General features: G+C 68.6%; 57 protein-coding genes and 3 tRNA genes (2 of these 60 cut by a window edge). 38 read left to right on the plus strand and 22 right to left on the minus strand.

The window, feature by feature from the left end:
- From C2868_RS06690 to C2868_RS06725, 8 genes are all read left to right on the plus strand, one after another.
- Positions 1-108, plus strand: the final stretch of a protein-coding gene (locus tag C2868_RS06690) for a bifunctional DNA primase/polymerase (protein ID WP_100810818.1). The gene continues 825 nt to the left of window position 1, outside the view; 108 of the gene's 933 nt are visible here — the last part of the coding sequence; its start codon lies off the left edge, out of view; the stop codon is at positions 106-108.
- 32 nt (positions 109-140) lie between these two features.
- Complete coding sequence (locus C2868_RS06695; protein WP_064862086.1) at positions 141-779, plus strand: DUF2637 domain-containing protein; 639 nt, start codon at positions 141-143, stop codon at positions 777-779.
- Entirely contained in the window at positions 776-1,180 is a 405-nt protein-coding gene (locus tag C2868_RS06700; RefSeq protein ID WP_064862085.1) for a hypothetical protein, read from the plus strand. The genes C2868_RS06695 and C2868_RS06700 overlap by 4 nt, the downstream gene beginning before the upstream one ends.
- 93 nt (positions 1,181-1,273) lie before the next feature.
- A complete protein-coding gene (locus C2868_RS06705) occupies positions 1,274-2,167 on the plus strand; it encodes a hypothetical protein (protein WP_100810817.1) in 894 nt (297 codons plus the stop codon).
- Positions 2,164-3,165, plus strand: a complete 1,002-nt coding sequence (locus C2868_RS06710; protein ID WP_100810816.1) for a ParB N-terminal domain-containing protein — start codon at positions 2,164-2,166, stop codon at positions 3,163-3,165. Before C2868_RS06705 ends, C2868_RS06710 begins: the two co-directional genes overlap by 4 nt.
- Before the next feature lie 36 nt (positions 3,166-3,201).
- Positions 3,202-3,894 carry a hypothetical protein gene (locus C2868_RS06715; RefSeq protein WP_100811334.1) on the plus strand — a complete coding sequence of 231 codons (693 nt, stop codon included), beginning with the start codon at positions 3,202-3,204 and terminating at the stop codon, positions 3,892-3,894.
- A gap of 13 nt (positions 3,895-3,907) precedes the next feature.
- Positions 3,908-5,518: a M23 family metallopeptidase gene (locus C2868_RS06720; protein ID WP_103663091.1), complete on the plus strand. Its 1,611-nt coding sequence runs from the start codon at positions 3,908-3,910 to the stop codon at positions 5,516-5,518.
- A gap of 6 nt (positions 5,519-5,524) precedes the next feature.
- On the plus strand, positions 5,525-5,791 hold the full coding sequence (locus C2868_RS06725; protein ID WP_026926270.1) for a DUF6112 family protein: 267 nt from the start codon (positions 5,525-5,527) through the stop codon (positions 5,789-5,791).
- Positions 5,792-5,805: 14 nt separating this feature from the next.
- On the opposite strand, the gene C2868_RS06730 is transcribed toward C2868_RS06725, so the two are convergent.
- Positions 5,806-6,672 carry a TIGR02391 family protein gene (locus tag C2868_RS06730; RefSeq protein WP_100810815.1) on the minus strand — a complete coding sequence of 289 codons (867 nt, stop codon included), beginning with the start codon at positions 6,670-6,672 and terminating at the stop codon, positions 5,806-5,808.
- A 191-nt stretch (positions 6,673-6,863) separates the two neighbouring features.
- On the opposite strand from C2868_RS06730, the gene C2868_RS06735 reads away from it, so the two are divergent.
- Genes C2868_RS06735 through C2868_RS06745 form a run of 3 tightly spaced genes read left to right on the plus strand, consistent with a single transcriptional unit; the run spans position 6,864 to position 10,032 of the window.
- Positions 6,864-7,160 carry a DUF6112 family protein gene (locus C2868_RS06735; RefSeq protein WP_227007205.1) on the plus strand — a complete coding sequence of 99 codons (297 nt, stop codon included), beginning with the start codon at positions 6,864-6,866 and terminating at the stop codon, positions 7,158-7,160.
- Positions 7,161-7,191: 31 nt separating this feature from the next.
- Complete coding sequence (locus tag C2868_RS06740; protein ID WP_103663092.1) at positions 7,192-8,559, plus strand: conjugal transfer protein TrbL; 1,368 nt, start codon at positions 7,192-7,194, stop codon at positions 8,557-8,559.
- 3 nt (positions 8,560-8,562) lie between these two features.
- On the plus strand, positions 8,563-10,032 hold the full coding sequence (locus tag C2868_RS06745; RefSeq protein WP_100810813.1) for a PrgI family protein: 1,470 nt from the start codon (positions 8,563-8,565) through the stop codon (positions 10,030-10,032).
- Between the two features lie 2 nt (positions 10,033-10,034).
- Here C2868_RS06745 and C2868_RS06750 read toward each other — a convergent pair whose 3' ends face one another.
- Positions 10,035-10,886, minus strand: coding sequence for a CHAT domain-containing protein (locus tag C2868_RS06750; protein WP_258034416.1), 852 nt, complete (start codon positions 10,884-10,886; stop codon positions 10,035-10,037).
- A 325-nt stretch (positions 10,887-11,211) separates the two neighbouring features.
- Here C2868_RS06750 and C2868_RS06755 point away from each other — a divergent pair, with 325 nt between their 5' ends.
- The 8 genes from C2868_RS06755 to C2868_RS06790 all read left to right on the plus strand — a co-directional run bounded on the left by C2868_RS06755 (position 11,212) and on the right by C2868_RS06790 (position 19,004).
- Complete coding sequence (locus C2868_RS06755) at positions 11,212-12,042, plus strand: hypothetical protein (protein ID WP_100810812.1); 831 nt, start codon at positions 11,212-11,214, stop codon at positions 12,040-12,042.
- A complete protein-coding gene (locus C2868_RS06760; RefSeq protein WP_100810811.1) occupies positions 12,039-13,523 on the plus strand; it encodes an ATP-binding protein in 1,485 nt (494 codons plus the stop codon). Before C2868_RS06755 ends, C2868_RS06760 begins: the two co-directional genes overlap by 4 nt.
- Positions 13,520-14,068, plus strand: coding sequence for a hypothetical protein (locus C2868_RS06765; protein WP_100810810.1), 549 nt, complete (start codon positions 13,520-13,522; stop codon positions 14,066-14,068). Before C2868_RS06760 ends, C2868_RS06765 begins: the two co-directional genes overlap by 4 nt.
- Positions 14,065-15,843: a type IV secretory system conjugative DNA transfer family protein gene (locus C2868_RS06770; protein ID WP_100810809.1), complete on the plus strand. Its 1,779-nt coding sequence runs from the start codon at positions 14,065-14,067 to the stop codon at positions 15,841-15,843. The genes C2868_RS06765 and C2868_RS06770 overlap by 4 nt, the downstream gene beginning before the upstream one ends.
- Before the next feature lie 82 nt (positions 15,844-15,925).
- Positions 15,926-16,363: a single-stranded DNA-binding protein gene (locus C2868_RS06775; protein WP_026926260.1), complete on the plus strand. Its 438-nt coding sequence runs from the start codon at positions 15,926-15,928 to the stop codon at positions 16,361-16,363.
- 11 nt (positions 16,364-16,374) lie between these two features.
- Entirely contained in the window at positions 16,375-16,938 is a 564-nt protein-coding gene (locus C2868_RS06780) for a hypothetical protein (RefSeq protein WP_374935762.1), read from the plus strand.
- 3 nt (positions 16,939-16,941) lie between these two features.
- The gene (locus C2868_RS06785; RefSeq protein ID WP_026926258.1) at positions 16,942-17,148 is read left to right on the plus strand and encodes a hypothetical protein; all 207 of its coding nucleotides are present in this window, start codon (positions 16,942-16,944) and stop codon (positions 17,146-17,148) included.
- A gap of 176 nt (positions 17,149-17,324) precedes the next feature.
- Positions 17,325-19,004 (plus strand): recombinase family protein, encoded by a 1,680-nt coding sequence (locus C2868_RS06790; RefSeq protein ID WP_026926257.1) that lies wholly within the window; start codon positions 17,325-17,327, stop codon positions 19,002-19,004.
- Here C2868_RS06790 and C2868_RS06795 read toward each other — a convergent pair.
- Together C2868_RS06795 and orn are read right to left on the minus strand one after the other, a co-directional pair.
- A tRNA-His gene (locus tag C2868_RS06795) sits at positions 18,997-19,072 on the minus strand. The genes C2868_RS06790 and C2868_RS06795 overlap by 8 nt on opposite strands.
- A 36-nt stretch (positions 19,073-19,108) precedes the next feature.
- Complete coding sequence (gene orn / locus C2868_RS06800; protein ID WP_100810808.1) at positions 19,109-19,729, minus strand: oligoribonuclease; 621 nt, start codon at positions 19,727-19,729, stop codon at positions 19,109-19,111.
- 69 nt (positions 19,730-19,798) lie between these two features.
- On the opposite strand from orn, the gene C2868_RS06805 reads away from it, so the two are divergent.
- Both C2868_RS06805 and C2868_RS06810 read left to right on the plus strand, forming a co-directional pair.
- Positions 19,799-19,871, plus strand: a tRNA-Arg gene (locus C2868_RS06805).
- Positions 19,872-19,995: 124 nt separating this feature from the next.
- The gene (locus C2868_RS06810; RefSeq protein ID WP_100811332.1) at positions 19,996-20,208 is read left to right on the plus strand and encodes a methyltransferase; all 213 of its coding nucleotides are present in this window, start codon (positions 19,996-19,998) and stop codon (positions 20,206-20,208) included.
- An 11-nt stretch (positions 20,209-20,219) separates the two neighbouring features.
- Here C2868_RS06810 and C2868_RS06815 read toward each other — a convergent pair whose 3' ends face one another.
- Complete coding sequence (locus C2868_RS06815; protein WP_100810807.1) at positions 20,220-20,825, minus strand: YitT family protein; 606 nt, start codon at positions 20,823-20,825, stop codon at positions 20,220-20,222.
- Positions 20,826-20,953: 128 nt separating this feature from the next.
- On the opposite strand from C2868_RS06815, the gene C2868_RS06820 reads away from it, so the two are divergent.
- Positions 20,954-22,393 (plus strand): PLP-dependent aminotransferase family protein, encoded by a 1,440-nt coding sequence (locus tag C2868_RS06820; RefSeq protein WP_100810806.1) that lies wholly within the window; start codon positions 20,954-20,956, stop codon positions 22,391-22,393.
- A gap of 54 nt (positions 22,394-22,447) precedes the next feature.
- On the opposite strand, the gene C2868_RS06825 is transcribed toward C2868_RS06820, so the two are convergent.
- Positions 22,448-22,762: a hypothetical protein gene (locus tag C2868_RS06825; protein ID WP_100810805.1), complete on the minus strand. Its 315-nt coding sequence runs from the start codon at positions 22,760-22,762 to the stop codon at positions 22,448-22,450.
- A 223-nt stretch (positions 22,763-22,985) separates the two neighbouring features.
- On the opposite strand from C2868_RS06825, the gene ssb reads away from it, so the two are divergent.
- From ssb to C2868_RS06845, 4 genes are all read left to right on the plus strand, one after another.
- Positions 22,986-23,516: a single-stranded DNA-binding protein gene (ssb, locus tag C2868_RS06830; protein ID WP_100810804.1), complete on the plus strand. Its 531-nt coding sequence runs from the start codon at positions 22,986-22,988 to the stop codon at positions 23,514-23,516.
- Between the two features lie 290 nt (positions 23,517-23,806).
- Positions 23,807-24,307, plus strand: coding sequence for a DUF6993 domain-containing protein (locus C2868_RS06835; RefSeq protein ID WP_100811331.1), 501 nt, complete (start codon positions 23,807-23,809; stop codon positions 24,305-24,307).
- A 181-nt stretch (positions 24,308-24,488) separates the two neighbouring features.
- On the plus strand, positions 24,489-26,171 hold the full coding sequence (ettA, locus tag C2868_RS06840; RefSeq protein ID WP_100810803.1) for an energy-dependent translational throttle protein EttA: 1,683 nt from the start codon (positions 24,489-24,491) through the stop codon (positions 26,169-26,171).
- Positions 26,172-26,211: 40 nt separating this feature from the next.
- Positions 26,212-26,685 carry a thioesterase family protein gene (locus C2868_RS06845; RefSeq protein WP_100811330.1) on the plus strand — a complete coding sequence of 158 codons (474 nt, stop codon included), beginning with the start codon at positions 26,212-26,214 and terminating at the stop codon, positions 26,683-26,685.
- Positions 26,686-26,800: 115 nt separating this feature from the next.
- On the opposite strand, the gene C2868_RS06850 is transcribed toward C2868_RS06845, so the two are convergent.
- Complete coding sequence (locus tag C2868_RS06850; RefSeq protein ID WP_100811329.1) at positions 26,801-27,637, minus strand: acyl-CoA thioesterase II; 837 nt, start codon at positions 27,635-27,637, stop codon at positions 26,801-26,803.
- Between the two features lie 113 nt (positions 27,638-27,750).
- Between C2868_RS06850 and C2868_RS06855 the strand changes: the two genes are divergently transcribed.
- Positions 27,751-28,392 carry a hypothetical protein gene (locus tag C2868_RS06855; protein ID WP_100810802.1) on the plus strand — a complete coding sequence of 214 codons (642 nt, stop codon included), beginning with the start codon at positions 27,751-27,753 and terminating at the stop codon, positions 28,390-28,392.
- Positions 28,393-28,418: 26 nt separating this feature from the next.
- On the opposite strand, the gene C2868_RS06860 is transcribed toward C2868_RS06855, so the two are convergent.
- The 10 genes from C2868_RS06860 to C2868_RS06905 all read right to left on the minus strand — a co-directional run bounded on the left by C2868_RS06860 (position 28,419) and on the right by C2868_RS06905 (position 40,552).
- Positions 28,419-30,083: an FAD-binding dehydrogenase gene (locus tag C2868_RS06860; protein WP_100810801.1), complete on the minus strand. Its 1,665-nt coding sequence runs from the start codon at positions 30,081-30,083 to the stop codon at positions 28,419-28,421.
- Between the two features lie 40 nt (positions 30,084-30,123).
- Positions 30,124-30,621, minus strand: coding sequence for a globin (locus tag C2868_RS06865; RefSeq protein WP_100810800.1), 498 nt, complete (start codon positions 30,619-30,621; stop codon positions 30,124-30,126).
- Complete coding sequence (locus C2868_RS06870) at positions 30,618-31,775, minus strand: mechanosensitive ion channel family protein (RefSeq protein WP_103663094.1); 1,158 nt, start codon at positions 31,773-31,775, stop codon at positions 30,618-30,620. Before C2868_RS06870 ends, C2868_RS06865 begins: the two co-directional genes overlap by 4 nt.
- Positions 31,776-31,814: 39 nt before the next feature.
- Positions 31,815-32,489, minus strand: coding sequence for a response regulator transcription factor (locus C2868_RS06875; RefSeq protein ID WP_100810798.1), 675 nt, complete (start codon positions 32,487-32,489; stop codon positions 31,815-31,817).
- Entirely contained in the window at positions 32,482-33,747 is a 1,266-nt protein-coding gene (locus C2868_RS06880) for a sensor histidine kinase (RefSeq protein ID WP_100810797.1), read from the minus strand. The genes C2868_RS06875 and C2868_RS06880 overlap by 8 nt, the downstream gene beginning before the upstream one ends.
- 9 nt (positions 33,748-33,756) lie before the next feature.
- Positions 33,757-34,614 (minus strand): ABC transporter permease, encoded by an 858-nt coding sequence (locus tag C2868_RS06885; RefSeq protein WP_146048016.1) that lies wholly within the window; start codon positions 34,612-34,614, stop codon positions 33,757-33,759.
- A complete protein-coding gene (locus tag C2868_RS06890; RefSeq protein WP_100810796.1) occupies positions 34,611-35,552 on the minus strand; it encodes an ABC transporter ATP-binding protein in 942 nt (313 codons plus the stop codon). Before C2868_RS06890 ends, C2868_RS06885 begins: the two co-directional genes overlap by 4 nt.
- A 336-nt stretch (positions 35,553-35,888) precedes the next feature.
- Positions 35,889-38,435: an aminopeptidase N gene (pepN, locus tag C2868_RS06895; protein ID WP_100810795.1), complete on the minus strand. Its 2,547-nt coding sequence runs from the start codon at positions 38,433-38,435 to the stop codon at positions 35,889-35,891.
- Between the two features lie 114 nt (positions 38,436-38,549).
- Positions 38,550-40,190: a SulP family inorganic anion transporter gene (locus C2868_RS06900; protein ID WP_100810794.1), complete on the minus strand. Its 1,641-nt coding sequence runs from the start codon at positions 40,188-40,190 to the stop codon at positions 38,550-38,552.
- Positions 40,187-40,552 (minus strand): helix-turn-helix transcriptional regulator, encoded by a 366-nt coding sequence (locus C2868_RS06905; protein ID WP_100811328.1) that lies wholly within the window; start codon positions 40,550-40,552, stop codon positions 40,187-40,189. Before C2868_RS06905 ends, C2868_RS06900 begins: the two co-directional genes overlap by 4 nt.
- A 68-nt stretch (positions 40,553-40,620) precedes the next feature.
- Here C2868_RS06905 and C2868_RS06910 point away from each other — a divergent pair, with 68 nt between their 5' ends.
- Positions 40,621-41,445 (plus strand): RNA methyltransferase, encoded by an 825-nt coding sequence (locus C2868_RS06910; protein ID WP_100810793.1) that lies wholly within the window; start codon positions 40,621-40,623, stop codon positions 41,443-41,445.
- Positions 41,446-41,482: 37 nt separating this feature from the next.
- On the opposite strand, the gene C2868_RS06915 is transcribed toward C2868_RS06910, so the two are convergent.
- Positions 41,483-42,349 carry an SGNH/GDSL hydrolase family protein gene (locus C2868_RS06915; RefSeq protein WP_100810792.1) on the minus strand — a complete coding sequence of 289 codons (867 nt, stop codon included), beginning with the start codon at positions 42,347-42,349 and terminating at the stop codon, positions 41,483-41,485.
- A gap of 161 nt (positions 42,350-42,510) precedes the next feature.
- Between C2868_RS06915 and C2868_RS06920 the strand changes: the two genes are divergently transcribed.
- Positions 42,511-44,343 carry a DEAD/DEAH box helicase gene (locus tag C2868_RS06920; RefSeq protein WP_374935763.1) on the plus strand — a complete coding sequence of 611 codons (1,833 nt, stop codon included), beginning with the start codon at positions 42,511-42,513 and terminating at the stop codon, positions 44,341-44,343.
- Positions 44,344-44,501: 158 nt separating this feature from the next.
- Positions 44,502-45,593, plus strand: a complete 1,092-nt coding sequence (locus C2868_RS06925) for a VIT1/CCC1 family protein (protein WP_100810790.1) — start codon at positions 44,502-44,504, stop codon at positions 45,591-45,593.
- A 4-nt stretch (positions 45,594-45,597) separates the two neighbouring features.
- On the opposite strand, the gene C2868_RS06930 is transcribed toward C2868_RS06925, so the two are convergent.
- Together C2868_RS06930 and C2868_RS06935 are read right to left on the minus strand one after the other, a co-directional pair.
- Positions 45,598-47,205 carry a peptide chain release factor 3 gene (locus C2868_RS06930; protein ID WP_181003375.1) on the minus strand — a complete coding sequence of 536 codons (1,608 nt, stop codon included), beginning with the start codon at positions 47,203-47,205 and terminating at the stop codon, positions 45,598-45,600.
- A 107-nt stretch (positions 47,206-47,312) separates the two neighbouring features.
- A tRNA-Leu gene (locus C2868_RS06935) sits at positions 47,313-47,398 on the minus strand.
- An 80-nt stretch (positions 47,399-47,478) separates the two neighbouring features.
- On the opposite strand from C2868_RS06935, the gene C2868_RS06940 reads away from it, so the two are divergent.
- Together C2868_RS06940 and C2868_RS06945 are read left to right on the plus strand one after the other, a co-directional pair.
- Entirely contained in the window at positions 47,479-48,807 is a 1,329-nt protein-coding gene (locus C2868_RS06940) for a M20/M25/M40 family metallo-hydrolase (RefSeq protein ID WP_100810788.1), read from the plus strand.
- A gap of 66 nt (positions 48,808-48,873) precedes the next feature.
- Positions 48,874-49,704: an undecaprenyl-diphosphate phosphatase gene (locus C2868_RS06945; RefSeq protein WP_100810787.1), complete on the plus strand. Its 831-nt coding sequence runs from the start codon at positions 48,874-48,876 to the stop codon at positions 49,702-49,704.
- 13 nt (positions 49,705-49,717) lie between these two features.
- Here C2868_RS06945 and C2868_RS06950 read toward each other — a convergent pair whose 3' ends face one another.
- Together C2868_RS06950 and C2868_RS06955 are read right to left on the minus strand one after the other, a co-directional pair.
- Positions 49,718-50,203 (minus strand): GNAT family N-acetyltransferase, encoded by a 486-nt coding sequence (locus tag C2868_RS06950; protein ID WP_100810786.1) that lies wholly within the window; start codon positions 50,201-50,203, stop codon positions 49,718-49,720.
- A gap of 114 nt (positions 50,204-50,317) precedes the next feature.
- The gene (locus C2868_RS06955) at positions 50,318-51,181 is read right to left on the minus strand and encodes a PAC2 family protein (RefSeq protein ID WP_100810785.1); all 864 of its coding nucleotides are present in this window, start codon (positions 51,179-51,181) and stop codon (positions 50,318-50,320) included.
- Between the two features lie 138 nt (positions 51,182-51,319).
- Between C2868_RS06955 and C2868_RS06960 the strand changes: the two genes are divergently transcribed.
- The 6 genes from C2868_RS06960 to tatA form a co-directional block, all read left to right on the plus strand.
- The gene (locus C2868_RS06960) at positions 51,320-52,006 is read left to right on the plus strand and encodes an HAD family phosphatase (RefSeq protein WP_332870752.1); all 687 of its coding nucleotides are present in this window, start codon (positions 51,320-51,322) and stop codon (positions 52,004-52,006) included.
- Positions 52,003-53,076, plus strand: coding sequence for a tRNA (adenine-N1)-methyltransferase (locus C2868_RS06965; RefSeq protein ID WP_100810783.1), 1,074 nt, complete (start codon positions 52,003-52,005; stop codon positions 53,074-53,076). Before C2868_RS06960 ends, C2868_RS06965 begins: the two co-directional genes overlap by 4 nt.
- Before the next feature lie 5 nt (positions 53,077-53,081).
- The gene (locus tag C2868_RS06970; RefSeq protein ID WP_232711177.1) at positions 53,082-54,041 is read left to right on the plus strand and encodes an FKBP-type peptidyl-prolyl cis-trans isomerase; all 960 of its coding nucleotides are present in this window, start codon (positions 53,082-53,084) and stop codon (positions 54,039-54,041) included.
- 46 nt (positions 54,042-54,087) lie between these two features.
- On the plus strand, positions 54,088-55,071 hold the full coding sequence (locus tag C2868_RS06975; protein WP_232711176.1) for a YafY family protein: 984 nt from the start codon (positions 54,088-54,090) through the stop codon (positions 55,069-55,071).
- Positions 55,068-56,015: a YafY family protein gene (locus tag C2868_RS06980; RefSeq protein WP_100810781.1), complete on the plus strand. Its 948-nt coding sequence runs from the start codon at positions 55,068-55,070 to the stop codon at positions 56,013-56,015. The genes C2868_RS06975 and C2868_RS06980 overlap by 4 nt, the downstream gene beginning before the upstream one ends.
- Before the next feature lie 84 nt (positions 56,016-56,099).
- Positions 56,100-56,219: the beginning of a Sec-independent protein translocase subunit TatA gene (gene tatA / locus C2868_RS06985; protein ID WP_100810780.1), read on the plus strand. It continues 147 nt past the right edge of the window; the window shows 120 of its 267 coding nt (coding positions 1-120); its start codon is at positions 56,100-56,102; its stop codon lies beyond the right edge, outside the window.

The raw sequence follows: 56,219 nt of genomic DNA on the forward strand, positions 1-56,219 counted from the left end.
CAGCCCGCGCACGAGGCCACGTCAGGCGGCCAGACCCGGAGCGCGGGGCGGTGGTTCGGTCGCGCGGCGAGCCCACCGTCCGCAGCCTTCGGGAGGGCAGCGCTGTGAGGCGAGAATCGGACGGGCGGCGCTGGGCAGCGATGACAGCGGCCGCGGGGACGGTGTTCATCGCCGCCGGAGCGTTCTGGCTATCGTTCACGTCGTTGGCCGATCTGGCCGCTCGCTCCGGGATCGGGGCTGGGCAGGCGTGGGCGTGGCCGCTGATCGTGGACGGCATCATCGTCGTCGCCACGGTCGCCGTCGTCGCCCTCGCCGGGCAACGCTCGGCCTGGTACCCGTGGGCGCTGCTGGTCGGCGGCGCACTCGTCTCGGTCACGGCAAATGCCATTCACGCCGTCGTCGCCGCAGACGCCGACGTGCCAAGGATGCTCGCGGCCTCGGTCGCCGCAGTGCCGCCCGTCGTTCTGCTGGCCATCACGCACCTGACCGTGATCCTCACCCGCACCACCGACGTCGAATCTGCCGCCGCCGCAAGCGGGGCCGTCACCGTCGAGTCCATGCCAGAGCTGCCCGCTGGCGAGCCGGAGACCACCGGTCGCGATGACGGTGTGGCGGATCGGCGCGCGATGGGGTGGGAGCTGCGAGAGGCGGGCTGGTCGAACAAGCGGATCGCCCGCGAGCTCGGGGTGCATCCCTCGACCGTGGGCCGCTGGTTCGCCGTCGCGCACCTCACTGACACCACCGACACCGCCGCCGAGCGGGAGGAGACCACCCCATGAACACCACCGACAACCCACAGCACATCGATCCCGCGAGGCCCGATCCGGCACGGCTGCTGTCCGAGGAGACGCGGGAGCGCCCCGAGCCCGTCGAGGTGACGAGTACGCCGGAAGCGGTGCGGGCCGCGCAGGTCGCCCGCGACGACAAGCAGCACGCGATCGTTCGCGGGCGGGGCGTGGAGTGGGTGCGCCCCACCGACCTGATCGCCCGGCACTCGGCGCACGCGGCCGGTCGTGGCCTCGACTTTCAGGCCGAGCTAGCACGCCGCACGCGCACCCCGATTGGGGCAGGCTTTCGTCGTCTCGGGGATCGTGCCCGGCGGTTGCCGCCGATCTCGGCGTTCGGACGCAGCACCGCACCGGCGTCGCAGATGTCCCGCCCTGGGGTCTCGATGAGTTGACGGTGGTGACAGGTCATGGCTGCGAAGGCATCGGCATGCGAGACGCGCTCGTGGGAGCGAGTGCGCACCTGCCTGCCAGGAGGTGCCGACACCATGACCACACCAACCCGCACCAGCACGAACACCGCTCCGATGGCCGACGGGGCTGAGGACTTCACCACCGGCGAGGGCCTACGCGCCCTGCTCAACCGCCTCGCCGAGGGCGGCGAGGATGCCTGGGTTCACGACCCGGTAGCCCGCGACCTGATGGAGTTCGCCGCCGACAAGTACCGCGCTCTCGCGAGGAAACACAAGCTCGACACCTGGGAAGCAGTGACGGCGGCGTTCGACGCGATGCAGAACCGCTCGACCCGCGAGGCCAACGACCCGTGGGCGATCATCACCCACGCCGTGCGGATCACCTGCGTCTACGAGGAACGCGCCCAAGGCCTGCTCTGCTCCGTGCACCAGGCCCGCCGCGCGCACGTCTCGGCGTTCCACGACCCCGAACGATTCTCCGAACGCGACACCGCACTGGCCGACTACCACCCCGCGTTCCACACCACCGACCTGCGTCCCAGTGACCTCGAACCGGAGCCGCGCGACAGTCTCGGGTCGGCGCAGGCGTGCATGTCCGCCGGGTCGGCGGCCGAGGACGCAATCGCGATGCTGTGCCTGCTCGACTGGCCGACCGACACCGCACGGGCCGCGGTCGAGCACATCTGTGGAGCGTTGATGAAGGCCGGCACCCGCCAGTCCGCCTACGAGACGCTTCGCCGCGACCGGCACGCGCGGGCACTGCTCGACCTCCCGCGCCGCTCCTGGGCCGCCCTGCTGAGAGCGCTACTCGGGAACCCGCACCCGGCCTACGTGGCTACCAGCAGCGGTCGCGGCGTCCTGCTCCGGCTTCTGTTGGGCGAGACGCTCGACCTGCTGCTCCGCGACGACGATCTGATCCTCGCGCTCGCTCTGGCCGCGCCGAGTAGTGGAGGCGGTGAGTCGTCGTGACCGAGCCACTGATCGGCAGCATTCAGCTCGACCGCACCGTCGATTCGATCCTCGTCGGCACCCGGCACCGCGCCGACCTCGGCGACATCGACGCACTCGCCGCGTCCATCGGACGCGACGGCCTGCTGCAACCGCTCACGATCACCATCGACGGCGTGCTCGTGTGCGGAGCACGACGCCTGGCCGCGATCAAGAAGCTCGGCTGGCGAACCGTTAACGTCTGGGTTCGCAGCGGCCTATCCGACCGGCTCGGGCAGCTCCTCGCCGAGCAGGACGACAACATGCTCCACAAGCCCTACACCCAGCTCGAAGCCGCCGGCCTCTACCGCGAACTCAAGCAGGTCATGGCCGAAGACGCCGCCCGACGGAAGTCCGCCACGCAGTTCAGCAGCGAGAACCAGCCCGGAAACGACGGTGCGGGAAAATTTCCCGCACCGTCAGACACCCCGCGCGGGCGAGCCGACGAGCAAGCCGCAGCGATGATTCCCGGTGGCGCGTCGTACAAGACACTCGACAAGATCGGCTACCTCGAAGACATCGCCAACAACCCCACTCAGCCCGAGACGTTGCGTGCGGAGGCCGCTGCAGGGCTGGAGCGGATCGAGGCCGGCGATCCGGTGCACCCGATCTATCAAGCGATCCGCGATGCCGACACCACCGCACGGGAGCGGCGCGAGGCCGAGATGCACGCCCGCGCCGAAGCCGCCGTGGCCCACGCGAAGTCGATCAAGAAGGGCAAGCGCACCCCACCCAAGCCGTTGCCGCTCGTCAGCGGTGACGGGCAACCCGTCCGCTACCCCCTGCGCGCGTTCGTCCAGACCTGGGGCGAACTGACGAACTGGTGGACCCACTATGACGCCGACACACTCGCGCGTGAGCTGACCGACGAGCAGTTCGAGAACTTCCTCGCCACCACCGACGGCACCCTCCGATTCGCCGACGCACTCCGAGCCGCCCGCGAAGGCATGACGGAGCGGCCACGCCTCCGCGCACTCTGACGACAACACCCGGTGCATGGTGCGCACCTGCTCGGCATGAGCCCTGCACCCACCGATCCCCGCCACCGCCGCCGACTCGTCGCCCTCATCGCTGTCGGCATCGTCCTGCTACTCCTCGCCAGCGTCGGCGTCTACGGACTCCTCACCGGCCCCCGAAGCAAGACCAGCCCCGATCCCGACCCGGAGCCCGGCCCAGTCACCACAGCACCGCCGACCGTGGCACCGAGCACGCCCACGCCGCCGCGGGTTCCAGCAGTTCCACGTTCGGCCGATCCTGCGACTTTCGCTCAGGGCGTCGCGTCCACGCTGTTTGCGTGGGACACGGCGTCGGGGCTGTGGCCGCTGGACTACACCTCGGCGATCCTCGCAGTCGGTGACCCCAGCGGGGACGAGCAAGCCGGGCTGGCCTCCGACGTGGCCGTCTACCTGCCGACCCGCGACGCCTGGATCGAGCTGCGGCAGTACGCCACCCGCCAGCACCTCACCATCGACAGCGCGTACGTCCCCGACGCCTGGGCCGACGCCGTCGCGCAGGCTCAGCCGGGGCAGCTCGCGGCAGGAACGACGGCCGTCACGATCGAGGGCACCCGCCGCCGAGCCGGGGTCTGGAACGGCCAGCCGGTCACCAGTGAGCATCCGGTCGCGTTCACCGTGTTCGTCGTCTGCGCCCCGACCTATCCGACCTGCCACCTGCTGCGGCTGTCGCAGCTCGACAACCCGCTGCGATGAAGGGGTTGACGTCGTGTTCCGCAAAGCCGCCATCGCAGCCCTGGCGCTGCTGTTCTTCGCACCTGCCGCAGCCCTCCTCGGGATCGGGGTGCTGATGAACCCCGCTGCCGCCTACTGCGCCATCCCCGCCGGGACCGTGAATCTTGGCCCGATCCCGGACGCGCTCACCGTGACCACCGCGAACGGCGAGACCTTCACCCTGAATCGTCAGCAGCTCACGCACGCGGCCACGATCATCACGGTCGGCAACGGCATCACCGACGTGGGCCGGCCAGGAATCAAGATCGCGCTGATGGCCGCGCTCACCGAGTCCACGCTGCGGATGCTCACCAACACCGGCACCTACCCCGAGTCGGCCAACTACCCGAACGACGGCAACGGCGGCGACCACGACTCCCTCGGCCTGTTCCAGATGCGCCCGCAATCCGGGTGGGGCACGGTCGCCGAGTTGATGGACCCGCAGTATCAGGCGCGCGCGTTCTTCGGCGGGCCGACCGGACCGAACTACCCCTCACCGCGCGGCCTGCTCGACATCCCCGGCTGGCAACAGATGGACCCCGGCGAAGCCGCCCAAGCCGTCGAGGTGTCCGCCTACCCTGACCGATACCGCAACTACGCGGCCATCGCTGACAGCATCCTGGCCGCCCTCACCAACGTCGGCAGTGCCGCTGGTGGCGTGGGTGGCCCGGCGGTCTCGTCGTCGCGGGTGGTGTTCCCGCTGCCCGAGGGCACCTGGGTGCTGACCTCGCCGTTCGGGATGCGCGTGCACCCGATCACGGGCGAACGGAAGATGCACACCGGCACCGACTTCGCCGCCCCCGACGGCACCCCGATCCTCGCCGCCGCAGACGGCACCGTCACCGTCGCGGAGTTCTCCGGCGGATACGGCGGCCTCATCGTCATCGAGCACACCATCGAAGGCCACACCGTCGCGACCGCCTACGCGCACATGTGGCAGAGCGGCATCCACGTCCGCGCCGGCGACCGCGTGAGCGCGGGCCAGCACATCGGCGATGTCGGCTCCTCGGGCATGTCCACCGGCGCACATCTGCACTTCGAGGTCCGGCCCGGCGGCACCAACGGCGAGGCCATCGACGCCGCAGCCTGGCTCAACGAGCACGGGGCCGCGAACCTGCCGACGGCGACCAGCGGATCACCCACCGCCTGCAACAACGCCACTGCGGGCACGCCGACCGGTGTCGATGGAGACCCCGACCGGCTCGTCGACGATCCCACCAGCTCGGGCAAGATCACCGCCCGCATGCTCCACCTCTACCAGCAGACCCTCGCCGCGTTCCCCGACACCGGCTGGGGCTGCTACTCGCCCCGCCCCGGCACGAAGTCCGAGCATCCCCTCGGCAGGGCGTGCGACATCACCTTCGGCAACCGCATCGGCCAGCGCCCCACCCCGGCCCAGCTCGACGCCGGCTGGAAGGTCACCAACTGGATGAAGGACAACGCCGACGTGCTCGGCGTCGAGTACCTGACCTGGCAAGGCCAAATCTGGTCCGTCGCCCGTGACGCCGAGGGCTGGCGACCCTACAACGGCGGAGGGATGCACGACCCCGCCTCCATCACCGGAGGCCACTACGACCACCTCCATGTCACCGTCAAGGTGGGGTGATCGACGATGGGTGTCTTCCCCGACTTCGACGGGCTCGGCGGCATCGGCGACCTCCGCGCCGTCGTCGGCGCGCTCCTGACATTCGTCCTGATCGTCGCAGTCCTCATGCTCATCGTCTCCGCGATCGTCTGGGCCATCGCGACAGCCCACGGCAACTACGCCACAGCTAGCAAGGGCCGCATCGGTGTCCTCGTCTCCGTCGGCGCGGCAGTCCTCGCCGGAGGTGGCGTGGCCTGGATGAACTGGCTACTCACAGTCGGTTCAAGTTTGTAGCTGCGGCGTCGCGGTCATCGGTCCGATTCCTCCGCGTCGGCGCTCGCTGTCTCGCACTGGTCGAGCAGGCGCGCGAGGTAACTGTATGCCGCGAGGCGCTCCATCGCTTCCTGCTCGGACAGTTCGGTGCGCGTGTGCGTCGTCACGTTGCGGACCGTGAGGTTCAGACCAGTGGCCAGCGCGTTGAGGGCCTTAGCGAGCGGTTCAAGACCACCGCGCATGCTCTTCACCGTCTTGTCATCCGACCTTCCCGGCCAGGTGAGCTTCGGCTTGCCCGGTTCAGGAGCGCCCGGCGATAACGTCTGCTGCCAGAAGACCGTGTCATCGACATCGTTCCGGCCGAGACGTTCCTTCCAGTGGACCGTGAGGCCTTCGGCCGCTTCACGAACTGCAACTCGGTACTGATGCGTCGTCCAATGGGCGGAAGCACCAGCCCAGACCACGGGGTGAAACTGTGCGGGAGCGAAGGTCGGAATGTCAGAGTCCGTACGTGACTCGGCGTCGACGATCATCGCGTCGAGCCTGCCCTTGACGTTGGCGGTCGTAGTCCGAATATCCCGAGGCGCGATGGGGGCCTTGGGCGCAGACATAAATGACCAGTTGGAGATCGGGTCGATCGCTCCGAGTCCAGCGATCCCAATGTAGGCGCCGGTCACTGACACAGCGCTCGCCGCCAGGCCAGCAGCCTCCGCGACACCGAGTTCGAGCCGTTGAACCTCGCTCTGATCCTGGCCTTCCTTTGTCCACACAGTGGGAAAGAGTCCGCGCGCCGACATGTGATCCGACTCAACCTGAGTGCTCATCCAGGCGTCGAACGCTTCCTCGAACTTCTCAACAGCGGCACGCAATCGCTGGAGGTAATCCACCCCGTACTGACTCATGTTCCTTGCACCTCTCGTCCGGCGGTCCCGTGCGGGCGAGCGACGCACAGATACTCCAAGGCTACGGGCGGCCACCGCGGGGACGGGACGGCGACGAGCGCGCACCTGTCGCGTGTACCCCGTCTGCGAGTTCGTGGGCGGGCCGCCCGTCGCCAAGGAGACCTACCGTGTTCGATCTGCTCACTACCGTCATGTCCGCGCCGTTGCTGGTGCCGATGGACATCAACATCGACCCCAATACCAATGGCCTGCCGGGCATCAACCAGCTGCGCACCATCGTCGGCGCGGTGATGACCATCGGCCTGATCCTCAGCGTGCTCGCGCTGATCGTGTCCGCGATCGTGTGGGGCTTCGGCGCGAACTCCTCCAACCCGCACCTCGCCTCGCGCGGGAAGATCGGCGTCCTCGTTTCCTGCGGCGCGGCGGTGATCTGCGGCGCGAGCGTGACGCTCATCAACTTCTTCTGGAACGTCGGCCAGTCCGTCTGACCCCGCCTGTCGTCGAGAGCTGGTGTCCGTGATGGGCGTGTGCGACGTTCCCGTGATCTCCTCGGTCTGCGATGCCGTCGGCGAAGGAGCCGCCTCTCTGGTCGCGGCCCCATTCGACTGGCTCGCCCAAGCGATGGGTGCCGCCGCCGGGTGGCTGTTCGAGGCCGTCTGGTCGGTCTTCGACACCACGACCCTCGTGGATGTCACCAAGCCCGGCTACATCGCCGTCTACAACCTGCTGTTCGGCATCGCGGTCTTCGTGATGCTGATCTTCTTCTGCCTCCAACTCATCACCGGCCTGATCCGACGCGACCCCACCGCCCTCACCCGCGCCGCACTCGGGCTGGCGAAGTCCGTCCTCGGGTCGTTCGTCGTCATCACGCTGACCGCGCTGCTGCTGGAAGTCGTCGACCAGATGTGCATCGGGATCGTGCAGGCCGCCGGCGAAACCACCGAGTCGATGGGCGACAAGATCGCACTCCTCGCCGCAGGACTGGTCGGGATCAACATCGCCGCACCCGGCGTCGGTGCCATCATCACGATCTTCATGGCCGGCCTCGCGATCACCGCCGCCGCGATCGTGTGGCTCTCCCTCCTCGTCAGGAAAGCACTCCTGCTGGTTGCGGTCGCGTTCGCGCCGCTCGCCTTCTCTGGTGCCTCGTGGGACGCCTCGCGAGGCTGGATCGGGAAGTGGGCGATGTTCGTCGTCGCGCTGATCTGCTCCAAGCTCGTGCTCGTCGTGATGTTCCTCGTCGCGATCACCCAGGTCTCCGCACCGATCGACGCCGACCTCGCCTCGGTAAGTGATCCCATCGCGGGGATCGTGCTGATGGCGATGGCCGCGTTCGCCCCGTATCTCACCTACAAGTTCATCGCGTTCGTCGGGTTCGACATGTACCACGCGATCGGTTCCGAGCAGGACGCCAAGAGCGCCCTCAACCGCCCGATCCCCGTCCCGACCAAGCCGCAGGGCGGCGGCGACCCGAAGAAGGTGCTCGACGGAACCGGCGGCGGGAGCGCGGGCGGAGGCTCCGGCGGAGGAAGCAGCGCACCGCCACCGCCGAAGACCCCGGCACCGGCACCCGCCGCGAGCGGCGGAGGCGCGGCTGGTGGAGGTGCCGCAGCGAGCGGCGGCGCAGCCGCAGCCGGTCCCGTAGCCGCAGGGGTGGTAGTCGGGGCGAGCATCGCAAAGGGTGCCGCGACCGCCGGGCCGAAGGCCGGAACCGCGCTGGGAGCCCAGGGTGAGCACGCCGCCGACGCAGCCGCGCAGACACCGCCACCGCCCGCAGCCGCACCTGCGGCACCTCCGTCGAGCCCGGCACCACGACCGCCGAGCACCGACCCGTCACCGCCACCGAAGCAGCCCCCGCCGCCCGCGCCACGCCCACCGAAGGAGTAGACGATGAGCAGCACGAACCACGACCGTCCCACCGCGGGCGAACTCGTGCCGGTGAAGTTCTCCCGCCTCACCCGCCGCGGCATCCTCCTCGGCCTGTCGCTGACCCAGCTCATCACGCTCGCCATCGGCGGAGCCACACTCATCGGCGCGTTCTACGCCGGCGGCGGCATGCTGCTCGCCTACACCGCCCCCATCTGGGTACTCGCCGCCGCGCTGACCTGGATACCCATCGCAGGCCGGCCGATCGTGGAGTGGCTGCCCATCGCCTGCTGGTGGCTGTGGCGCACCACCGGCGGACAACTGCTGTACCGACGCAGGATCGTCATCCCACGCCCCGTCGGAACCCTCGCACTGCCCGGCGACATGGCGCGACTGCGCGAGTACACCGACCCCGAGACCGGAGTCGGGATGATCCACGACCCCCACGCCGCCACGTTGACGGTGGTGTGCGAGGTCACGCATCCCGCGTTCGTGCTCCTCGATCCCGGCGAGCAGGAACGCCGCGTCAGCTCCTGGGGCCGGGTGCTGGCCACCGTCTGCCGCTCCGGGCGGATCGCGACTCTTCAGGTCTTGGAGCGGACTCTGCCGGACTCCGGCACCGGACTCGCGGAATGGTGGGCCACCCACGGCACCCCGGACGGATCATGGGCGGCCGACACCTACGCAGAACTCATCGACCGCGCCGGACCCGCCGGCGAACGCCACGCCACCACACTCTCGCTGTCACTGGACATGAAGACGAGCGCTCGGCAGATCAGGACTGCGGGAGGCGGGATACGCGGTGCTGCCGCCGTGCTGCGCCAAGAGATGAACACCCTCGTCGCCGCGCTCCGCTCTGCCGACCTCTCGCCGTCGGGATGGCTGACACCAGGGCACATCGCGGTGATGCTGCGCTCCGCCTACGACCCGGCCATCGCTGCCACGCTGGAACGGCACGGGAGGCTCGGCCAGTCGCTTGCGACCGCGGGGCCGGTTGCGGTCACTGAGACCTGGGGCAGACTACGCACCGACTCCGCTCACCACGCTGTGCTCTGGGTCAGCGAGTGGCCGCGATCGCTGGTGTATCCGGGGTTCCTGTCACCGGTGTTGCTGTCCACCGGCATCCAGCGATCGTTCTCACTGATCTGCACCCCTATGCGGTCCGACGCTGCTGCTCGTGACATCCGCAAGAAGAAGGTCGAGCACATCTCCGACCAGGCCCAGCGCGCGAAGATCGGCCAGATCGAGGACGCCTCACAGACCGCCGAGTACCACGACGTGCTCCAGCAAGAAGCCGACCTCACCGCAGGCCACGGCATCCTCCGCTACACCGGCCTCATCGCCGTCTCCGCACCCACCATCGAAGAGCTCGATGCCGCCGTCGCCGCCATCGAGCAAGCCGCGATCCAAGCCTCCTGCGAAACCCGGCTCCTCGTCGGCCAGCAAGCCGCCGCCTTCACCGCCGCCGCGCTCCCGCTCTGCCGGCGGGTCTGAGTTCAGCCTTCAGGGCTGACGAGGATCGTGGCTGATGGATCGACATCGGGTGCCCAAGCAAGGGTCGGCAGGTCAGCGCTTTCCAGTCCCGCGAGTTCGAGCGCAGCCTGTCCCGACAGATGCGAAGAGTTGATGGACTGCCCGTTTGCGACTGCCGCGTAGAACTGTGCGGCGTAGTTGATCGCATCGGCGTCTTCGATGCTGTCGGCCATCCCGATCGCGAACGGCACGACTTGAGCCACCAGGTCGTCGATCTGGGCTGCGGAGCGACACGAGTTCAGCAGCACGAGGAGCGGAGGATCGTCGGTTGCGCTGATCGCCCGAGCGAAGGCTCGCGCCGTCACGATCACTCCCTCGTGGGGTTCGTCTGCTTCATCCTCAAAGACGATCAGGTCGTCGTTGCTGTGGCCCGAGAAGTGGACCACGTGAGGGCGGAACTTCGTGATGCCGTCCAGCAAGTCAGCCGTGGTTGCTGCTGGCCGCACATCGAGTTCGATCTGGTCACGATGCAAAGCCGACTCGACCGCTGCCCGGATGCGCTTCTGCTCCCTTCCAACGCGGAGGTCACCTTCGGCCGAAGCACCCAGCATGAGCACTCTGAGCTTCTCCGGCTTGGGCGCTGGGAGCTGACGCAGCGCATGGCTGACGGCTACCTCGGCACCGCTGATCCGCGACTCAAGCTGGGCACGTTCAGCCGCCGCCCGCCGGTCGGCACGCTGCTGCTCGCTCTTTCGGCGTCTCTCGGCGGCATCGGCCTCCGACTGTTCGGCGCGGGAGAGCTTGGTCTGTAGCGCGGCCTCGTCCTTCGCGTAGCCGGCTGCCCGTGTCTGCCAGCGGCTGGCCTCCTTGCCCACAGTCTCCGCTTCCTTCTCTCGGCGCTCGGCGTCCCGCAACTTGCTGCTGCGGGTGGAACTGCTCGTCGTCTTTGCGGCAGCCTGCCGCGCCTTGGCGGCATCGGCTCGCTTCGAGGACTCCTTCGACCGGTACTCACCCGCCTTCTTGTCCGCGTCGATCCGCTGTTTGCGCTTGCGGTCAAGCTGTCCTCGGTACTGACTTGCGCTCACTCTGTCGTGCTCCTGCCTCGTTTGCCCTCGTGTCATCTACAACGCTAGGCCGCACCACCGACATTTTCCGTTCGCTGGTGCGCACCTCCCCGTCATACGGCACCAGGAGGTCACCATGCCTACGTTCTTCGATTCGACTGCCGACGCCGCCGAGGCGTCCGAAGCCTTGCGCGGCCTCGCGCACGCGAGCCGGGGCTTCCATCAGCCCGCCGAGATGTACGGGGTGATCGGTGATCTGTCCTCGGGCATGCGCTCGCTGCGGCAGGCGCTCGACCAGATCGCCGATGTTCACGAGCGCAAGGCCGCGCACGCGTTCAACGACGCCGGAAGCCACGAGGCAGGCGTGCGGGAGGCGCTCGCTGCTGCGGAAGAGTTGCGTCAGGCCGCGAACCTCGTCGACCGGGCCCACGACCGGCTCGCGGAAGGCTTCATCGCCGCGGGGCGGATCGCCTGGCACCCCGAGCCCGCCGTCGAGGAGGTCATGCCGTCGCGGTGGGTCAGCGTGGTGTTCCTCCAGGGCGAGGAGGCCGACCGGCCGTTGCACATCCTGGGCGAGCTGGGACACGTGGATGCGGTGGACTTCCTCGCGCAGTGGGACTACGGCGACGAGACCACGCAGGCCGCGCTGGAGAACGGGTATGTCTACGACAAGCCCGGCGAGGGCACCAACGATCGGGTTGCGCTCTCGGGCGACTACGCGCTGGTCGTCAACCCGCATATCGGCTACGTCTCGCTGCTGCGCCGCTACACCGAACCAGAGGCCGAGCCCCAGGATGCCGAGCTGGTCGAACCGGCTCCGGTGCAGCCGGGGCCGGAGCTTCTGGTGTCGTACTCGTCGCCGGGCGCTCCGAAGCGAGCCGACCCGCCGACCCCGAAGCGGGATGGGTCGTGGTTCGAGCCGGCCAAGATCACGGCGGTCAAGCAGTCGCGGGGGCTGGTGCGGTGACCGAGGATCGCGCGCGGCTGCATACCGCTGTCCTGGTGGCACCGTCGAAGGAGCGGCGGAAGCTCCGCAAGCAGCGCCGCAAGGCAGAGGCCAGGCTCCACGCCGAGCAGCGAAAGACCGCGCTCGTCGCAGCGAAGGCGAAGGCCGAGGATGAGCGTGCCGAGCGGCGCTCCACGGTCTACTTGCCGAAGGCGGGTGAGCCTGGTGCTGCGCGACTACGCACTCCGGGCCGGTTCCATCTGACGCGGCATCAGGACACGTCGGCGACGCTGGCGGGTGCGTATCCGTTCGTTGCTGAGGGCGGTCTCGGCGCGGATGGCGTGTTCGTCGGTCAGGACCTGTACTCGGGCGGGAGTTTCGTCTACGACCCGTGGGTGCTTTACGCACGCGGCATCATCACCGCACCCAACGTGGTGCTGGCCGGGATCGTCGGTTCCGGCAAGTCCTCGCTGGCCAAGTCGCTCTACACCCGGTCGTTGCCGTTCGGGCGGCGCGTGTACGTGCCCGGCGACCCGAAGGGCGAACACACCGCCGTCGCCAACGCCGTCGGCGGACGTGCCATCGTCCTCGGTCACGGACTCAACACTCGCCTGAATCCGCTCGATGAAGGCCACCGGCCCAGCGGTCTCTCGGATGAGCAATGGGCGTCCACTGTCGCAGCCCGACGGCGTGACCTGATCGGCGCACTCGCGGAGACCGTGCTCGCGCGGGGTTTGTCGCCGTTGGAGCACACCGCGATCGACATCGCCCTGACCCAGACGGTGCGGGAGAACGATGTGCCGATCCTGCCGATGGTCGTTGACCGCATCCTCGCCCCGAGCGCGGATGCCGACGGCCGGTTGGCCGAGGACGGCCGGCTCGTCGGTCACGCGCTGCGTCGCCTGGTGGCAGGTGACCTGGCCGGGCTGTTCGACGGCCCTTCGACGGTCGCGTTCGATCCGTCGTTGCCGATGATCTCGCTCGACCTCTCGCGCGTCACCGAGAACTCGACGCTCATTTCGGTGTTGATGACGTGCTCGTCGGCGTGGATGGAGTCCGCGCTGCTCGACCCGAACGGAGGGCAGCGGTGGGTGATCTACGACGAGGCCTGGCGGCTCATGTCCCATCCCGCGCTGCTGCGGCGGATGGATGCGCACTGGCGACTCGCGCGGCACTACGGGATCGCGAACATGCTGATCTTCCACAAGCTCACCGACCTCGACAACGTGGGCGACCAAGGCTCAGCCATGCGCTCCCTGGCGAACTCACTACTCGCGAACGCGGAAACGCGGATCGTGTACCGGCAGGAGTCCGACCAGCTCGGACCGACCGCGACCGCCCTCGGTCTGACCGGCACGGAGCAGCAGCTCTTGCCGAACCTTGGCGTCGGCCAAGGGCTGTGGCGGATCAAGGCCAGGAGCTTCGTCTGCCAGCACCAACTCCACCCCGACGAACTCGCCCTGTTCGACACCAGCAGCCGCGCCGCAGGAGGACACCGATGAACCTCACCGGCCCGCGCCGATCCACCCCGAACGAAGACGATGCCGCGGCTCCCGTCGAGCTGCCGCACGTCCTCGTCACCGTCGCCGCAGACGGCACCCTCACCGCCACGGTCGATGGAACACCGTTCGCGTCGCCGGACGCGGGCGACTGGACGCGCGCGACGTTCGGGCCGCTCATGGATGCCATCACCAACGACCGCACCATCGCAGTCCGAGTCGAGGTGCGCGAGAACGACGGCAGCGTCTTCACCGACATCCTCCGCACCCGCAAACCCCGACGCGCAGTCGCACCGTCCGAGACCCCTGCGCCGGAGACACGTCGGAGTCGCCACGCCCGACGACTGCCACGTCTGGCGGAAGTCACCGCCGATGGGTTCGTGCCCGGCGAGGATGTCGCCGTCGCGACGATCGTGGCACACACCGACGCCACCGGGACCGGCGAAGCGCGGTCGCTCATCGACCTCGACGAGCTATCGGACGGCACACACGAGGTGGTCCTGTTAGGGCGCATCTCGGGCACGCTCGCGGTGCGGCGGCTGACATGAACCAGCGGCAGGCCGGGGGCATGGGCGACGAACTCACCAACGCCGCCCTCATCGGCCTGATGGGCATGTTCGGGATCGCCCTCGTCCTCCGCGCCGCTGGCAGCGTCACCGCGTTCCTCACCGGCACACCGCAGCCCGACGCCGGCGCAGCGGCGGGGCTTGCCGTGCTGTTCAACCCCGCCGACCCGGCGACCGCGCTCGGTGCCGACGGGCTCAACCCGGTCGTCTACTGGCTCGTCAGCACGGCGCTGCTCGGCGGACTCGCCGCCGGGATCGTCTGGGTCTGGATCGTGCTACGGCGACACACGCGGAAGACAGAGACCGACCCGCACCGACTGGCCGGGATCGCGACCAGCCACGAGGTCAAGACCGCAGCATCCGCCAAGGCGCTACTGCACCGCGCGGCCACGCTGCGACCCTCCTTGGAGTCGCCCGCACCGCAGGATGTCGGCTACCTCCTCGGTGCCAGCCGTGGCACGAAGGTCTGGGCATCGGTCGAAGACTCGATCCTGCTGATCGGCCCGCCCCGCTCAGGCAAGGGCCTGCACGTCGTCATCAACGCGATCCTCGACGCACCCGGCGCGGTCGTGACCACCAGCACGAGGCCCGACAACCTCACCGCGACCCTCCGCGCCCGACGCCGTAAAGGCGGCCCGGTCGCGGTGTTCGACCCTCAACACCTCGCCGCAGGCATCCCGGCTGGGCTGCGCTGGTCGCCCATTCGCGGCTGTGACGATCCGCTGACCGCGATGATCCGCGCTAACGGCCTCGCAGCCGCCACAGGACTCAGCGCCGGAGGGGTCGAGTCCGGCGGGTTCTGGGAAGGCAAAACCCGCACCGCACTCCAAAGCCTGCTGCATGCCGCCGCGCTCGACGGCCGCCAGCCAGCCGAGCTGTTCAGATGGACCCTCGACCCCAGCGCCGCGTCCGAAGCCGTCGCCATCCTCAACTCACACCCGAACGCCGCGATGGGCTGGGACGACTCACTGGCCGCGATGATCGACGCCGACCCCAAGACCCGCGACAGCATCTGGCAAGGCGTCTCCCTCGCCCTCGCCGCCCTCGCAGACCCGCGCGTACTCGATGCCGTCACGCCAGGCCCGCACGAGCACTTCGACCCCGAGACCTTCCTCACCGAACAAGGCACCCTGTACCTGCTCGCCACCGGAGCAGGAGCAGGAGCCTCGGCATCGCTGGTCGCGGCATTCGTCGAAGACCTCATCGAAACCGCCCGCCGACTTGCCGCCCGCTCGCCCGGAGCACGGCTCGACCCGCCGCTACTGCTCGCGCTCGACGAGATCGGGAATCTCGCCCCGCTGCCGTCACTTCCGACGCTCATGGCCGAAGGCGGTGGCACCGGGATCACGACAATGCCGGTCTTGCAGTCCCTCGCACAGGCTCGCGACAGGTGGAGTGAACACCAGGCCGGCGCGATCTGGGACGCTAGCATCGTCAAGATCATCCTCGGCGGCGCATCCAACAGCCGCGACCTCCAAGACCTCTCCACGCTCATCGGAGAGCGCGACGAGTACACCGACAGCGTGACCCTCGGCGACCACGGCACCCGCTCCAACCAGCGCTCGATCCGCCGCGTCCCGATCCTGCCGCCAGACCGCATCCGCACCCTGCCATTCGGCACCGGCATTGCGATGCTGCGCTCCGCGCCGCCCATCGTCACCGACCTCCGCGCCTGGCCGACTCGCCCCGATGCCGCGCAACTCCGCAGCGACCGCGACGAACTCGAAACACTGCTGCGCCACCGCCCCGTCACCTGACGCTGCGTCTGGGTGCCGAAGCGCACCTGCCTGACACAGCGGCCACACACGGCTGGTCGCTCGAGTTCAGGAGGACGCCATCATGGCCATTCGTACCCACCAGTCCATCTCCGGCTTTGTCGCCTCGGACCCGCAGCTCAGCTACACCGACCGCGGCGACGCACGGCTCTACATGAAGGTCGGCATCGAGCACTACCGCAAGGAGCCCGACAACTCCTTCACGCAACTGGAGACGACGTTCCACGACCTCATTGCGTATCGCGGTGCTGCCGAGCAGGGAGCCGAGCGGCTCGCCAAGGGCGACAACATCATCGCCGACGGACGGGTGCGCGACTACTCCTACGAGCGCAACGGCCAGCGGTACGAGGGCGAGGAGTTCATCGCGACGCGCATCGGACACGACCTCGCCCGCACCCGCTACGAGGTGGACCGCAGCGAACGCACTTCCGGCCGAGACGCCGCGGCGTTCACCGGACCTCAGCAGGCCGCGCCGTCCACCGCGGCTGCCATCGGAATGTGAGCGATCCCGCCATGAGCGATCAGTTCCACCCTGAGCACGACGACATGCCACCCGAGGCAGGTCTCGCGTCCCCGCGTTTCGACGTGCCCGAGCCGCCGCATCCGGTCAACTGGAATCTGCTGACCGCCAACGATCTCGAAGCCGAGTTGCTCGAACTGAACCGTTGGGTGGACTGGCTTCGCCACACCTACGGACTTCCGGCCAGCGTCGTTCCGCCCTACTGGCACCGTCACCCCGAGCTCCTCTGGGAACTGTCGGCGCTGCACCTGCACTGGCTGTGCGCATACGACCCCGAGCAGAATGGGTCGGCACCGCTCGGCTGGCACCGCGACTTCGCCGATGCCCGTGCCCGCCTTCGTGATTGGGTGTCGGCCTGCGGTACGCGGCTCGACCGAGACCGCCCGACTCGCCAGACGAGCTGGCCCGGTGAAGACCCCACTCAGCCCATCGAGGACTCACCGATCACGGATCGCGACGAAGACTTCGTTCGGTTCGTGATCGACATGGTGGATGCGCGCCAGGAAGCAGAGGATGCCTTCTTCGCGGGCATCGACCCGGAGACGGGCGAGGTGTGAATCGTGGCGCGCCGCTATGAACGGAAGACCGGGCAGCGTCAACAGAGCGAGCGCGAGCTGACGATCCGCGCCGAGTTCCACGAGCCGCCCGACCTGGACAAGCTCTGCGAGCTGCTGATCCGCCTGGCGCTCCAACAGTCGGGAGCGTGCCGTTCGGAGGGATCGACGCGACCGAAGCGCCCTCGTGCCTCCGCGAGCGCGTCGTCGTAGAATGGAGGCATCCGTCGCGGATGGCGGATGTTGTGGTCCTAGCGCTTCGCCGTCACGGCGAGGCAAAGTAAACGTGGCCGACTCGGCCTAGTCCTACAGCCTTCGGGCTCTTCTCACGATCAACATCCGCTCTCACAAGTCCGCGTCGGCAGGACCAGTGACTGTGGAGAAGAGCCATGACGATCATCGACGCGGACCGAACCGCGATAGACAGCCTCGTAGCGCCCACCCCGTTCCCCGGATCATTCGCCGTCTCCTACCTACGGGTCTCCACGAAGGAGCAGGCGGAGAAGGGCGGCCAGGCGGAGGGCTTCTCGATCCCGGCCCAGCGCGAGGCGAACCAGCGCAAGGCCGACCAGCTCGGAGCAACGATCATCGAGGAGTTCGTCGACGCGGGCGAGTCCGCGCGCAAGGCCGACCGGCCCGAACTGATGCGGATGATCCAGTACGTCGCGAAGCACAAGACGAACTACTGCATCGTCCACAAGGTCGACCGGCTCGCCCGCAACCGAGCCGACGACGTGACCATCCACCTCGCCCTCAAGGACGCCGGCGTCACGCTGGTGTCGGCCACGGAGAACATCGACGAGACCCCGTCCGGGATGCTGCTGCACGGCATCATGTCCTCGATCGCGGAGTTCTACTCCCGCAACCTCGCCACCGAGGTCGTCAAGGGTCTGTCGCAGAAGGCCGCGCAGGGCGGCACCGTGACGAAGGCACCCATCGGCTACCGCAACGTCGGCGTGCGCGACGAGTTCGGGCGGGAAGTACGCACCGTCGAGATCGACGAGGAGCGAGCCCCGTTGGTGCGGTGGGCGTTCCAGGTGTTCGCATCCGGCGACTGGACGACGAGCCAGCTTCACCAGGAGCTCGTAGCGCGCGGGCTCACGACAGCGGCGTCGCCGCGGCGACCGTCCCGACCCATCGGGAAGTCGTCGGTGCATCGGATGCTGACGAACCCGTACTACAAGGGCAGCGTCCGCTACCAGGGCGTGACCTATGCCGGAGCGCACGAGGCCATCGTCCCCAACGAGGTGTGGGACCAGGTGCAGACCGTGCTCGGCACGCACCGCTCGGCAGCAGATGCAACGCAAGTCCACGAGCACTACTTGAAGGGGACGGTGTTCTGCGGCCAGTGCGGCTCGCGGCTACTGGTGTGCAACGCCAAGAGCAGCCAGGGCACGATCTACCCGTACTTCGTGTGCGCGAGCAGGCATGGTGGCAGAGGCGACTGCACCCGGCAGGCGATGCTCATCGAGCAGGTCGAACGGCTCATCGAGCGCTTCTATGCCAAGGTGCAGCTCGATCCCGAGACGACGCAGGCGGTCTCGGCGATGATCCATGCCCGGTTCGACGAGATGATGGCCGAAGGAGCCGCCGAACTTGCCGACCTCGCGTCCCGGAGAACCCAACTCGAAGGCGAGCAGCAGAAGTTGCTGCAAGCCCACTACGCCGGAGCCATCCCGCTCGACCTGCTCAAGAAGGAGCAGGACCGGATCACCGCGTCGTTGGAGACCATCGAGCACCGGATCACCGCTCACCACGGCCACTATGCCGACGCGCGGGCGAACCTCGACGACTCGCTGAAACTGCTGTCCAACGCAGCCGACCTCTACGAGCACGCCGACGACGCGAACCGCCGACTGTGCAACCAAGCACTGTTCAGGGCGATCTACATCGACGAGGACAACGACGTGCGCGTCGGCTACCGGAACCCGTATGACGGACTGAGCCTCTCCGGCCTCCACGCCGACGCCCTGAGCTGGGCCGCCGAGGCGAAGAAAATGGGCCAGGCGCGAACCGCGACCAAGGGTGGCCCCTTGGTCGCAAGTTCACACCTGACCCGTTTGGGGTGAGTAACGGGACTTGAACCCGCGGCCCCCTGGACCACAACCAGGTGCTCTACCAACTGAGCTATACCCACCATGTACCCACATCTGCGGGCAACCCACCAATTGTATTACACGCCCGGGGCGAACGCGGACACGGCGGCGGAGGCGGCGGCCCGTGCGCCGTCGCTGGTGGGCCCGGGCTGCGGCACGAAGACTGCCTGCCGGTAGTAGGCCAGTTCGCGGATCGATTCGCGAATGTCGGCCAAGGCACGGTGACCGCCATCCTTCGCGGGTGCGTGGATGTAGGCGCGGGGGTACCAGCGGCGCGCGAGCTCTTTGATGCTGGACACATCGACGCTGCGGTAGTGCAGGAAACGATCGAGCCGCGGCATGTACTTGGCGAGAAAGGCCCGGTCGGTGCCGATCGTGTTGCCCGCGAGGGGCGCCTTGCCCTCGGTGGCGAAGCGCTGAACGTACTCGAGTGCGAGGAACTCGGCCTCGGCGACGCTCACCCCGTCGGGGATCTCGTCGAGTAGACCGGAACTCTGATGCATCCCCGTGACGAAGTCGTTCATATGCTCGAGCGCAGAGGGGTCGGGCTTGATGACGATCTGGAATCCCGGGTCGAGCACGCGGAGCTCGAAGTCGGTGACGACGACCGCGATCTCGACGAGTTCGTCCTGGTCGAGGTCGAGTCCCGTCATCTCGCAGTCGATCCAAACGAGCCGGTCGTTCTCGTGCGCTGACATTTCGTCATCTTATCCATGGGTATGGACCGTCTCCGCGTCCTCGGCGGCGAGGCGATAACCTGAATGGGCGCCCTCGTAGCTCAATGGATAGAGCATCGGCCTTCTAATCCGACGGTTACTGGTTCGAGTCCAGTCGGGGGCACCCGGGCAGAGGGTGCACGATGCCGGTGCCCGTGAGGCTCGCCCTTCCATTGTGAAGCTCGACCAGAGGGTGGTGTCGGGCCGCGCGCGGGCGTAACGTCGTGGGTGTCGGAAGGAGCTCGATGATGAGTCAGGCGACAACAACGCGCACGATCTGGGTGGCGTTCGGTGCATCCGGCGTGGTCGGCACGATCCGCAAGGATGTCGACGGATACACGGTCACGATGGCCGGGGCCGAGGCATCTGCCGGTGTCTATCCGTCGATGGATGTCGCGAAGTCCGCGCTCTACGCGAGAATGCGGCCGGGGAGCGACTGGCCGCGCTTCCAGGAGCACTGACCCAACCGAAGTCATGTCCGCCCGATGCGGACCGCACCTCGGGTGTCGAACACGCGCAGCGCCGCGTGGCTCGCGGGGCCGATCGACAGCGCGTAGACGACGGTTCCCACGCCGACCGTTCCGCCGAGAGCCCAGCCGATCGTCAGGACCGTGATCTCGACGGCGGTACGGGCAAACCACAGCGGCCATCCCCAGCGCCCCGAAATACCGGTCATCAGGCCGTCGCGAGGTCCTGCGCCGAAGCGCGCCCCGATGTAGAGGCCGCCCGCGACACCGACGAGCGCCACGCCGGCGAGGAGCATCCCGCTCGCCTGAAGCAGATTCTCCGGCGTCGGCACGAGCGGCAGCGCGAACTGGAGTGCCGTGCCGACGACGAGGATGTTCGCGACGGTTCCGACTCCCGGCTTCTGATGCAGGGGAATCCAGAGGGCCAGGACAGCAAGTCCGATGATGTTCGTCATCCAGCCGAGCCCGATGCCCGTTCGGAGCGCCAGTCCTTCGGCAAGAACCGTCCAGGGGTCGACCCCGAGTCCGGCCACCACCACGACAGCGACCCCGACGCCGTAGAGAATCAGGCCGATCATCAGCTGGGTGACACGGCGCACCCCGAGGGGCATCGGCGACGCCGATGAGTCGTGTGGCCCGGTCGACGTGCGCGAGGGTCGGCCGGTAGACAAGAACATGAGTGGGAGCCAATCGGAAGATTGGACTTTTCGGTAGAGTCCAATCCTCGTAAAGTGGATGGATGGCTGACTCTCGACTCTCTTCGCGCGCGCTCGTTCAGTTGCTCGGCGAGTGGCGGGACAGTGCCCCCGCATACCGGGGGCTCGCGGATGCCGTCCGCATGTTGTGCCTCGACCGCCGCATCGCGCCGGGTACCGCTCTGCCCGCCGAGCGCGACCTCGCGATGCGTCTCTCGCTGAGCCGGACCACGGTCGCCGCGGCCTATCGGGATCTTCGCGAGTCCGGCCACATCGCGAGCTTGCGAGGGTCGGGCAGCGTCGTCCGCGCGGTCGGCCCGATTGCGGATGTCCCCGAACCGGGTGATGAAGACACGATCGACTTGCACCGCGCGAGTCCCGCGGCATGGCCCGGTCTGAGTTCACTTTTCGTCGAGGCGGCTTCGGATGCTCCGCGCTGGGTCGGCCGCTCGGGCTACGACCTGGTGGGCGCCGTCCAGCTCCGCACCGCGATCGCCGACCGCTACGCCGCGCAGGGGCTTCCGACCATTCCCGACCAGATCGTCGTCACGACGGGCGCGCAGAGCGCCATCTCTCTCGTGACCGATGTGATCGTGCGCCGCGGGGATCGTGTCGCGATCGAGACGCCGACGTATCCCCACGCCGCGGATGCCCTTCGCGAGGCGGGCGCGCGGCTCGTCGCGATTCCCGTGGATGCGGCGTATGGATGGGATCTCGAGCGCGCCGATCACGTGCTGCGGCGCGCGGCACCGAGCATGGCGTACCTGATGCCGGACTTCCAGAACCCGACTGGAGCGACGATGGACGAGCACGCACGTCGCCTGCTCGCCGAATCCGCGGCGGACGCCGGGGCCATGGTTCTCGTGGACGAGACGACGGCCGACCTCGACATCGACCGGCCCCGTGACAGCGTGCCGTTCGGTGTCGGACTAGGGCCGGCGGTGCAGCGCAACATCGTCACCATCGGGTCGCTGGGCAAGACCGTGTGGGGCGGCCTGCGGATCGGATGGATCCGCGCGGACCTGGACCTTGTGCCGAGACTTATCGCCGCCCGACCGCGGAGAGAGCTGGGCACCCCCGAACTGGAACAGCAAGTCGCGATCCTCGCGTTCGAGCGTCTGCCCGAGATCCTCGTACAGCGAGCGCAGCTTCTGCGGGTCGGGCGCGACACGCTGGTCCGTTCACTCGCCGAAGCCCTTCCCGAGTGGACGGTGCCGACCGTGCACGGCGGAGTGTCGCTCTGGGTCGGGCTTGGTGCACCCGTCAGTTCGCCACTGGCCCTCGCGGTTCGCAGCCGCGGCCTCATCCTCTCTTCCGGTCCCCGTTTCGGTGTGGATGGCGGGCACGAACGCCACATGCGCATCCCGTTCACCGCGCCGGTGACGGAGCTCGAGCGAGCGGTGCAGATCCTCGCCGAGGCTTGGCCCGAAGCGCGTGACCGCGGGCGCCCCGTGACGGAGACCGTGTTGGCCGCGGTCGTCTGATCGGCGCCGACCCGCGCGCCACTGTCGTGGACGCTCGCCACATCGTCGGACCGCTCAGCCGTTGCGCAGCGCGCTGACTGCTTCGTCGACGGTCCAGAACTCGCCGACGGTGCGGAACCCGCCGACGCCGTCGCGATAGCGGCGCGCCGCCCATCGCGAGCCGAGCGCATGATCGCGGTGCTGTAGATGACCGATGATGCGCCCCGTCATGTCGACGACACGCCAGAGCGTCGGGCCGACGGGGATCAGGTGTACCCGAAGTCCGGACGAGGGCGCCGGGGGCGGGACAGCGGGGTGAAGCGTCTGCGTGGTTCGGGTCGCGTCGGTTCGCAAGACGGTTCGCGTGTCGGTGGGCACGGCGTCGGTCATGGTGGGAACTCCCTTCTGCAACGAATTTATGTTCGACGTCCGACATTCGCCCGAGGTGTTCCCTCCAGTCCGTGGCCCGTCCTCCCCATCCGCGACCGCGAGGAACTTCTCCCCGGAAGGCGGCCCTGTCTCGTCCGGCGTCGCGTCCGCACAGCAGGCTGGGAGCAGAGGGCACCGTGCCCTCCGCGGGGAGGGCGAACTCCCCTACGAAAGGAGTCGGGTCATGAGCGACCACATCACGATCGTCGGCAACATAGCGGGGGATCCGCGGCACACGCACACCCCATCGGGGATCCCGATCACGATGTTCCGCGTCGCGAGCTCTCCGCGACGATTCGATCGCACCGCCGAGAAATGGGTGGACGGCGAAACCAACTGGTACTCCGTGTCGGCGTTTCGCGCCCTGGCCCTCAACGCGGCCGCATCGCTTCAGCGCGGCGAGCGCGTCATCGTGAGCGGTCGGTTGCGGATTCGCAACTGGGACAAGGGCGACCGCAGTGGGACGACCGCCGAAATCGACGCAGAAGCGATCGGTCATGATCTGCTGTGGGGAACGTCGCGCTTCGAGCGGTCCGGCGCGCGCGACGCGGCACCCGCCGCATCGAATTCCGGCCCGGCGGAACAAGCGGGGTGGTACGCGCCTGGCACGCAGGGCGGATCCGTCGGAGCGGGAGCGGGGCTGGCAGGCGAGGAATCGGTGGGCGACGAGGCGCTCATCGCCCGCGACCGCGAACAGGAGCCGGTTCCCTTCTGACTATTCGGCTGCGTTCCTCCGACACGCCGCGGCATTGGTGACACGCTGCGGCACTCGCGGCACAGTGCAGCACTCGGGACACGGTGCAGCACTCGCGACACAGTGCGGCACTCGCGACACGGTGCGGCACTCGCGACACGGTGAAGCGCTGGTGATGGCCCCGGTGCTGGGACGTCGAGCGGTCCAGCAGGCGTGCTTGCGTCCGAAGGCGGGAGGATCGGGGGAGCGGCCCAGAGGATCGGCGTAGGCACGTGCGAGGTCGGCCCGGCGCCCGCGCTTAGACTTTGCTCGTGCAGCCGCGTCGATCCTTCCTCGTCATCGGCGGCGGACTCACCACGGTCGTCGCTGCGCTCGTGCTCGCGGCGTGTGCGCAGGCCCCGAAGCCGGAGGACGTCCCGACGTCGGCCGTCCCCAGCGCGTCGGTGTCCGCGTCGCCGACACCCACGACGCCTCCGGCTCCGGCCCTGCATCCCGACGGGACGGCCGACGAGAACCTGCCCTACTTCGCGCTCGTGACCCAGCAGGTCTGGGCAGGCCCCGAGCGCATGGCGGGACGCGCCTACATAGACGCGCTCGTGGCGGCGGGGTTCGACAAGAGTCGGATGCAGGTGACGCGAGACCAGACCGCGATCGGCAACGCGGCAGATAGCATCCAGTTCTCGGTGGTTTGGGATGACCAGTGTCTGATCGGCCAGGCGGGAGCCGCGTTTCCCGAACCGGCCACTGTCGTGCTGCCGATCCTTGAGGGTGGCACGTGCCTCATCGGCGATACGCGCCCGATCGATTGGTGAGAGCGCCGCTGGTGAGAGCACCGCTGGTGAGAACGCCGCTCGTGAGAGCGCAGCGGTGAGAGCGTCACTGTCGAGGGCGCGCCCGCGCCGCCACACACCTTCGCGCTGAGCGCGGGCGTCGGCGCGGAGCGCAAGACGCAGCGCTGACCGAGGGGCGCACCGCCCGTAGACTGGACGGGACATGGCTGAATATATCTACCAGATGGTGCGCGCCCGCAAAGCGGTCGGCGACAAGGTAATCCTCGACGACGTCACGATGGCGTTCCTCCCCGGTGCGAAGATCGGCGTGGTGGGCCCCAACGGCGCCGGTAAGTCCACGATCCTCAAGATCATGGCTGGGCTCGACCAGCCATCCAACGGTGAGGCACGGCTGTCGGCCGGCTTCAGCGTCGGGATCCTGATGCAGGAGCCCGAGCTCGACGAAGACAAGACCGTGCTCGAGAACGTGCAGCAGGGCGTCGGGCCGATCAAGGCCCAGCTCGACCGGTTCAACGAGATCTCGGGCCTGATGGCCGATCCCGATGCCGACTTCGATGCGCTGCTCGCCGAGATGGGAACCCTGCAAGAAGCCATCGACGCCGCCGACGCATGGGACCTCGACTCCCAGCTCGAGCAGGCCATGGATGCTCTCCGCACACCACCGTCCGAAGCACTCGTCTCGAACCTGTCCGGTGGCGAGAAGCGCCGCGTCGCACTCTGCAAGCTGCTGCTGCAGAAGCCCGACCTGCTCCTTCTCGACGAGCCCACCAACCACCTCGACGCCGAGAGCGTGCAGTGGCTCGAACAGCACCTGGCCAAATACCCCGGTGCCGTCCTCGCCGTGACACACGACCGGTACTTCCTCGACCACGTCGCGGAATGGATCTGCGAGGTCGACCGAGGCCGCCTCTACCCGTACGAGGGCAACTACTCGACCTATCTCGAGAAGAAGCAGGAACGTCTGCAGGTCCAGGGCAAGAAGGACGCCAAGCTCGCGAAGCGTCTGGCCAGCGAACTCGAATGGGTCCGCAGCAACGCCAAGGGGCGCCAGACGAAGTCCAAGTCGCGTCTCGCTCGTTACGAAGAGATGGCCGCCGAAGCCGATCGCGCCCGCAAGTTGGACTTCGATGAGATCGTCATCCCGCCGGGACCGCGACTCGGGCAGATCGTGCTCGAGGCGAAGAACCTCCAGAAGGGCTTCGACGGCCGCAGCCTGATCGACGGCCTGAGCTTCTCACTGCCGCGGAACGGCATCGTCGGAATCATCGGCCCGAACGGTGTCGGAAAGACGACGCTCTTCAAGACGATCGTCGGTCTCGAACCGCTCGACGGGGGTGAGCTCAAGGTCGGTGAGACCGTCGAGATCTCTTACGTCGACCAGACCCGTGGCGGGATCGACCCGAACAAGTCGCTCTGGGAAGTCGTGAGCGACGGCCTCGACTGGATCCAGGTCGGCAAGGTCGAGATCCCCTCGCGCGCCTATGTGTCGCAGTTCGGCTTCAAGGGCCCCGACCAGCAGAAGAAGGCCGGTGTGCTCTCCGGTGGTGAGCGCAACCGCCTGAACCTCGCGCTCACCCTGAAGCAGGGTGGCAACCTGCTGCTGCTCGACGAACCGACCAACGACCTGGACGTCGAGACGCTCGGCAGCCTCGAGAACGCTCTGCTCGAGTTCCCCGGCTGCGCCGTGGTCATCACGCACGACCGGTGGTTCCTCGACCGGATCGCCACGCACATCCTCTCCTACGAAGGCACGGAAGAGGACCCCGACAAGTGGTACTGGTTCGAGGGCAACTTCGAGGCGTACGAAGAGAACAAGATCGAACGCCTCGGCCCCGACGCGCTGAACCGGTCGAGCTCGACGTACCGCAAGCTCACGCGTGACTGACATCGACGCGAGCGCGGGCCGCAAACGGCTGCACGTCCCGATGCCGCTCCGCTGGGGAGACCTCGACGCGTTCAACCACGTCAACAACACCTCGATGCTCAAGCTGCTCGAAGAGGCACGCATCCGCGCGTTCTGGCGCGCGAACGGCCAGGATGGTCAGGATGCTCCGGCCACCGCGGTACTCGATTCGGGCATCGAGCACGGTGTGCTCTCATTGATCGCCCGCCAAGAGATCGAGTACCTGCGACCGGTGCCGTACCAGCGCCGACCGCTGGACGTGCAGCTGTGGTTCGGTCGCATCGGTGGCTCGAGCATCGAGATCTGCTACGAGGTGTACAGCCCTCTCGACGTTGACTCTCAAGACGTCGAACCTCAGGAGTTGTATGCCCGTTCCACGGCGGTGCTCGTGCTTGTCGATGCCGAGACCGGCCGACCGCGGCGGCTCACGGACGAACAGCGCGCGGCCTGGACGCCATTGCTCGACGATCCGATCGTCTACGCGCGCCGAGGCTGACGCAGACGAGCCCGGCTTCTCCCTGTGGCGAGCTCAGGGAGCGCGTTTTCGCTCAGGTTTCTTGCGTCGGCTCAGGGAGCGTGGGCTCGGTCGCTGAGCCTGTCGCAGCGGTGAGTCAGGGCTCGGCCGGGACCCGGATGACGATCTCTTGCGCACATGTCGCCACGAGGAGCCCGTCGCGTGTGTAGATGCGCCCGGTCGCGAGTCCTCGGCCGCTGCTCGCACTCGGCGATTCCTGCACGTACAGCAACCACTCGTCGACGCGGGCGCGTCGATGCCACCAGAGTGCAGAATCCAGGCTCGCGATCTTGATGCCGGGCCGCGTCCACGCGATTCCGTGGGCGCGCAGGACCGACTCCTGAATCGTGTGGTCGGAGATGTAGGCGAGCGCCGCGCGGTGCAGCGCGGGGTCATCCGGCAGTCGTCGACGAATCCTCACCCACGCGGAGTTCTGAGGCCGTGCGTCGGGATCCGCCTGCGCATAGATCGCGGGCAGGACGTGCCGTACCTCGACCGGGCGATCCGTCAGCATTCGCGTCGACATCGGATGAACCAGGTCGGCGCCGGGCGGAAACTCGGTCAGTGATTCCGGTTCTGGAACGCCCTCGGGCATCGGGGTGGCGTGTTCGAGCCCGGCGTCGGGCGTCTGGAACGATGCGATCATCGAGAAGATCGGCTCGCCCTCCTGAAATGCCTGGATGCGGCGGGCAGAGAACGACCGTGCATCGTTGATGCGATCGACAGAGAAGGTGATGGGCCTGAGCGAGTCGCCCGGCCGCAGAAAATAGCCGTGCAGGGAGTGCGCGACCCGCTCTTCGGGAACCGTGCGCTGCGCGGCGATCACGGCCTGACCGAGCACCTGCCCGCCGAAGACGCGGCCGCCGGGCATCGGCTCCGATTGCCCGACGAAGATGTCCTCGGTCGTCCGGGCCTCGCCGCCGCGCAGCGACATGACGCTCAGGAAGCGGTCGACCGGGTCGCCGGTGGATGGTGCGGTAACGGCGGGATCGGTCACGAGAAGTCCTCCGGCGGCCGGGGCGCCGCCACGTTGATAGCTTAGAGGGGATGCCGCAGACCCTCAGATTCCCCGACTACGAGGCGCGCGACGACTTCCTCACCTTTGCGTCTCGTGCCTCTCGCCTGAGCGACCCCGAGGTGCGGCTCGAGGCATCCGGCGGCAAACTCGCGATGTGGGCGCCGATTCTGGTGCCGCGCGGTCTGCTCGACCGGACGCCGACGATCCTCGCGCTGCGCGCGCTCCCGGTCGATCCCGAACTCGTGTGTGATCTCGTGGTCACGGCGTCGAGCGTCACGGCAGACGGGGCCGACGCAACGGCGGCTCAGCTGCCCCCGACAGCCGTGCGCGCCACGTGGGCGGGCATCTCGGCCCCGCGCGGCGGATGGACGCCCGTGCGAACGATCGAGAGCGCGGATGTCGCGGCTCGTGCACACGAGGGGATGGCCCGGGTCGCCGAGCTCGTGCCGACCGACGCGGGCGCCGAGGCTATCCAGCGCGTCCGTTCGTCCGTCTGGGGCGAACCTGTCGAAGCCTGGGCGGGCGTTCCGCTCGGCGCGGGTTTCGCCGCCGTCGCGCTCGGCTTCATCGTGGGATCCGAACAGGTGCAGCTGCTCTCGTCGGGCGCATGGGCTCGACTGAGTTTCGCGCGCGGCCACGTTCTGGTGCGCGGCGCGACGCTCGCCGTCTGACGAAGCAGCGTTCCGCGGCGGCAGTGTCACACGGACGCCGCGGCCGCCCGACCCGCCGCGCGCCCCGAGAACAGGCATCCGCCGAGGAACGTGCCCTCGAGCGCGCGGTACCCGTGTACGCCGCCGCCGCCGAACCCGCTGGCCTCGCCCGCGGCGAACAGGCCCGCAACCGGTTCGCCGCTCGCTCCGAGCGCCCGCGACTGCAGATCCGTCTCGATCCCGCCGAGTGACTTGCGCGTCACGACGTGCAGCTTGACCGCGACGAGCGGCCCGGCGGCGGGGTCGAGGATGCGGTGGGGTGACGCCGTACGGATCAGCCGGTCGCCGCGATACGCGCGGGCGGACCGGAGCATCGCGATCTGAGCGTCCTTCGTGAATTCGTTGGCGATCTCGCGGTCACGCGCCTCGATCTCGTTCTTCGCGTGAGCGAGGTCGAGAGCATCTCCGCCCGGCAGAGCATTCATTCCGGCGAGCAGGCGATCCAGTGTGTCCGCAACGACGAAGTCCGCGCCCCGATCCATGAACGCCTGCACCGGATCTGTTGGACCCTTCGCGAGGCGCGAACGCACGAGCAGGCCCAGATCCTTGCCCGTGAGGTCCGGATTCTGCTCGCTGCCCGAGAGGGCGAATTCCTTTTCGATGACGCGGCGCGAGAGCACGAACCAGGAGTGATCGTGTCCCGTGGCGCGCAGGTGGGCGAGCGTTCCGAGGGTGTCGAAACCGGGAAACAGCGGTGCGGGGAGTCGCCGACCCGTCGCATCCAGCCACACCGATGATGGTCCGGGAAGGATCCGGATGCCGTGATCGGGCCAGATGGGATCCCAATTCTGGATCCCCTCGACGTAGTGCCACATGCGATCCCCGTTGATCTGGCGGGCACCGACGCGCTCCGAGACCTCGAGCATTGCGCCGTCGACGTAGACGGGGACGCCGGAGAGCATGTGGGCCGGGGGAGCGCCGAGGCGTTCCGGCCAGCGGCTGCGGACGAGGTCGTGGTTGCCACCGATTCCGCCCGAGGCGACGATCGTCGCACCCGCGGTGATCTCGAACGATCCGGTCACCTCTCGGGACGTCACCACGCCTCGCGGGGAGCCCGAGGGCGCGAGGACTTCGCCGGCCGCGCCGACGATGACGCCGTCGTGCGCCACCAGGTCTGTGACTCGGTGGCGCGCGAAGACCGTGGCGCGTCCTTCGGCTTCGGCACGCTCGATCCGCGTCTGGAACGCGGCGACGAGGGCCGGGCCGGTACCCCAGGCGATGTGGAACCGGGGCACGGAGTTGCCGGGACCGAGGGCCGTGTAGCCACCGCGCTCCGCCCAACCCACGACCGGGAAGAGCCCGATGCCGAGCTCGCGCAGCCATGAGCGCTTCTCGCCGGCGGCGAACTCCACGTAGGCCTCGGCCCAGCGCCGCGGCCAGGCATCCTCATCACGGTCGAACCCGGCCGTGCCGAACCAGTCCTGGCGCGCGAGCGCGAGCGAATCCTTGATGCCCATGCGCCGCTGCTCGGGCGAGTCGACCAGGAACAGGCCACCGAACGACCACCAGGCCTGGCCTCCGAGATTGCTGCGCGGCTCTTGATCGATGATCGTGACGCGCTTTCCCGCATCCAGTGCCTGTGCCGCCGCGACCAGCCCGGCGAGTCCCCAGCCGATCACCAGAACATCGGTTGTGTGGGGTGTCCCGGCCATGGCGACTCCTTCGTCGATGGGTGAGCGGGGTGGTGGTGGATCAGTCTGTCGCGGGCGGTTTCGGGACGGGCGGATGGTGCGGGCCCGCAACGCTCGCGGTGAGCCCCGTGCGGCCGCCGCTCGGCGGCCCGATCGGTGCGGCCTCGAATGTGTTGACCATAGCCATCGCGGCGCGCTCGAGGTAGTCCCACAGGGTTGCTTCGTGCAGCGGCGGCAGGTCCAGCGCGTCGAGCGAGGCCCGCATGTGGCGCAGCCAGCGGTCGCGCGCGTCCGGGTTGACGTGGAAGGCGTTGTGGCGGGCGCGCAGGCGCGGGTGCCCGCGACGCTCACTGTAGGTCGTCGGTCCGCCCCAGTACTGCTCGAGGAACATCGTGAGACGCTCCGCTGCGGGGCCGAGGTCTTCTTCCGGATACATGGGCTTGAGGACGTCGTCGGTGGCGACACCGCGGTAGAAGCCGTCGACCAGGCGCACGAAGGTCTCGTGACCGCCGACCTCGTCGTAGAAGCTCAGGGGTGGAGCATCCGTGTCGTCCGTCATATCGTGCCGCCTGTCTTCGGGGTCGTGTCGTCGTCGGGGTTCGCGCCATCCGGGAGCGCGCTGTCGCCCGGCGACGGCGCGGACGGCGTCTCGGTGGCGGGCGCTGACTTGCGCGTGCGCTTCGGCTTCCACACGGGCCGCTCCGGCACGGGGGCGGCTTCGCCCGCGATCGGGGTCGGACGGGTCTTGGGCGGGTTCGCCCCGCGCACGCGCTGCGCACCCTCGAGTCCGGTCAGCACGATCGAGTTGAGCTGCGGCAGTGTCAGGCCCATCGCGTCGATGGCGCGCTTGAGCCGAACACGCAGTTCGCGCGCGACATCGTCCTTCGCGTTGGCTCGCGTCTTCATCACGAGCCGGATGACGAGGGCATCGCCGGACACCGACTCGAGTCCCCACACCTCGGGCTTCTCGATGATGCGGGTGCGCCACTTCGGTTCCTTCGCGAGGTCCTTGGCGGCTTCGAGCATGGCCGTCTCGACCTCGTCGATGTCCGCGTCGACGGGTACGGCCAGGTCGATGATGACACGCGACCAGCCCTGCGACATGTTGCCGATGCGCGTGATCTCGCCATTGCGGACGTACCAGAGCGTTCCGTTCACATCGCGCACGTGCGTGATCCGGACGCTGACGTACTCGACGATGCCCGTCGCGAGACCGAGGTCGACGACATCGCCGATGCCGATCTGGTCTTCGGCGACGATGAAGATGCCGTTCAGGACGTCCTTCACGATGTTCTGCGCGCCGAAGCCGAGTCCCGCGCCGATGGCCGCCGTGAGTAGGGCGATCGAACCCAGAACGCCCGGCGCCAGGATGTTGATGATCAGGACGATCGCGACGATTCCGATCGCGACATTGACGATGTTCTGGAGAATCGATCCGAGCGTTCGCGTGCGTTGTACCACGCGCACGGCGGCGAGCGGCGACCGCTCGAGCGCCTGGGTGTCATCGACGTTCGCCTTGTCCTTCGCGCCGTTGACGATCCGGTTCACCACCCGCCGGATGACGAGTCGGAGGAGCCAACTTAGGACGAGCGCGCCGACGATGACCCCGGCGACCGCGAGGAGGTCCAGCCCGATGTCGCGAAGGAGGATCAGAAGATCCGCCAGGATGTCTGCCCACGGGCCGGTGGCAGATTCGTCGACTGAGGTGAGCATCGTCCCGATTCTATCGACGGCCGCTCTCCCGATTCGGGATCAGATCGCCGTGACACCGAGACGGTGCGCCAGGATCACGGCCTGGACCCGGTCTCGGGCGCCCATCTTGGCCAGCACCCGCCCCACATGGGTCTTCACCGTCGATTCGCTCACGAACAGCGCGGCGGCGATCTCGGTGTTCGTCAGCCCGGCGCCGATTGCGGCGAATACATCGCGTTCACGGTCCGTCAGGGTAGCGAGTGCCGCGTCATCGGCACCGGCGCCGACCGCGTTCGGCAGGCGTCGCCCGAACAGTTCCAGCATCCGGCGTGTCACGCGAGGCGACAGGGTCGCGTCGCCCGAATGAACGGCCCGGATGGCGGCGGTCAGCTCGGTCGCCTGCACGTCTTTCAGCAAGAACCCGCTCGCCCCCGCGGCGAGCGCGCCGAAGGCGTATTCGTCCAGGTCGAAGGTCGTCAGGACGATGATGCGCGACGCCGGGTGCTGCTGAACGATCTGGGTTGTCGCGGCGATGCCGTCGAGCCGAGGCATCCGTACATCCATCAACACGACGTCGGGGGAGAGATCGCGTACGGCCTCAATGGCCTCCGCGCCGTTGGAGGCCTCGCCCACTACGGCGAAGCCGGGATCGGCCTCGAGCACCATGCGAAAGCCCATCCGGATGAGTTGTTGATCGTCGACCAGAAGGATGCGGATGGGCGCGCGGTCACTCATGTGTGGGCTCCAGGGGATGCAGCGGTATGCGGGCGCGGAGGCGCCACTGGTCGGGTGAGTTCATGCCGGCCTCGAGCCTTCCGCCCAGGTGTGCGAGGCGTTCGCGCAGGCCGATCAGCCCCAGGCCGCCGCCGCCCGAGGGCTCGTCGGGGCGTGAGCCGTCGTTGTCGACCGTCAGGGTGAGTTCATTCGGGGTATGCACGACCTCGACGCGGATGAACCGGGGGTCGTGTGCGTAGCGCATCGCGTTGGTGAGCCCCTCTTGAACGATGCGGCGCACCGCCTGACGCACCACGGGCGGGCAGTCGGGCGCGCCGGTCACCGAGAGACTCACGGGGAAGCCCGCGTTGCGTGCCGATTCGACGAGGTCATCGAGCGACCCGTCCTCGATCGGCGCGAGGGGAGCGGAGCCGGGGCGTTCGTCGCGGAGCACGCCGAGCATCATCCGCATCTCGACGAGTGCATCGCGCGCGGTTGCGGCAACGGCGCGCGATGCCTCGCGCGAGCGCTGCGGGTCGGCGGTCACGCTCGCGCCCTCGGACAGGGCGACGATGACGGTCAGGGAGTGCGAGACGACGTCGTGCATCTCTCGGGCGATGCGGGTGCGCTCGGCGGCGGCGGCGAGTTGCGCCTGCTGGTCGCGTTCGACGAGGAGTTGTCGCGAACGGTCGATCAGCGCCTCGAGATAACGCTTGCGGTTGCCGACGTTCACGCCGATCAGCGTCCCGAGCAGCAGGCTCACGCCGAAGCTGATCGCGATATTGAGCAGAAGCGTGAAGTCGCTGTAGCCCATCAGCGAACGCAGGAACATGTTCAGGCCGAGCGCGATCGCGGCCGATCCGAGCGCGATCCAGGCCGCGCGTGAGCTGCGGTACACCGCCACCGAATAGATGGCGACGACGGTCGCCGGACCGTTGATCGTGTTGATCTCGTCCGGACCGAGGAGCAGCACGGGGGTCAAGGTCACGATGAACACGGCGACCGGCCAGCGCCGGCGCCACAGCAGAACGACGCATCCGAGGATCGCCAGCGCGATCATGAGTGCGAGCAGGGCGCCCGTCGGCGGGTCGGCGCGGGCCGAGCGGATCGTCAGCGTCGGCACCGACAGCAGGAAGGCGACGATCGCGATCAGGATGTCCGCGAACAGCGGATGCCTCGCCCAGAAGCGACGGAAGACCCCCGGCGGCCGTGGCAGACGCAACTCGTCCTCGGCCGGGCGGGTGCCCGGGCCGAGGACGAGTTCGCGTGCTGCGGGCATCGATCGACTCTACGCGTCGCGCATTTTCAGGACGGCGATTCCGCCGACGAGCGCGGCAACCGCCCACGCCACGATCGTGATCAGCGCGGGAATCGTCTCGAGCGCGGTGCCCGACATGCCACCCGTCAGGAACAGCGACTGGCCTGCGTTCGAGGGGAGGTAGCTCGCCAAGTCGTGGATCCAGGCGAAGTTGTCGACCCGGGGGAAGAAGCTCACCAGCAGCGGAGCGACGAAGATCAGTCCGATGCCGACGGCGAGCGCGCCGGGGCCGTTGCGGATGACGAATCCGATCCCGACACCCATCATCGCGACCAGGCTCAGGTACAACGCGGCGCCCAGCAGCGGCATCAGCGAGGTGTCGGGCTGGCTCAGGTCGAGCGCATTGGTGGTCAGGATCGGTCCCGTCACGATGGCCGTGATGGCGAACACGACGACGCTCGTGACGAACATCGTCACGCCGACGACGAGAGCCTTGGCGAGGATCGCGCCGTCGCGCCCGGGCGCAGCCGTCAGGGTCGAGCGGATCATCCCGGTCGAGTATTCGCTCGTGACGGTGATGGCGCCGAGGATCACGGCGAGCAGCTGCGTCAGAACCGTGCTGAAGACGATCACCTGGACGGCGATGGCATTGCCCTGTGGCATCCTGGCCTCGGCGTTGTCGGTCGCGAAGCTCGCGAACGACGCGGCCATCAGCAGGCTCAGCCCGACCGAGAGGACGATGACGAGTGCGATGGACCACCAGGTGGAACGCACAGTCGTGAACTTGATCCACTCGGAACGCACGAGTCGCACGAAGCTGAGGTGGAGGTGGGGATCGGCCGCCGCCGGGGTCTTCACGGACGGGGTGGTGTTGGTCAGCGTGCTCATGCGAAGTCCTTGCTCGTGCTCTCGGATGCGTCGTACCCGACGGTCTTGTATTCGACGGAGTCACCCGTCAGGCGCAGGTATGCGTCTTCGAGCGTGCCGGAAGCGGGGGTCAGCTCGTGCAGCGCGAACCCGCGGGCGGCCGCGAGATCGCCGACCGTCGATGCCGTGACGCCGACGATGTCGAGCAGCCCGGGCTCGGAGGTCGTGATGGTCACGCCGTCAGCGGCGAGCGCCTCGGCGAGTGCGGTGGCGTGGGGGCTGCGCACGCGAACGGAGTGCTGGGTCCACTGTGCGACGAGGTCGGCGACGGGAGCATCTGCCAGCACCTTGCCGCGACCGAGCACGATGATGTGGTCGGCCGTGACGGCCATCTCACTCATCAGGTGGCTCGAGAGCAGGACGGTCCGCCCCTCGGACGCGGCGTGGCGCACGAAGCGCCGTACCCACAGGACACCCTCGGGGTCGAGGCCGTTCACCGGCTCGTCGAGGATCAGCGTGTGCGGGTTGCCGAGCAGTGCCGCGGCGATACCGAGGCGCTGCCCCATGCCGAGCGAGAACCCTCCGGCGCGCTTCTTGGCGACGGACGCGAGACCGGTGATCTCGATCACCTCGTCGACGCGCGAGCGGGGGATACCGTGGGTGGCCGCCATGGCACGCAGGTGGTTCTTGGCGCTCCGGCCCGTGTGCACGGCCTTCGCATCGAGCAGCACGCCGACCTCGGTGAGCGGCGAGTGCATGCCCGTGTAGGCGTGCCCGTTGACGGTGACGCGACCATGCGTGGGGCGGTCGAGCCCGACGATCATGCGCATCGTGGTGGACTTGCCGGCGCCGTTCGGCCCCAGGAATCCGGTGACCTTTCCGGGCTGGACGGTGAAGCTGACATCCGAGACGGCGTGCTTGGCCCCGAAGTCTTTGCTGAGATTCTCTGCAACGATCATGTGCTCCACGCTACGAAAGAACCCTCCCGCGGCGCGTCAGCCGGGCGAGGGTTCTTCCGAGCTGCCGAGTGGTACCTCGGTACCGCACGGCCTCAACCTGGGGGCGCCAGAACTCCACACCCGGGGCGCGAGAACTCCACACCCGAAGCGCTTGAAGGACGAACTTGGGGCGCGAGAAGTACGTCCCTGGGGCGTCGAAATCCCGTTGGGGCGTGGGATCCCACGCCCCAACGGTGCTTCGACGCCCCGAGTCGCGTGTTGACGCCCGGTGACGTGCGTGACTCGCGTGACGTGCATCAGTTGCGTCAGTTGCGTCAGTTGCGTGAGTGGGCGACCTCAGGCCGCGTCGCGCTCCTGCACCGCGATGGCGCGCTCGACTCCGGCGAGGTTCTCCTGCACCAGACGCCGCAGCGCCGCCGGGGCATCCGCATTCGTGTCGAGCCAGGCGACGGTCGCATCGCGCAGCGCGGCGTTCGCCAGCGGTGCGGGGTACAGACCCGTAATCAGGTACTGCGCGATCTGGTAGCTGCGGGCGTTCCAGATGGGCAGCAGCATCTCGAAGTACGGCTTCACGAACTCTTCGAGAAGCTCGACGCCGGCCGGATGCGTGAAACCGAGCGCCGTCGAACGCACGATCGTGTTCGGCTGGTCCGAGCGCACGACGAGCGAGTCCCAGGCCGCGAGCTTCGCCTCGGCGTTCGGCAGGGCGGCCTTGGCCTGCGCGGCCAACTCGCCCCCCTTCGACGTGTTGTCTTGGGCGAGAGCGTCCTCGATGTGACGCGCCGTGGCGAAACCTCCGGCCGCGAGCGAGATCAGCAGCTGCCACGACAGGTCCGTGTCGATCTCGAGTCCCTCGAGCACGGTCTCGCCGTCCCGCAGACGGCGCACCTGCTCCCACTGCGTCGCCGTCGAGGCCGCGGTGGCGAATGCCGTCACGAACTGCAGCTGGCTGTCGCTGCCGGGCTCGGCCTGACCTGCGAGCGCCCACAGACCGTCCGCAACCCGCTCGCGGGTCGCCTTCCGCTTCGACGGTGCGACGTACGAGTTCGCGGCGAGCTGCAACTGGGCGAGCGTCGTGCGCACGGTCGTCGACTCGGTCTCGGATCCGATGTTGAGCAGGACGAGGTCGACGTAGTCGGTCGCGGAGGCCTCGGCATCCCGCGTCTGATCCCACGCCGCGCCCCACACGAGCGAGCGGGCGAGGGGATCGGCGATGTCGCGCAGATGGGCGATCGCGGTGCCCAGCGAACGCTCGTCGAGGCGGATCTTGGCGTACGCCAGGTCGTCGTCGTTCAAGAGAACGAGGTCGGGACGCGCGAGCCCGGCGAGCTCAGGAACCTCCGTGAGTTCGCCGTCGACGTCGAGCTCGACCTTGTGCACCCGCTTCAGCGCGCCGTTCTCGAGCGCGTAGAAGCCGACGCCGAGGCGGTGCGGGCGAATCGTCGGGTAGTCGGCCGCGGCGGTCTGCGCGATCGCGAAGCGCGTGATGGTGCCGTCCGCGTCCTCCTCGATCACCGGGGTGAGCGTGTTGACACCGGATGTCTCGAGCCACAGCTTGGCCCACGATCCGAGCTCGCGACCACTGGTCTTCTCGAGCTCGACGAGCAGGTCGCCGACCTCGGTGTTGCCCCACTGGTGCTTGTCGAAGTACGCCGCGACGCCCGCGAAGAACTTCTCGATGCCGACCCAGGCGGCGAGCTGCTTGAGGACGGACCCGCCCTTGGCGTAGGTGATGCCGTCGAAGTTGACCTGCACGTCGTCGAGGTCGCGGATCTCGGCGACGACGGGGTGCGTCGAGGGCAGCTGGTCCTGGCGGTACGCCCAGGTCTTCTCCATGGCGTTGAAGGTCGTCCATGCCTCGGTCCACTCGGTGGCCTCGGCCGTGGCGATGGTCGACGCCCACTCCGCGAACGACTCGTTGAGCCACAGGTCGTTCCACCACTTCATCGTCACGAGGTCGCCGAACCACATGTGGGCGAGCTCGTGCAGGATCGTGACGACGCGGCGCTCCTTGACCGCATCCGTCACCTTGCTGCGGAAGACGTACGTCTCGGTGAAGGTGACGGCCCCCGCGTTCTCCATGGCGCCGGCGTTGAACTCGGGCACGAAGAGCTGGTCGTACTTGGCGAACGGGTAGGGGAAGTCGAACTTCTCCTCGTAGTAGGCGAAGCCCTGGCGCGTCTTCTCGAAGACGTAGTCGGTGTCGAGGTGCTGCCAGAGGCTCTTGCGGCCGTAGATCCCGAGCGGGATGACCCGGCCCGAGGCGCTCGTCAGCTGCGAGAACGTCGACTCGTAGGGGCCGGCGATGAGGGCCGTGATGTACGACGAGATGCGAGGGGTCGGCTCGAACGACCACGTGGCCGTGCCGTCGCCGTGCCGCTTCGGTTCGGGGGTGGGGGAGTTCGAGACGACGGCCCACGGCTCGGGCGCCGTGACCGTGAACCGGAACGTGGCCTTGAGGTCGGGCTGCTCGAACACCGCGTACATGCGGCGCGAGTCGGGGACCTCGAACTGCGAGTAGAGATAGACCTCGCCGTCGACCGGGTCGACGAATCGGTGCAGGCCCTCACCCGTGTTCGTGTACAGGCAGTCGGCGTCGATCACGAGCTCGTTGTCGCGCTCGAGACCCGTCAGTGCGATGCGCGAGTCGGCGAAGGCCGTGGTCGGGTCGATCGAGCGGCCGTTCAGGGTGATCTCGCGGACGTCCCGCGCGATCAGGTCGATGAACGTGCCGGCGCCCTCCGTGCCCGTGAATCGGACGACCGTGCGGGAGCCGAAGACCTCGGCTCCGCGCGTGAGGTCGAGCGTCACCTCGTACTCGTGCGTTTCGACGACGGCGCGGCGCTCCTGCGCCTCGATGCGGGTGAGGTTCTCTCCAGGCACAGCGTTACTCCCGTGGGTCGTGGGCGATGGGTGCCGCACGCGCGGCTGGCGCCCGCGGCATCCGTCCAGCCTACTGACGTGCGCGACGTGACCGCTCCCCGGCGGTGTGGGGCCTCAGGACTCGCGGAGCACGTGGCTGCGCGCATGGGCGATCGCCGAGGGAAGGTCGACGAACAGGTGATTCTGGTGGCGGAGCGACCCCAGCACGCCGACGGTGCGGAACAGTTCGACATGCCCTTCGCGGACGCCCTTGATCAGCACGGTGACGCCGCGGCGCTCGAGCTGCTGCACGATCTCGCCGAGCACGTGGGCGCCGGTCGCGTCGACGAGCTCCAGCTGCGACATCCGCAGCACCACCACCGAGACATCGTCGAGGGACGTGACCTCTGCCAGCACCCGGTCGGCGGCCGCGAAGAAGAGCGGACCGTCGAGGCGGATGACGGCGATGCGCTCATCACCCGGTTGCGGCTCTCCGGCGATGGGTTCCCGACTGACCCCCGTCGCCCGCGACAACCCGCGGAGGGCGAAGATCGCGGCGACGATCATTCCGATCACGACGGCCACGATCAGATCGACCGAGACCGTCACGACCGCGGTGACGATGTACGCGATCGCATCCGCGCGCGTCGAACGCAGGATCGAACGCGCGGTCGCCAGATGGATCATCCGGATCGCCGTGACCATCAACACACCCGAGAGAGCGGCCAACGGGATGGCTCCGACGGGACCGGCGACCGCGACCACGACGAGCAGTAGCACGAGCGCGTGGGTCACCGCGGCGAGTCGCGAGCGTGCCCCTGCCCGAACATTGACGGCGGTACGGGCGATGGCGCCGGTAGCGGGCATCCCGCCGAAGAGTCCCGATCCGATCGACGCCAGACCCTGTCCGACGAGTTCGCGGTCGGGGTCGTACGGGCCGGTGTCTGCGAGCGAGGCCGCGACGCGCGCCGAGAGCAGCGACTCGATCGCGGCGAGTGCGGCGACCGTGAGCGCGGGCAGCAGCAGGCTCGACAAGACGCCGGGGTCGAGGCTCGGCAGGCTCGGTGCCGGAAGGGATGCGGGGAGCACGCCGATCACGGCGAGCGGATCCGCCACGACGAGGGTGAGGAGCGTCACGACGAAGACACCCACGAGCGATCCGGGGATCGCCGGATGCAGCCGGGGGAGGACGAGCATGCAGGCGGCGACGATGACGACGGCTCCCAGCGCCCAGACCAGGTAACCCAGATCCGCTGAGGCGAGGGAGTCGAACGCCGCGAGGATGACGTTCGTGTGCGATCCACCGTGCGTCGCGGGTCCGGTCAACGCGGGTACCTGCTGCACGAAGATGATGACGGCGATGCCGAGCGTGAAGCCCTCGATGACCGGCCATGGGATGAACGAGACGGCGCGCCCGAGCCGCGAGATACCGGCGACGACGACGATGAGGCCCGCCATGAGGCTGACGACGGCGACGGCGCCGATGCCGTGTGCGGCGACGATCGGCGCGAGGACGACCACCATCGCGCCGGTCGGTCCCGACACCTGGACGTTCGAGCCGCCGAAGACCGCCGCGACGACGCCGGCGACGATTGCCGTGATGAGTCCCGCCGCGGCGCCCGCACCCGACGAGATCCCGAACCCGAGAGCGAGCGGCAGGGCGACGATGCCGACCGTGACCCCCGCGAGCAGGTCACGCCGCCAACTGGTCCGCACACCTCGGTAGTCATCGCGCGTGGGCAGCAGGGAGCGGATGGCTCGCAACGCTCGTCTCATGCGGACGCGCCGAACGCGGGCAGGTCGGCGACATCGTCCGCACGCGCGCCGTCCTCGGCGACCAGCGTCGCCAGGAGCCGGCGGGCAACGGCCAGGAGTTCGGCGACCTCGGGGTCCGCGAGGCGGTAGTAGACATTGCTTCCCCGGCGTTCGGACGTCACCAGGCGGTGGCGGCGCAGGACCGACAGGTGTTGCGAGAGGTGGGATGCCTCGAGGCCCGTGCTCGTCTGCAGATACGCGACGGTGTGTTCGCCGCCGTCGGCGAGGAGCTCGAGCATCCGAATCCGGAGCGGGTGCGACAGGCCCTTGAAGAGCCCGGCCTTGACCTCGTAGAGCGGGCGCTGTGCGGGGGATAGTGGCATGATGAATCCATCATATCGAGGGCAGAGCTTGAGCAGGACAGGGTCCACACGGTCGGTAGGTTGGGATCGTGACAGTCGAGCGCGTGACGGATGCTTCGGACCCGCGCCTGGCGGACTACCGCGATCTGACCGACGTCGCTCTGCGCAGGGTGCTCGAGCCCGCGGGTGGGCTGTACCTGGCGGAATCCGCGAAGGTTCTGGCGCGCGCCCTCGCCGCCGGGCATCGACCCCGCTCGGTGCTGACCCAGGAGAAGTGGCTCGATGAGGTCGAGCGCCTGCTGCGTGACGAGCTCGGTGCGGAGTCTCTGGCGACGCCTGTCTACGTCGTCGATGCCGAGCTGGCCGAGGCGGTCACGGGCTATGCCGTCCACCGCGGTCTGCTCGCCTCGATGCATCGGCCCGTCACCCCACCGGTGCGCGAGCTCCTCGCGCAGGCCCGCCGTGTCGTCGTGCTCGAGGACCTGGTCGACCACACGAACGTCGGGGCCGTATTCCGGGCGGCGGCGGGTATGGCAGCGGATGCCGTGCTCGTCTCGCCGCGATGCGCCGATCCGCTCTACCGACGAAGCATCCGGGTCAGCATGGGGACCGTGTTCCAGGTGCCCTGGACCCGCCTGCCGGCCTGGCGCGAGGGGGCCGAGCTGCTGCACGAGGCCGGGTTCCACATCGCTGCGCTCGCTCTGGCGGACGACGCCGTCTCGCTCGATGACTTCGCCGCCGATCCGCCCGATCGTGTGGCCGTCGTGCTCGGCGCGGAGGGCGATGGTCTCTCGCGTCAGGCGATCGCGGCGGCCGATTCGATCGTGACGATCCCCATGGCCGGGGGCATCGATTCGCTCAACGTCGCGGCCGCGAGCGCGGTCGCGTTCTGGGCCCTGCGCATCCGCTCCTGACGGCCTCGACGGCGGCTCCGACCGAATCCTCGACGGGTTAGACGGTCTGCCTCGGCTGGGCGTCTGGATCCTGCCCCGGCGCGAGAACCGTCATCGGCAGCGGTTGGGGGCGTTTCGCGCTGATGTTGTCGCCCGAGGACTGGTGTCGCAGGCGCCGCAGAACCCAGGGAACCAGGTGCGTCCGCGCCCACACCAGGTCGCCGACGCGAGCCGTCCGCCACGTCGTCGTCGGCAGCGGGTCGGGCTGCATGTGCACGAGGTCGTTCGGCACGTTGAGCGTCCGCAGCACCATGCGTGCGACCTCGTGGTGCCCCAGGGGATTGAGGTGCAAGCGATCCGCGTCGAAGAACCGCGCGTCCTGGATCTCCTTCAATCCCCACTGATCGGCGACCACGCAGTCGTACCTGTCGGCGATCGCGCGCAGATTCTCGTTGTAGATCGCGATCTTGCCGCGCATGGTGCGGAACACCGGTTGCCAACGCACATCGATCCCCGTGAAGATGACGATCGTCGCGCCGCTCTGCGACAGACGCGCGACAGCGTCCTCGAACTGTGCGGCAACCGCGTCCGGGTCGGCCCCCGGGCGGATGATGTCGTTGCCGCCCGCGCAGAACGTGATCAGGTCCGGCTTGAGGGCGAGGGCGGGTTCGACCTGTTCGGCGACGATCGGGGCTATCAGGCGTCCGCGCACGGCCAGGTTGGCGTACGCGAAGTCGGGGACCTGCGATCCGAGCACCTCGGCGACGCGATCAGCCCATCCGCGGTAGCCCCCCTCGAGCCGCGGTTCGGGGTCGCCGACACCCTCGGTGAACGAGTCGCCGATCGCGACGAATCGCCTCCACGGATGCGTCGGCTGACCCGCTGCGTCGGTTGCGTTCTCGGATGTGCTCTCGTGATCGGGCATCGAACCTCCTCGCTTGTCGGCCGTTCCCGACCATACCGCGCGGTCCTGACACCACCCGCCTGTCCACGCGCAAGCCGTGGAGGGCGGGTGTCCGCGGGGTCGTCTATCGTGGTCAGTCGTGCGTTCGGGCGAGCGGATGCCGACGCGGGAGGGGTGTGCAGGTGAGCGAGGAGCAGTCCGGCGCGCACGTCGGCAGTTTCGCCGCCGAACACCTGTCGCCCGCGTACCCGCAGCGGGCTCCGTGGGGAACGGCCCAGGCGCTGCGTGCGTGGCAGGCCGAGGCCCTCGACATCTACTTCGCGCTCGACGGGCCCGACGGCGTCGGCAACGGTCCGCGTGACTTCCTCGCCGCCGCAACTCCGGGCGCAGGCAAGACGACCTTCGCGCTCCGCCTCGCGACCGAGTTGCTGCGGCGCCGGGTCATCGCACGGATCGTCGTGGTGGCGCCCACCGAGCACCTGAAGACGCAGTGGGCGGATGCCGCGGCCCGCGTCTCGCTGCGGCTCGATCCGAACTTCAGCAATCGCCACGCGATGCCCTCGCGCCAGTACCACGGGGTCGCGGTGACCTACGCGCAGGTGGCGGTCAAGGCATCCGTCCATGAACGCCTGATCATGGATGCCCGCACACTCGTGATCCTCGATGAGGTGCACCACGGCGGCGATGCGCTGAGCTGGGGCGACGCCCTGCGCGAGGCGTACGGACGAGCCACGCGTCGGCTGCTGCTCTCGGGCACGCCGTTCCGCAGCGACACGGCCCCGATCCCGTTCGTGGAGTACGCGCCGAACGAGAAGGGCATCAGGCTCTCGCGCACCGACTACAACTACGGCTACCGCCGTGCTCTCGAGGACGGCGTGGTGCGTCCCGTCATGTTCCTCGTCTACGCCGGCAAGATGCGGTGGCGCACGCGCGCGGGCGACGAGATGGAGGCGTATCTCGGGCAAGACAACACGAAGGACATCACGGCCCAGGCGTGGCGGACCGCACTCGACCCCAACGGCGACTGGATCCCCGCTGTGCTGCGGTCGGCGGACCGGCGCCTGACCGAGGTCCGCGAGCAGATTCCGGATGCCGGGGGCCTGGTCATCGCGACCGACCAGACCGCGGCCCGGGCCTACGCGGCGATCCTCGAGGGACTGACCGGCGAGACTCCGACCGTCGTGCTGTCGGACGAAGCCGAGGCATCCTCACGCATCGAGCAGTACGCCAGCTCGACCTCGCGGTGGCTGGTGGCGGTGCGCATGGTGTCGGAGGGTGTCGACGTGCCGCGCCTCGCGGTCGGCGTATACGCCACGTCGGCTTCGACCCCGCTCTTCTTCGCGCAGGCGATCGGGCGCTTCGTGCGGGCCCGGCGTCGCGGCGAGACAGCAAGCATCTTCCTGCCGAATGTGCCGCAGCTCATCGCGCTGGCGGGCGAACTCGAGCGCGAACGCGACCACGCGCTCGACCGCGACAGCGATGCCGACGACGAGTGGACGCTCGATGAAGACGCCATGGATGCGGCCGAACGCGAAGAGTCCGCCTCCGACGCCCTGACTCAGGAGTTCACCTACCAGGCGCTCGGGTCGCTGGCGCACTTCGATCGGGTCATGTTCGACGGACGCGAATTCGGTCAGCTCGCGGTACCGGGGACGCCCGAAGAAGAAGAGTTCCTGGGCCTTCCGGGCCTGCTCGAGCCAGAGCACGTGCACGAACTGCTGATGCAGCGGCAGACCCGCCAGGGCAAGCACAGGAGCGTGCGCGAGGCCGCAGAGGCGACCTCGCGCGAACAGCCCGGAGCGGATGCGCCGCCGCCGGCCTTGCACAGAACGCTCCGCGAGCAGCGCCAACTGCTGAACAGCCTGGTCGGGCTGTACGCCCGTCAGGCGGGCGAGCCGCACGGACTCGTGCACGCGGAGTTGCGCCGCATCTGCGGTGGTCCCGCCGTCTCGCACGCGACGGTGGCCCAGTTGCAGGCGCGCATCGAAGTGCTGCGTCGGCGCGTTCACTCGTGAGCGGTTCGGGCCAGCTCGAGAGTCGTCTCGGGAACCTGCTTCGGAGGCCCGAAATGCTGGCAATACCGACGATCTGAGGCTCACCGCTCGCCCCTGTGGATAGCGTTGACGGGTCCCCGCCGCATCCGCTCCATCGTCCCCGTCGCCCTGGAGGCCCTATGAGCGCGCCCGCGCCCACCCCGACCGCCACCGATCGCCGACGATGGATCCGCTACCTCGTCAACGAACGGGCGGAAGCGAGCGTCTACCGACACCTCGCCGCGCGTCGCGAGGGCGAAGAGCGCGCTATCCTGCTGGCGCTGGCGGAGGCCGAGGGGCGGCACGAGGCTCACTGGCTGACGCTGCTCGGCGGCGAGCCCGCCCGGCTTCCGAAGGCCGACCTCGAGACGCGCGTGCTCGGGTGGATGGCCCGGCGCTTCGGCTCGATCTTCGTGCTGGCGTTGGCGCAGAACGCCGAGGGCCGCTCGCCCTACGACAGCGAGGTCTCGGCGACGGCCGCGATGCGCGCCGACGAGAAGATCCACCACGAGGTCGTGCGCGGGCTCGCAGCCCGGGGACGTCGGCGACTCTCGGGTACGTTCCGCGCCGCCGTCTTCGGCGCCAACGACGGTCTGGTCAGCAACCTCGCCCTGGTCATGGGGATCGGGGCCACGGGCGTCGCGCCCCAGTTCGTCCTCTTCAGCGGGATCGCCGGCCTGCTGGCCGGTGCGCTCTCGATGGGGGCGGGGGAGTTCGTCTCCGTCCGGTCGCAGCGCGAGCTCCTCGCCGCGACCGAGCCCAACGGCTACGCCGATGACGTGCTGCCGGACCTCGATCTCGACGCGAACGAGCTCGCGCTCGTGTACCGCACGCGGGGCATGCCGATCGGCGCGGCGCTCGAACGTGCCCGCAAGACGGTCGAGGCCGCGCGTGCCGCGGACCGGTCCACGCCGTTCTCGGTGCCGCGCGAGGCCGCGGGGGAGCACGAGGTCGTGGGCGGTGCGTGGGCCGCCGCGGGCTCGAGCTTCCTGTTCTTCGCCTCGGGAGCGATCATCCCGGTGCTCCCGTGGATCTTCGGTCTGTCGGACGTGGCCGCGGTCGTGCTGGCCCTGGCTCTCGTCGGGATCGCGCTGCTGGCGACGGGCGCCATGGTGGGCCTCCTCTCGGGCGGACCGCCGCTCCGGCGCGCGCTCCGGCAGCTGCTGATCGGATTCGGCGCGGCGGCCGTCACCTACGTGCTCGGTCTCGCGTTCGGCGTCTCGATGGGCTGAAGCCCTATCGGCCGACGACGACGCGTTCCGCGTCGAGCGCGAGCCCCGGGACTTCCTTCTCGAGCGAGCGCAGCTGCCACTCCGTGCGGAAGAGGGCGAGACGCTGCGCCTTGCGCATCACGATCTCGCAGTCGCGGCGGGATGCGAGCGCGGCAGCGGTGTCGGTGTCGACGAGCCGGGCGACGGTATACGGCAGATCGGTCAGGCGGATCTCGACGCCGAACTCCGATGCCATCCGACCCGACAGCACCTCGAACTGCATGGCACCCACCGCGCCGAGCACGGGGTTCTGGGGTCCTCGCTTCTCCGAGTCGAGCAGCTGCACGACACCCTCCTCGGAGAGCGCGGTGATTCCCTTGCGGAACTTCTTCGCGGTACTGACGTCGACCGGCGACGCGAGGGCGAACAACTCCGGGGTGAAGGAGGGGATGCCCTCGAACTCCACCTTGTCCTCGGAGTAGAGCGTGTCTCCGGGGCGGAGGTGCGTCGCGTTGACGAGTCCGACGATGTCACCCGGCCAGGCCGTGTCGACCGTGTCGCGTTCCCGCCCGAACATCTGCAGGGCGTACTTCGTTGCGAACGGGCGCCCCGTCTGCGCGTGCACGACGGACATCCCTCGCGTGAACACGCCCGAACAGATGCGCATGAAGGCGACGCGATCGCGGTGGGCGGGGTCCATATTGGCCTGGACCTTGAAGATCTGTGCCGAGAAGGGCGCGTCGACGGGCCGAGGCATCCCGTTCACGCTGACGCGCGGGGTTGCCCAGGGCGCGGCACGGCAGACGAATCGCAGCAGCTGCTCGACACCGACGTTGCGGACGGCCGCACCGAAGAACACGGGCATGCCGGTGAGATCCTCGAATGCCCCGGCGCGGAAGTCCCCGCCGTCGAGTTCGACGAGCTGGGCCTCTTCGACCGCGGTCCGCCAGTCGTCGCCGAGCAGGCCCGCAGCATCCGTCGCAGGGTGGAGCCGGGTCTGGGGAAGGTGCGCGTTACCGTCGACGTGATCGAACGTCATGAGCTCGCCGGAGGTGACGTCCCGCAGCCCGAGGAAGCGTCCCGCCTCGCCCACGGGCCAGTTGAGGGGCATCGGCTGGCGCGACGTGACGCGCTGCAGTTCGTCGAGCAGATCGAGCGGATCGCGGCCGGGGCGGTCCCACTTGTTGATCATCACGATGATCGGGATGCCGCGGTTCGCGCAGACCTCGAAGAGCCGGAGCGTCTGGGCCTCCATGCCCTTCGACGCATCGATCAACATGACGGCCGTGTCGACGGCCGAGAGAACGCGGTAGGTGTCCTCCGAGAAGTCGGCGTGCCCGGGGGTGTCGACGACGGTCACGACGGTGTCATCGACGGTGAACTGAATGGCGGCGGAGCTGATCGAGATTCCGCGCGCCTTCTCCATCTCCATCCAGTCCGAGACGGTCGAGCGTCGGGTGGACTTGCCGTGCACGGCGCCCGCCTCGGAAACGGCGTGCGCGTTGAGCAACAGGGACTCCGTCAGAGTCGACTTGCCGGCGTCGGGGTGGGAGATGATCGCGATCGTCCGTCGCCGCTTCGCTTCTTCGACCACGCGATGGTCGGCCCGGCCGGTGTTCTCTTCAGATGTCACGATGCTCCGATTTTAGGCGACGCACGGGTGGTGCGCGTCGCGCATCGGCCGACAACCAAGAAGGCCCCGGATCTGAAATCCCAGATCCGGGGCCTTCTCTACCGCTGTGCGCGAGGGGGGACTTGAACCCCCACGCCCGTTAAAGGGCACTAGCACCTCAAGCTAGCGCGTCTACCTATTCCGCCACCCGCGCATGGGTGAATTGCTTTCGCAACCGAGGATCGAGACTATCACGACTCGGCCGTCCACCTGGACCCCGGTAGCCTGGTCGGCATGCCCGGAGCTGACGCATCCTCATCGTCGCCGGTCTCGGGGCGCGAATTGCCCGAGGTCGCGCGGATCGCGCGCGATCTGATCCGCTTCGACACGTCCAACTGGGGCGGCGGCAAGGCGAACGGCGAGCGCGAGGCCGCCGAGTACGTCGGCGCCTACCTCGAATCCCTGGGGTTGGTGGTCGACTACTTCGAGCCGATCGCGCGGCGCACCAATGTCCACGCGCGCATCGTCGGCCGGGATTCGTCGAAAACCGCCCTGATTCTGCACGGTCACCTCGATGTCGTACCCGCCCCGCAAGAGGGGTGGAGCGTCGATCCGTTCGCCGGCGAGGTGCGCGAGGGCATGCTCTGGGGCAGGGGAGCGGTCGACATGAAGGACATGGATGCCATGATCCTGACCTCGGTCGCCGAGTTGCTGCGCGCGGGGGAACAGCCCGAGCGCGATGTGATCGTGACGTTCTTCGCCGACGAGGAGAACGGCGGGGTCGAGGGCTCACAGCTCGTCGTCGCCCAGCGCCCGGAGTGGTTCGCGGGTGCGACCGAGGCGATCAGCGAGGTCGGGGGATATTCGATCTCGGTCGACGACCGCCGGGCCTATCTGCTGCAGGTCGGGGAGAAGGCCCTGATCTGGATCCGGCTGATCGCCCGAGGCCGTGCCGGGCACGGTTCGCGTCTGCATCCCGACAACGCCGTCACGCGTCTGGCCGAGGCCGTCGCCGCCCTCGGCCGCACACGATGGCCCGTCCGGCTCACGGCGACGACGCGGCAGTTGCTCGACGGCCTCGCGGCACTCACCGGGGGTGACACGGCCGACCCCGATGCCCTCGCCGCGCACGCTGGACCCGCCGAGGGGTTCCTCCGGTCGACATTCCGGACGACGACGAACCCGACCGGACTCACCGCCGGATACAAGCACAACGTGATTCCCGATCACGCCGAGGCTCTGATCGACGTGCGGGTTCTCCCGGGCACCGAGGAAGCGGCACTGGCGGACATCCGTCGCATCATCGGCGACGACGTCGAAATCGAGATCGTGCACGCGGACATCGGCCTCGAGGTTCCCTTTGCGGGAGCCCTGGTCGATGAGATGGTCGCGGTCCTCGGCGAGCACGATCCGGGCGTCCCCGTCATCCCGTACCTGATGGGTGGCGGCACCGACAACAAGGCCCTCGCGGCTCTGGGCATCGCCGGGTTCGGTTTCGCGCCGCTGCGGCTCCCTGCCGATCTCGACTTCACCGGCATGTTCCATGGCATCGACGAGCGCGTCCCGATCGAGTCCCTCGAGTTCGGGCAGCGCGTGCTCACCGATCTGCTTCGCCGATACTGACCTACGGATGCCTCGGTCAGGGGCCATCCTCATCCCCCCGTCACGAACCCGCACCGGAAGCTGCCCATGCAATTCATCGAAGCCCTCATCCTCGGCGTCGTGCAGGGACTCACTGAGTTCCTGCCCATCTCGTCGAGCGCGCACCTGCGCATCCTCGGCGAGTTCCTGCCGTCGGCGACCGACCCCGGTGCGACTTTCACCGCGATCACGCAGATCGGTACCGAAGCGGCCGTGTTGGTGTATTTCTGGGGGACGATCGTGCGGATCATCTCGCGCTGGGCGCAGTCGCTCGCGGGCAAGGTGCCGCGCAACGATCCGGACGTGCGGATGGGTTGGCTCATCATCATCGGCTCCGTGCCGATCGCGGTCCTCGGCTACCTGTTTCAGGACACCATCCGCGGCACCTTCCGCAACCTCTGGCTCGTCGCGATCGTGCTGATCGTGTTCGGTCTGCTGCTCGGTGCCGCGGATTACTGGGGTCGCCGCACGCGGGAGCTGAAGGACCTCACGTACCCGCACGGTCTCGCGCTCGGGTTCGCGCAGGCGCTCGCGCTCATCCCGGGCGTGTCGCGCTCGGGTGCGACGACGACGCTGGGCCTCGCGCTCGGCTACACCCGACCCGCGGCAGCCGAGTACGCCTTCCTGCTCGCCGTACCCGCCGTGTTCGGGTCCGGACTCTACGAGCTCGTGCAGAGCTTCGAGGGGCCGAGCGGTCCGTACGGCCTCATCGACACGGTCGCGGCAACGATCGTCGCGTTCATCGTGGGACTCGCGGTCATCGCGTTCCTCATGCAATACCTCAAGCGCGGCAGCTTCCTGCCGTTCGTGATCTACCGTCTGCTGCTCGGCGGCACGCTGATCGTTCTGCTCTCGATCGGCGTTCTGCAGCCGTACTGACCCCGGACCCGCGCTAATCCAGCGTGGGCATGAGGACCAGGACGATCTCTTCGACCTCGCGACCGACGCCCGGAGCGAACTCCGCGTTGCGGGAGAGTTCGGTGAATCCCGCTCGCGCGAGCACCGCACGGGATGCCGCATTGTGCGACGCGACACGGGCGAACAGCGGCCGCTCGGGTTCGCGTGAGACGAGGATGCCGAGCGTCTCGGTGGCGACGCCGCGACCCCAGGCATCCCGGGCGATCCAATAGGTGACCTCGCGGTCACCGTCGGTCGTGAACAGGCCGGCGGTACCCGCGAAGGCGCCGTCCTCGGTCACGACCCAGGCGAGGGCGTCGGGGTACGCGCGCAGCCGGGCGATCCACGCGTCGAAGCCGGCGCGATCGTCGGGGTCCGCGGCTGTGAAGGCCGCCATCTCGACCGCCTGCGGGTCGCGCATCATCTCGAAGACGGCGTCGAGGTCGTCGTCCCGAAGATCGCGCAGCTCTATGTGTCCCACGGGTCAACGGTATCCGTTGCCGTCCTGTCGGGCCCGAGCGATCGTGGCTGTCGGGCGTGCCGTGGCCGTCGGTCGCGCCGTGGGCTGTGGGATCTCGCGCAGTTGACCGGGGTCTCAGCGGCGCGGGTCGTCGCGACCGGGCTTCGACGGCCCGTCGCCGCCGCGCCGCAGGTAGCGCTCGAACTCCTGGGCGATCGCGTCACCGGACGCCTCGGGTGAGTCCCACGTGTCGCGCGTGCGCTCCAGCTGGCGGATGTACTCGGTCATCTCTTCATCGTCGGCGGCCGCGGCGTCGATCGATGCCTCCCATGTGGCTGCCTGGGTCGGCAGGTCGCCACGCTCGATGGGCGCGCCCGCGACATCCTCGAGTTTGTCCAGCAGCGCGAGCGTCGCCTTGGGCGAGGGCGTGTGCCCCGCGACGTAGTGCGGCACGCTCGCCCACAGACCCACGGCGGGGATCCCCGCCTCTTCCGCGGCCGCGGAGAGGACGGACAGGATGCCGACCGGACCTTCGTAGGTGCTGCGCTCGAGGCCGAGGCTCTCGCGGACACGCTCGTTCTCGGTGCCGGCGAAGACGGAGATGGGTCGCGTATGGGGCACGTCGGACATCATCGATCCGAGACCGACGATGCCGGTGATGTCCTCGCGGAGGGCGACGTCCACCAGCTCTGCGGCGAAGGCCTGCCACGCTCGCGCCGGTTCGACGCCCGTGAGCAGCCACAGCTGCGTGCCTCGCGTTCGCTGCGCGGGGCGCAGGAGCGTCGCCTCGGGCCAGCGCAGCGAGCGGCGTCCCTCGGCATCCATCGCGACCTGCGGGCGCGTGTACTGGTAATCGAAGTAGAGCTCCGGATCGACCGAGTGGACAGGTTCGAACTCTCCCGCTCCACGCAGTACCCCGAGGGCAGCCGAGGCCGCCTCGCCCGCGTCGTTCCAACCATCGAATGCGACGACGAGCACTCTGCGTCCGAGACCTTCCACCGCGCCTCCTCCCACCGCGCCTCCTCGGCGTGCGGTCCGTGCGAGGACGGATGTCGCCGCGCGGAATCTCTCCAGGATAGGCGTTCGCGCTCGGGCGCGGTCCAGGTTCGGCGGGATGCCCTCGGTAGCATGGGGCGGGTGACTCATCCCCATCCGCGTGCAGTCCTCTGGGACATGGACGGAACACTCGTTGACACCGAACCCCACTGGATGGCGGCCGAGACGCCGCTCGTCGAGAGCTTCGGGGGAACCTGGTCGCACGAACAGGCACTCCAGCTCGTGGGGCTCGGGCTCGAAGATTCGGCCCGCATCTTCCAGGCCGCGGGTGTGCGGATGAGCGTTCCCGAGATCATCGATCGGCTGACCGACGATGTGCTCGCCTCCCTGGCGAGCGGCGGGGTGCCGTTCCGGCCGGGGGCCCGCGAGCTGCTGATGGCGCTGCGTGAGGCAGGCATCCCGACGGCGCTCGTGACGATGTCGATGCACCGGATGGCGGCATCGATCGTCGATCTGCTCGAGTTCGAGGCATTCGACCTGATCGTCGCGGGCGACGATGTCGAGCGGCCCAAGCCCTTCCCCGACCCCTATCTCCAGGCGGCCGAATTGCTCGGCGTAGACATCCGAGACACGGTCGCGATCGAGGACTCCCCGAACGGGGTGCGGTCGGCGGTGGCCGCCGGGTGCACGGTCATCGGTGTTCCGAACCTCGTCTCGCTCGCGGGAACGGGCACCTCGGTCATCATCGAGACTCTGGCCGGGGTGGACGTCGTGGACATCGCGCGGATGCATGCCGAACGCGGTCTGCACGCCGGGCACGTCGCATGAGCGGCACGGAAGAATACGAGGGTCCGCGGACATCCGGACCTTTCGGCGCGGGCGACCGCGTGCAGCTGACGGGCCCCAAGGGTCGCCTGCACACCATCACCCTGCGGGTCGGCGGCGAGTTGCACACGCACCATGGGGTGCTCCGCCACGAAGCGCTCATCGGTTTGCCGGATGGCTCGGTCGTGGAGAACAGCGCCGGTCACGAGTACCTGGCGCTCCGTCCACTGCTGCGCGATTTCGTCATGTCGATGCCGCGCGGCGCGGCGATCGTGTACCCCAAGGATGCCGCGCAGATCCTCGCCCAGGCGGATGTGTTTCCCGGTGCGACGGTCGTCGAGGCGGGCGTCGGATCGGGCGCCCTGTCGCTCTGGCTGTTGCGTGCGATCGGCCCGGCCGGTCGGCTGACGTCGTTCGAGCGCCGCGCCGACTTCGCCGAGGTCGCCCGGGCGAATGTCCAGACCTTCCTCGGTGAGGAGCCTCCGACCTGGCAGGTCGTCGTCGGCGACCTGGCGGATGAGCTGCCGGCCGCGGCCGAGTCCGCGACCGTCGACCGCGTGGTGCTCGACATGCTCGCGCCGTGGGAGTGCATCGATGTCGTCGCGGAGGCTCTTCGACCCGGCGGTGTGGTGATCTGTTACGTCGCGACGGCGACACAGCTCTCGCGCGTGGCCGAGTTCGTGCGCGGAACGGGGCTGTTCACGGAACCCGAGTCATCCGAGACCATGGTGCGCGGATGGCACGTCGAGGGCCTTGCGGTGCGGCCCGACCACCGGATGGTCGCGCACACGGGCTTCCTGATCTCGGCTCGCCGACTCGCGCCGGGCGCGGTCGCTCCCGAGCAGAAGCGTCGCGCGTCGAAGTCGAGCTACGGCGATGAAGACGTCGAACTGTGGACGCCGGGGGCCGTCGGCGATCGTGAGATCACCGACAAGAACCTGCGCAAGCGCGTGCGCGAGGCCCAGCGCGCCGCCGACGCCCGACGTATCGGCGACGGCGGAGAAGACGACCTTCCGGATGCCGCTGCCGACGGTGCCCCCGACAATCGTGCCGAAGCGCCGACCATAGACTGATGCCCGTGCGTAAATTCCTCGTTGCCGCGATCGCGGTCGGCCTCGTCGGCGTCGGACTCGTCGGATGCTCCTCGTCGGGATCCGCGGATGCCTCCTGCGTGCGGCCGGTCTCACCCGAGACCGAACTGCCCGCCAGCGTGACGGGGGCGTTCGGTTCCGAGCCCGAACTCGATGCGTACACGCCCGTGCACGCCGACGAGACGGTCTGGACCGACGCCATCGAGGGCGAGGGCCTCGCCCTCACGGCGTCCGACCAACTCGTGCTCGCCGACATCGTGCTGTTCGACGGAACGACGGGGGAGCGCCTGGGCGGGACCCTGTTCGACGGCGACGTCAAGCAGGCACGACTGCTGTCCGAGTGGACGAAGACCTTCCCGGGGCTCGAGGAGTCTCTCGAGTGCGCGCGCGAAGGCAGTCGCGTGCTGACGCTGCTGCCGAGCGGCTCCCTCCCCGCCGAGGCCGCCGATGGCCTGGGCCTCACGAAGGACGCGACGGCGATCCTCTCGGTCGATCTGCAGAAGGTCTACCTCGCGAAGGCCGACGGCGCCGACCAGTTCGTGACGGACAACGGCCTGCCGAGTGTCGTGCGGGCGCCCGACGGTCGACCCGGCATCATCGTCCCCGACAGTGCGCCCCCCACCGAACTCAAGGTCGCGGCGCTCAAGAAGGGCGGCGGCGCCGAGGTCACCGGCGACGTTCCGGTCCGTGTTGCGTATACGGGCGTGCTGTGGGACGACAAGTCCGAGTTCGACTCGTCGTGGGGCAAGGCTCCCGTGTCGTTCTCGCTCGACAACGTGGTCACGGGCTTCGGCGATGGCCTGCGCGGCCAGACGGTCGGGTCACAGATCCTCATCGTCGTTCCGCCCGAACTCGGCTATGGCGACACGGCGAACGGCGCGATCCCCGCGAACTCCACGCTCGTATTCGTGGTCGACATTCTCGGGCTCGACGAACTGCCGGAGTGATTTCGCGCCCCGTCTGGGGATCCGTGTCCGCGCCTAGGATGGGTCCGTGCCGGAGAAGATTGCGCCCGAGGAGCGACTGCTCAGCCTGACCGTCGCGCTCATGGCGCATCGGTACGGTTTGACGAAGGAGCAGATCCTGTCGTCCGTCTCGGGCTACCGCGAGGCACGCGCCGAGGGTCGCAGCTCGGACGCCCTCGAGAAGATGTTCGAGCGCGACAAGGACGCTCTCCGAGACCTGGGCGTACCAATCCACACCGTCGGCGATTACGCGGATCCCGATGATCTGCGGGAGGCGCGCTATCTGATCCCGAAGGCCGAATACCTGCTTCCGGAGGACATCACTTTCACGCCCGCCGAGGTCGCCGTCCTGAACGTCGCGGCCGCGGTATGGGGCGAGAGCTCGATGTCGGCGGATGCGAGCGCCGCACTGCGCAAGATCCGGGCTCTGGGGATCGAGGTCGACGAACCGATCATCGGGTTCGCCCCGCGCGTTTCCGCCCGGGATCCCGCCTTTGCGCCGCTGCGCCAGGCGAACGATCAGGCGCGGGTCGTGCGCTTCACGTACGTCAAGCCGGGAGACGACGTGCCCCGCCTGCGCACGGTCGAACCGCACGCACTGATCGAGTTCGAGGGTCGCTGGCACGTGCACGGAATCGATCGCGACCTGGGCCAGACACGGACCTTTCTGCTGTCGCGGATCGTCGGAGACGTGATCGTGACGAAGGACGTTTTCGACCCGGCGGTGCGTGTGGGCGCGGGGGAGCGAGCCCGTCTCGGTCTCGAGGACGTCTCCGCGCAGAACGTCGCTGAGCTCCGCGTTCAGGATGCGACCGAGGCCGCCGTGCGGTTGCGGCGGCGGGGAACACGTGACGGGGGAGTGCTGCGCGTGCGGTTCGTCGATATCCACGTTCTGGCCGACGAACTCGCCTCGTATGGTCCCGAGGTCCTGGTCGAGGGTCCGCCCGCCCTGCGGGCCGAGGTCATCGCTCGGCTGCGGCGAACGCTCGAGGCGCATGGGGTGAGCGCATGACGCCTGAGAAGCCGCTGCTCGCGATCGACCGTGTCGCGATCGTCATGAACCTCGTGCCGTACCTGGTCGAACGCGGGCCCGTTTCGGTCGCCGAGGCCGCACGCGAGCTCGACGTGGCACCCGACGTGCTGCGACGGTTGGCCGAGGGGCTCGTCGTCATCGGCCTGCCCGACGGCATGCACAACGACCTCTTCGACATCGACTGGGACCTGCTCGACGAGCACGACGAGCTGCAACTGCTCAACACCGTCGCCTTCGAGCGCGCCCCGCGGCTGACGGCTCGCGAGGCCGCGGCGTTGCTCGCCGGGCTGCAGCTCGCGGGCGCCGCTCCCGGCGTCGCCGCTCAGGGTGTCGTGCCGGGGCTCATCGCGAAGCTGTCGCGCGGTGCGAGCGCCGCACCGGCCGAGTTGACCGTCACCGCGAACCCGGGTGACGAGGTGCGTTCCGCGGTGATGGACGCGCTCGACCGCGGCATGGCCGTGTCGTTCACGCATCAGAAGCCGGATGCCTCGCCCACCACGCGCACCGTCGACCCCGTCAAGATCTTGGTCAAGGACGACCAGTGGTACCTGCGCGGCTGGTGCCACATGCGCCGCGACATGCGGACGTTCCATCTCGATCGGATCAGCGATGTCGTGGTCACCGATGTCCCGGCCGGTGTCCACGATGATCCCGAGGCCAGCATCTTCAGCGGCGCGGACGGACCGCTCGAGGCGACCATCCGCTTCACGTCGCACGTGGCGCCCCTGCTCGGGCAGTTCCTGGATCATGCGGTCGTGACGTCCGAGGGAGCCCGATCGCGTGCGGTGCTCCGCGTCGCGGACCCGACGCAGCTCAAGCGCCTGGCTGCCCGTCGCGGGGGCGAAGTCGAGATCGTCGCCCCGGACGAGGCGCGCATCGCCGCGGTGGAGTGGGCACGCGCGGGTCTCGCGCAATACACGTAGGACGCCGCGCCTTCAGGGCTGCCCCAGCGTGCCGGGGGTAGACTGAAATCTGCGCACGTTCTGGCGATACGACGGAGAGAGCACATGCTAGGCAACCTTCAGGGGTGGCACTTCCTCATCCTTCTTGCAGTGATCCTGCTTCTCTTCGGCGCCGCCAAACTCCCCGCTCTGGCGCGCAGCATGGGCCAGTCGGCCCGCGTGTTC

Source organism: Microbacterium sp. CJ77, assembly GCF_002911615.1.
Lineage (GTDB): Bacteria > Actinomycetota > Actinomycetes > Actinomycetales > Microbacteriaceae > Microbacterium.

Coding starts and splice junctions, on each gene's coding strand:
- C2868_RS06715 (WP_100811334.1), top strand. CDS start 3,202: ATGAGCCCTGCACCCACCGATCCCCGCCACCGCCGCCGACTCGTCGCC.
- C2868_RS06850 (WP_100811329.1), bottom strand. CDS start 27,637: ATGTCGCTGCGCGGCGGCGAGGCCCGGACGACCGAGGACATCTTCGTC.
- C2868_RS06820 (WP_100810806.1), top strand. CDS start 20,954: ATGGCTGACTCTCGACTCTCTTCGCGCGCGCTCGTTCAGTTGCTCGGC.
- C2868_RS06775 (WP_026926260.1), top strand. CDS start 15,926: ATGGCCATTCGTACCCACCAGTCCATCTCCGGCTTTGTCGCCTCGGAC.
- C2868_RS06940 (WP_100810788.1), top strand. CDS start 47,479: ATGCCCGGAGCTGACGCATCCTCATCGTCGCCGGTCTCGGGGCGCGAA.
- C2868_RS06900 (WP_100810794.1), bottom strand. CDS start 40,190: ATGAGACGAGCGTTGCGAGCCATCCGCTCCCTGCTGCCCACGCGCGAT.
- C2868_RS06815 (WP_100810807.1), bottom strand. CDS start 20,825: ATGCCCCTCGGGGTGCGCCGTGTCACCCAGCTGATGATCGGCCTGATT.
- C2868_RS06810 (WP_100811332.1), top strand. CDS start 19,996: ATGAGTCAGGCGACAACAACGCGCACGATCTGGGTGGCGTTCGGTGCA.
- C2868_RS06845 (WP_100811330.1), top strand. CDS start 26,212: ATGCCGCTCCGCTGGGGAGACCTCGACGCGTTCAACCACGTCAACAAC.
- ettA (WP_100810803.1), top strand. CDS start 24,489: ATGGCTGAATATATCTACCAGATGGTGCGCGCCCGCAAAGCGGTCGGC.
- C2868_RS06780 (WP_374935762.1), top strand. CDS start 16,375: ATGAGCGATCAGTTCCACCCTGAGCACGACGACATGCCACCCGAGGCA.
- C2868_RS06705 (WP_100810817.1), top strand. CDS start 1,274: ATGACCACACCAACCCGCACCAGCACGAACACCGCTCCGATGGCCGAC.
- C2868_RS06860 (WP_100810801.1), bottom strand. CDS start 30,083: ATGGCCGGGACACCCCACACAACCGATGTTCTGGTGATCGGCTGGGGA.
- C2868_RS06980 (WP_100810781.1), top strand. CDS start 55,068: ATGACGCCTGAGAAGCCGCTGCTCGCGATCGACCGTGTCGCGATCGTC.
- C2868_RS06865 (WP_100810800.1), bottom strand. CDS start 30,621: ATGACGGACGACACGGATGCTCCACCCCTGAGCTTCTACGACGAGGTC.
- C2868_RS06875 (WP_100810798.1), bottom strand. CDS start 32,489: ATGAGTGACCGCGCGCCCATCCGCATCCTTCTGGTCGACGATCAACAA.
- C2868_RS06755 (WP_100810812.1), top strand. CDS start 11,212: ATGCCTACGTTCTTCGATTCGACTGCCGACGCCGCCGAGGCGTCCGAA.
- C2868_RS06735 (WP_227007205.1), top strand. CDS start 6,864: ATGTCCGCGCCGTTGCTGGTGCCGATGGACATCAACATCGACCCCAAT.
- C2868_RS06730 (WP_100810815.1), bottom strand. CDS start 6,672: ATGAGTCAGTACGGGGTGGATTACCTCCAGCGATTGCGTGCCGCTGTT.
- C2868_RS06925 (WP_100810790.1), top strand. CDS start 44,502: ATGAGCGCGCCCGCGCCCACCCCGACCGCCACCGATCGCCGACGATGG.
- C2868_RS06765 (WP_100810810.1), top strand. CDS start 13,520: ATGAACCTCACCGGCCCGCGCCGATCCACCCCGAACGAAGACGATGCC.
- C2868_RS06725 (WP_026926270.1), top strand. CDS start 5,525: ATGGGTGTCTTCCCCGACTTCGACGGGCTCGGCGGCATCGGCGACCTC.
- C2868_RS06905 (WP_100811328.1), bottom strand. CDS start 40,552: ATGCCACTATCCCCCGCACAGCGCCCGCTCTACGAGGTCAAGGCCGGG.
- orn (WP_100810808.1), bottom strand. CDS start 19,729: ATGTCAGCGCACGAGAACGACCGGCTCGTTTGGATCGACTGCGAGATG.
- C2868_RS06695 (WP_064862086.1), top strand. CDS start 141: ATGACAGCGGCCGCGGGGACGGTGTTCATCGCCGCCGGAGCGTTCTGG.
- C2868_RS06825 (WP_100810805.1), bottom strand. CDS start 22,762: ATGACCGACGCCGTGCCCACCGACACGCGAACCGTCTTGCGAACCGAC.
- C2868_RS06770 (WP_100810809.1), top strand. CDS start 14,065: ATGAACCAGCGGCAGGCCGGGGGCATGGGCGACGAACTCACCAACGCC.
- C2868_RS06880 (WP_100810797.1), bottom strand. CDS start 33,747: ATGCCCGCAGCACGCGAACTCGTCCTCGGCCCGGGCACCCGCCCGGCC.
- C2868_RS06740 (WP_103663092.1), top strand. CDS start 7,192: ATGGGCGTGTGCGACGTTCCCGTGATCTCCTCGGTCTGCGATGCCGTC.
- C2868_RS06885 (WP_146048016.1), bottom strand. CDS start 34,614: ATGAGCACGCTGACCAACACCACCCCGTCCGTGAAGACCCCGGCGGCG.
- C2868_RS06745 (WP_100810813.1), top strand. CDS start 8,563: ATGAGCAGCACGAACCACGACCGTCCCACCGCGGGCGAACTCGTGCCG.
- C2868_RS06945 (WP_100810787.1), top strand. CDS start 48,874: ATGCAATTCATCGAAGCCCTCATCCTCGGCGTCGTGCAGGGACTCACT.
- C2868_RS06915 (WP_100810792.1), bottom strand. CDS start 42,349: ATGCCCGATCACGAGAGCACATCCGAGAACGCAACCGACGCAGCGGGT.
- C2868_RS06790 (WP_026926257.1), top strand. CDS start 17,325: ATGACGATCATCGACGCGGACCGAACCGCGATAGACAGCCTCGTAGCG.
- C2868_RS06700 (WP_064862085.1), top strand. CDS start 776: ATGAACACCACCGACAACCCACAGCACATCGATCCCGCGAGGCCCGAT.
- C2868_RS06965 (WP_100810783.1), top strand. CDS start 52,003: ATGAGCGGCACGGAAGAATACGAGGGTCCGCGGACATCCGGACCTTTC.
- C2868_RS06855 (WP_100810802.1), top strand. CDS start 27,751: ATGCCGCAGACCCTCAGATTCCCCGACTACGAGGCGCGCGACGACTTC.
- C2868_RS06890 (WP_100810796.1), bottom strand. CDS start 35,552: ATGATCGTTGCAGAGAATCTCAGCAAAGACTTCGGGGCCAAGCACGCC.
- C2868_RS06870 (WP_103663094.1), bottom strand. CDS start 31,775: ATGCTCACCTCAGTCGACGAATCTGCCACCGGCCCGTGGGCAGACATC.
- ssb (WP_100810804.1), top strand. CDS start 22,986: ATGAGCGACCACATCACGATCGTCGGCAACATAGCGGGGGATCCGCGG.